Origin of the sequence: Pseudomonas sp. ok266, from assembly GCF_900110195.1 — a bacterium.
GTDB classification, from domain to species: Bacteria; Pseudomonadota; Gammaproteobacteria; order Pseudomonadales; family Pseudomonadaceae; genus Aquipseudomonas; species Aquipseudomonas neuropathica.
In genome coordinates, this window is sequence record NZ_FOCU01000006.1 from 171,934 (window position 1) to 229,604 (window position 57,671).

General features: G+C 59.2%; 50 protein-coding genes (1 of these 50 running past the window's edge). 19 read left to right on the plus strand and 31 right to left on the minus strand.

Annotation, left to right across the window (positions count from 1 at the left end):
• Positions 1-53 precede the first annotated feature (53 nt).
• A complete protein-coding gene (locus BMY54_RS12795) occupies positions 54-2,051 on the minus strand; it encodes an alpha-1,4-glucan--maltose-1-phosphate maltosyltransferase (protein WP_093432959.1) in 1,998 nt (665 codons plus the stop codon).
• Between the two features lie 217 nt (positions 2,052-2,268).
• Here BMY54_RS12795 and BMY54_RS30595 point away from each other — a divergent pair, with 217 nt between their 5' ends.
• A complete protein-coding gene (locus BMY54_RS30595; protein WP_008087190.1) occupies positions 2,269-2,427 on the plus strand; it encodes a hypothetical protein in 159 nt (52 codons plus the stop codon).
• Between the two features lie 125 nt (positions 2,428-2,552).
• On the opposite strand, the gene BMY54_RS12800 is transcribed toward BMY54_RS30595, so the two are convergent.
• Positions 2,553-3,065, minus strand: coding sequence for an MgtC/SapB family protein (locus BMY54_RS12800; RefSeq protein WP_093432961.1), 513 nt, complete (start codon positions 3,063-3,065; stop codon positions 2,553-2,555).
• Between the two features lie 124 nt (positions 3,066-3,189).
• Between BMY54_RS12800 and BMY54_RS12805 the strand changes: the two genes are divergently transcribed.
• The 3 genes from BMY54_RS12805 to mapR all read left to right on the plus strand — a co-directional run bounded on the left by BMY54_RS12805 (position 3,190) and on the right by mapR (position 6,822).
• Positions 3,190-3,438: a DUF3203 family protein gene (locus BMY54_RS12805; protein ID WP_093432963.1), complete on the plus strand. Its 249-nt coding sequence runs from the start codon at positions 3,190-3,192 to the stop codon at positions 3,436-3,438.
• Between the two features lie 195 nt (positions 3,439-3,633).
• On the plus strand, positions 3,634-5,064 hold the full coding sequence (gene ccoG, locus BMY54_RS12810) for a cytochrome c oxidase accessory protein CcoG (protein ID WP_093432965.1): 1,431 nt from the start codon (positions 3,634-3,636) through the stop codon (positions 5,062-5,064).
• A gap of 348 nt (positions 5,065-5,412) precedes the next feature.
• Positions 5,413-6,822, plus strand: coding sequence for a GntR family transcriptional regulator MpaR (mapR, locus tag BMY54_RS12815; RefSeq protein WP_093432967.1), 1,410 nt, complete (start codon positions 5,413-5,415; stop codon positions 6,820-6,822).
• Positions 6,823-6,956: 134 nt separating this feature from the next.
• On the opposite strand, the gene BMY54_RS12820 is transcribed toward mapR, so the two are convergent.
• The 7 genes from BMY54_RS12820 to tpx form a co-directional block, all read right to left on the minus strand.
• Entirely contained in the window at positions 6,957-7,703 is a 747-nt protein-coding gene (locus tag BMY54_RS12820; protein ID WP_093432969.1) for an SDR family oxidoreductase, read from the minus strand.
• A 195-nt stretch (positions 7,704-7,898) separates the two neighbouring features.
• Positions 7,899-9,980 (minus strand): putative bifunctional diguanylate cyclase/phosphodiesterase, encoded by a 2,082-nt coding sequence (locus tag BMY54_RS12825; RefSeq protein ID WP_093432971.1) that lies wholly within the window; start codon positions 9,978-9,980, stop codon positions 7,899-7,901.
• A gap of 342 nt (positions 9,981-10,322) precedes the next feature.
• On the minus strand, positions 10,323-11,795 hold the full coding sequence (locus BMY54_RS12835) for an efflux transporter outer membrane subunit (RefSeq protein WP_093432977.1): 1,473 nt from the start codon (positions 11,793-11,795) through the stop codon (positions 10,323-10,325).
• Positions 11,792-14,899: an efflux RND transporter permease subunit gene (locus BMY54_RS12840; protein WP_093432980.1), complete on the minus strand. Its 3,108-nt coding sequence runs from the start codon at positions 14,897-14,899 to the stop codon at positions 11,792-11,794. The genes BMY54_RS12835 and BMY54_RS12840 overlap by 4 nt, the downstream gene beginning before the upstream one ends.
• A gap of 145 nt (positions 14,900-15,044) precedes the next feature.
• Positions 15,045-18,146 (minus strand): MdtB/MuxB family multidrug efflux RND transporter permease subunit, encoded by a 3,102-nt coding sequence (locus BMY54_RS12845; protein WP_093432982.1) that lies wholly within the window; start codon positions 18,144-18,146, stop codon positions 15,045-15,047.
• A complete protein-coding gene (locus BMY54_RS12850) occupies positions 18,143-19,450 on the minus strand; it encodes an MdtA/MuxA family multidrug efflux RND transporter periplasmic adaptor subunit (RefSeq protein ID WP_093432984.1) in 1,308 nt (435 codons plus the stop codon). The genes BMY54_RS12845 and BMY54_RS12850 overlap by 4 nt, the downstream gene beginning before the upstream one ends.
• Before the next feature lie 175 nt (positions 19,451-19,625).
• Positions 19,626-20,126, minus strand: a complete 501-nt coding sequence (gene tpx, locus BMY54_RS12855; RefSeq protein WP_093432986.1) for a thiol peroxidase — start codon at positions 20,124-20,126, stop codon at positions 19,626-19,628.
• Between the two features lie 343 nt (positions 20,127-20,469).
• On the opposite strand from tpx, the gene BMY54_RS12860 reads away from it, so the two are divergent.
• Positions 20,470-20,895: a YciI family protein gene (locus tag BMY54_RS12860; protein ID WP_093432988.1), complete on the plus strand. Its 426-nt coding sequence runs from the start codon at positions 20,470-20,472 to the stop codon at positions 20,893-20,895.
• 108 nt (positions 20,896-21,003) lie between these two features.
• Here the strand turns inward: BMY54_RS12860 and BMY54_RS12865 are convergent, their stop codons facing one another.
• Positions 21,004-21,468 carry a hypothetical protein gene (locus BMY54_RS12865; RefSeq protein ID WP_225919912.1) on the minus strand — a complete coding sequence of 155 codons (465 nt, stop codon included), beginning with the start codon at positions 21,466-21,468 and terminating at the stop codon, positions 21,004-21,006.
• Between the two features lie 149 nt (positions 21,469-21,617).
• A complete protein-coding gene (locus tag BMY54_RS12870) occupies positions 21,618-21,986 on the minus strand; it encodes a DUF6124 family protein (protein WP_093432994.1) in 369 nt (122 codons plus the stop codon).
• A 645-nt stretch (positions 21,987-22,631) separates the two neighbouring features.
• Between BMY54_RS12870 and BMY54_RS12875 the strand changes: the two genes are divergently transcribed.
• Together BMY54_RS12875 and BMY54_RS12880 are read left to right on the plus strand one after the other, a co-directional pair.
• Positions 22,632-24,260 (plus strand): J domain-containing protein, encoded by a 1,629-nt coding sequence (locus tag BMY54_RS12875; protein ID WP_093432997.1) that lies wholly within the window; start codon positions 22,632-22,634, stop codon positions 24,258-24,260.
• Positions 24,257-25,252, plus strand: a complete 996-nt coding sequence (locus BMY54_RS12880; protein ID WP_093433000.1) for a DUF3829 domain-containing protein — start codon at positions 24,257-24,259, stop codon at positions 25,250-25,252. The genes BMY54_RS12875 and BMY54_RS12880 overlap by 4 nt, the downstream gene beginning before the upstream one ends.
• A 49-nt stretch (positions 25,253-25,301) precedes the next feature.
• Here BMY54_RS12880 and BMY54_RS12885 read toward each other — a convergent pair whose 3' ends face one another.
• The 4 genes from BMY54_RS12885 to BMY54_RS12900 all read right to left on the minus strand — a co-directional run bounded on the left by BMY54_RS12885 (position 25,302) and on the right by BMY54_RS12900 (position 30,055).
• Positions 25,302-25,976, minus strand: a complete 675-nt coding sequence (locus tag BMY54_RS12885) for a DUF3313 domain-containing protein (protein ID WP_093433003.1) — start codon at positions 25,974-25,976, stop codon at positions 25,302-25,304.
• A gap of 734 nt (positions 25,977-26,710) precedes the next feature.
• Positions 26,711-27,685 carry a hypothetical protein gene (locus tag BMY54_RS12890; protein WP_093433006.1) on the minus strand — a complete coding sequence of 325 codons (975 nt, stop codon included), beginning with the start codon at positions 27,683-27,685 and terminating at the stop codon, positions 26,711-26,713.
• 220 nt (positions 27,686-27,905) lie between these two features.
• On the minus strand, positions 27,906-28,385 hold the full coding sequence (locus tag BMY54_RS12895; protein ID WP_093433008.1) for a DUF934 domain-containing protein: 480 nt from the start codon (positions 28,383-28,385) through the stop codon (positions 27,906-27,908).
• Complete coding sequence (locus BMY54_RS12900; protein ID WP_093433011.1) at positions 28,382-30,055, minus strand: nitrite/sulfite reductase; 1,674 nt, start codon at positions 30,053-30,055, stop codon at positions 28,382-28,384. Before BMY54_RS12900 ends, BMY54_RS12895 begins: the two co-directional genes overlap by 4 nt.
• A 346-nt stretch (positions 30,056-30,401) precedes the next feature.
• Between BMY54_RS12900 and ccoN the strand changes: the two genes are divergently transcribed.
• The 3 genes from ccoN to BMY54_RS12920 all read left to right on the plus strand — a co-directional run bounded on the left by ccoN (position 30,402) and on the right by BMY54_RS12920 (position 33,241).
• Positions 30,402-31,829, plus strand: a complete 1,428-nt coding sequence (ccoN, locus tag BMY54_RS12910; protein WP_093433574.1) for a cytochrome-c oxidase, cbb3-type subunit I — start codon at positions 30,402-30,404, stop codon at positions 31,827-31,829.
• 18 nt (positions 31,830-31,847) lie between these two features.
• Positions 31,848-32,066 (plus strand): CcoQ/FixQ family Cbb3-type cytochrome c oxidase assembly chaperone, encoded by a 219-nt coding sequence (locus BMY54_RS12915; RefSeq protein WP_093433014.1) that lies wholly within the window; start codon positions 31,848-31,850, stop codon positions 32,064-32,066.
• Between the two features lie 239 nt (positions 32,067-32,305).
• Positions 32,306-33,241, plus strand: coding sequence for a halovibrin HvnC (locus tag BMY54_RS12920; protein ID WP_093433017.1), 936 nt, complete (start codon positions 32,306-32,308; stop codon positions 33,239-33,241).
• Between the two features lie 108 nt (positions 33,242-33,349).
• Here BMY54_RS12920 and BMY54_RS12925 read toward each other — a convergent pair whose 3' ends face one another.
• Entirely contained in the window at positions 33,350-33,841 is a 492-nt protein-coding gene (locus BMY54_RS12925; RefSeq protein ID WP_093433020.1) for a hypothetical protein, read from the minus strand.
• A gap of 210 nt (positions 33,842-34,051) precedes the next feature.
• Here BMY54_RS12925 and BMY54_RS12930 point away from each other — a divergent pair, with 210 nt between their 5' ends.
• From BMY54_RS12930 to BMY54_RS12950, 5 genes are all read left to right on the plus strand, one after another.
• Positions 34,052-35,443 carry a hypothetical protein gene (locus BMY54_RS12930; RefSeq protein ID WP_256573889.1) on the plus strand — a complete coding sequence of 464 codons (1,392 nt, stop codon included), beginning with the start codon at positions 34,052-34,054 and terminating at the stop codon, positions 35,441-35,443.
• 73 nt (positions 35,444-35,516) lie between these two features.
• The gene (locus tag BMY54_RS12935; RefSeq protein ID WP_093433023.1) at positions 35,517-36,464 is read left to right on the plus strand and encodes a halovibrin HvnC; all 948 of its coding nucleotides are present in this window, start codon (positions 35,517-35,519) and stop codon (positions 36,462-36,464) included.
• A gap of 38 nt (positions 36,465-36,502) precedes the next feature.
• Positions 36,503-37,435 carry a halovibrin HvnC gene (locus BMY54_RS12940; protein ID WP_093433026.1) on the plus strand — a complete coding sequence of 311 codons (933 nt, stop codon included), beginning with the start codon at positions 36,503-36,505 and terminating at the stop codon, positions 37,433-37,435.
• On the plus strand, positions 37,435-37,884 hold the full coding sequence (locus BMY54_RS12945) for a DUF2599 domain-containing protein (RefSeq protein WP_093433029.1): 450 nt from the start codon (positions 37,435-37,437) through the stop codon (positions 37,882-37,884). The genes BMY54_RS12940 and BMY54_RS12945 overlap by 1 nt, the downstream gene beginning before the upstream one ends.
• Before the next feature lie 118 nt (positions 37,885-38,002).
• On the plus strand, positions 38,003-38,695 hold the full coding sequence (locus tag BMY54_RS12950) for an aspartate/glutamate racemase family protein (protein WP_093433031.1): 693 nt from the start codon (positions 38,003-38,005) through the stop codon (positions 38,693-38,695).
• A 1-nt stretch (position 38,696) separates the two neighbouring features.
• On the opposite strand, the gene BMY54_RS12955 is transcribed toward BMY54_RS12950, so the two are convergent.
• The 15 genes from BMY54_RS12955 to BMY54_RS13025 all read right to left on the minus strand — a co-directional run bounded on the left by BMY54_RS12955 (position 38,697) and on the right by BMY54_RS13025 (position 53,597).
• The gene (locus BMY54_RS12955; RefSeq protein WP_093433034.1) at positions 38,697-39,215 is read right to left on the minus strand and encodes a GNAT family N-acetyltransferase; all 519 of its coding nucleotides are present in this window, start codon (positions 39,213-39,215) and stop codon (positions 38,697-38,699) included.
• 174 nt (positions 39,216-39,389) lie between these two features.
• On the minus strand, positions 39,390-40,370 hold the full coding sequence (locus BMY54_RS12960) for a LysR family transcriptional regulator (protein ID WP_093433036.1): 981 nt from the start codon (positions 40,368-40,370) through the stop codon (positions 39,390-39,392).
• 163 nt (positions 40,371-40,533) lie between these two features.
• Entirely contained in the window at positions 40,534-41,481 is a 948-nt protein-coding gene (locus tag BMY54_RS12965; protein ID WP_093433038.1) for a peptidylprolyl isomerase, read from the minus strand.
• Positions 41,478-41,948, minus strand: a complete 471-nt coding sequence (locus BMY54_RS12970; protein ID WP_093433041.1) for a YbjN domain-containing protein — start codon at positions 41,946-41,948, stop codon at positions 41,478-41,480. Before BMY54_RS12970 ends, BMY54_RS12965 begins: the two co-directional genes overlap by 4 nt.
• A 17-nt stretch (positions 41,949-41,965) precedes the next feature.
• Complete coding sequence (locus BMY54_RS12975) at positions 41,966-42,595, minus strand: DNA repair protein (protein WP_093433044.1); 630 nt, start codon at positions 42,593-42,595, stop codon at positions 41,966-41,968.
• Between the two features lie 17 nt (positions 42,596-42,612).
• On the minus strand, positions 42,613-44,310 hold the full coding sequence (locus BMY54_RS12980; protein ID WP_093433047.1) for a putative porin: 1,698 nt from the start codon (positions 44,308-44,310) through the stop codon (positions 42,613-42,615).
• 39 nt (positions 44,311-44,349) lie between these two features.
• Positions 44,350-45,054: an energy transducer TonB family protein gene (locus BMY54_RS12985; RefSeq protein WP_093433049.1), complete on the minus strand. Its 705-nt coding sequence runs from the start codon at positions 45,052-45,054 to the stop codon at positions 44,350-44,352.
• 3 nt (positions 45,055-45,057) lie between these two features.
• The gene (locus BMY54_RS12990; protein ID WP_003201710.1) at positions 45,058-45,483 is read right to left on the minus strand and encodes an ExbD/TolR family protein; all 426 of its coding nucleotides are present in this window, start codon (positions 45,481-45,483) and stop codon (positions 45,058-45,060) included.
• Positions 45,484-45,494: 11 nt separating this feature from the next.
• The gene (locus BMY54_RS12995) at positions 45,495-47,291 is read right to left on the minus strand and encodes a DUF2341 domain-containing protein (RefSeq protein ID WP_093433052.1); all 1,797 of its coding nucleotides are present in this window, start codon (positions 47,289-47,291) and stop codon (positions 45,495-45,497) included.
• A gap of 14 nt (positions 47,292-47,305) precedes the next feature.
• Complete coding sequence (locus BMY54_RS13000; protein WP_093433054.1) at positions 47,306-48,904, minus strand: ShlB/FhaC/HecB family hemolysin secretion/activation protein; 1,599 nt, start codon at positions 48,902-48,904, stop codon at positions 47,306-47,308.
• Positions 48,905-48,960: 56 nt separating this feature from the next.
• Positions 48,961-49,572: a transposase gene (locus tag BMY54_RS31305; RefSeq protein WP_093433056.1), complete on the minus strand. Its 612-nt coding sequence runs from the start codon at positions 49,570-49,572 to the stop codon at positions 48,961-48,963.
• A 389-nt stretch (positions 49,573-49,961) separates the two neighbouring features.
• Entirely contained in the window at positions 49,962-50,393 is a 432-nt protein-coding gene (locus tag BMY54_RS13010) for a hypothetical protein (protein ID WP_093433058.1), read from the minus strand.
• Between the two features lie 159 nt (positions 50,394-50,552).
• The gene (locus tag BMY54_RS13015; protein WP_175559604.1) at positions 50,553-51,761 is read right to left on the minus strand and encodes a DSD1 family PLP-dependent enzyme; all 1,209 of its coding nucleotides are present in this window, start codon (positions 51,759-51,761) and stop codon (positions 50,553-50,555) included.
• Between the two features lie 74 nt (positions 51,762-51,835).
• Positions 51,836-53,164, minus strand: coding sequence for a D-arabinono-1,4-lactone oxidase (locus BMY54_RS13020; RefSeq protein ID WP_175559605.1), 1,329 nt, complete (start codon positions 53,162-53,164; stop codon positions 51,836-51,838).
• Between the two features lie 76 nt (positions 53,165-53,240).
• Positions 53,241-53,597: a c-type cytochrome gene (locus BMY54_RS13025; RefSeq protein WP_093433064.1), complete on the minus strand. Its 357-nt coding sequence runs from the start codon at positions 53,595-53,597 to the stop codon at positions 53,241-53,243.
• 241 nt (positions 53,598-53,838) lie between these two features.
• On the opposite strand from BMY54_RS13025, the gene BMY54_RS13030 reads away from it, so the two are divergent.
• The 4 genes from BMY54_RS13030 to BMY54_RS13045 all read left to right on the plus strand — a co-directional run.
• Entirely contained in the window at positions 53,839-55,464 is a 1,626-nt protein-coding gene (locus BMY54_RS13030; protein ID WP_093433066.1) for an NADP-dependent glyceraldehyde-3-phosphate dehydrogenase, read from the plus strand.
• Between the two features lie 130 nt (positions 55,465-55,594).
• On the plus strand, positions 55,595-55,945 hold the full coding sequence (locus tag BMY54_RS13035) for a DUF3302 domain-containing protein (protein WP_093433068.1): 351 nt from the start codon (positions 55,595-55,597) through the stop codon (positions 55,943-55,945).
• A gap of 5 nt (positions 55,946-55,950) precedes the next feature.
• Positions 55,951-56,910, plus strand: a complete 960-nt coding sequence (locus tag BMY54_RS13040; protein ID WP_093433070.1) for an HlyD family secretion protein — start codon at positions 55,951-55,953, stop codon at positions 56,908-56,910.
• A 61-nt stretch (positions 56,911-56,971) separates the two neighbouring features.
• Positions 56,972-57,671, plus strand: the 5' portion of a protein-coding gene (locus BMY54_RS13045; protein ID WP_175559593.1) for an FUSC family protein. It continues 341 nt past the right edge of the window; the window shows 700 of its 1,041 coding nt (coding positions 1-700); the start codon lies at positions 56,972-56,974; its stop codon lies beyond the right edge, outside the window.

The following is a 57,671-nucleotide window of genomic DNA, read 5'->3' on the forward strand; positions in this document are numbered from 1 at the left end:
TGGGACGCGGAGCGTCCCGGGATGCGTTCCCACGCAGAGCGTGGGAACGATCATTACGTAGCGGTAATTCGCCAGATGCCGAATGGCTGGTACGCCGGGTCGATGCGCATGGACTGATACTTGCCGTGCCAGTCCCAGCGATGCCCGTTCATCAAGTCTTCGCCATGGGTCGTCGCATCATCGGGCAGGCCCATTTCCCACAGCGGCAGTTCGAAATTCGCTTCCTGCACGTTGTGCGGATCAAGGCTGACCGCGACCAGAATGAAGTTGCTGCCGTCGACACTGCGCTTGCCGAAATACAGAATGTTGTCGTTCCAGGCGTTGTAGACCTTCAGGCCCAGATGCGTGTGCAGCGCCGGGTTCTGCCGGCGGATGCGGTTGAGCTGGGCGATCTCGGCAATGATGTTGCCCGGCGCGGTGAAGTCGCGGACGCGGATCTCGTACTTTTCCGAATCGAGGTATTCCTCTTTGCCCGGCACCGGCGCCGACTCGCACAGCTCGAACCCCGAATACATGCCCCACAAGCCTGAACCCATGGTCGCCAGCGCCGCACGAATCAGAAATCCCGGACGCCCGGATTCGTGCAGGAATGCCGGGTTGATGTCCGGCGTATTAACGAAGAAATTCGGCCGGTAGCATTCGCGCCACGGCGATTCATTCAGCTCAGTGAAATACGTCGCCAGCTCAGCCTTGCTGTTGCGCCAGGTGAAATAGGTGTAGCTCTGTGTGTAACCGACCTTGCCCAGCCGCGCCATCATTGCCGGCGTGGTGAAGGCTTCGGCGAGGAAGATCACTTCCGGATATAGCGTCCGAACATCGGCGATCAGCCATTGCCAGAACGGCAGTGGTTTGGTGTGCGGATTGTCGACGCGAAAGATCTTCACGCCCTCTTCGACCCAGCCAATGACGATGTCGCGCAACTCGACCCACAGGCTCGGAATCGCGTCCGGCGCATAGAAGTCGACGTTGACGATGTCCTGATATTTCTTCGGCGGATTCTCCGCGTATTTGATCGTGCCGTCAGGGCGCCAGTTGAACCAGCCCGGATGCTGTTTGAGCCACGGGTGATCCTGGGAACACTGAATGGCGAAGTCGAGGGCGATTTCCAGACCGTGATCGGCGGCGGCAGCGACCAGTCGACGGAAGTCCTCGCGAGTGCCGAGTTGCGAGTGGATCGCCTCGTGACCACCCTCCTCACTACCGATGGCATAAGGGCTGCCGGGATCATCGGGACCGGCGGTCAGGGAATTGTTGCGCCCCTTGCGATGGGCGCGACCAATCGGGTGGATCGGCGTGAAATAGAGCACGTCGAAGCCCATGTCCTGAATCATCGGCAAACGCGCATGCACGTCATTAAAGGTGCCGTGACGGTGGGGATCGTCGGTGATCGAGCGCGGAAACAGTTCGTACCAACTGGCAAATTCGGCCAGTTCGCGTTCGACATCTACCGGATATTCCGGACTGACGCTCAGGTAGGCGCGGTGATCGGCCTCAGCCATCAACTGCGCACTGCGCGAGTGCAGGAACAGCGCGACCTGCTCGGTTTCGAGCAGCCCGGACAATTCGTGGTGAAACGCGGCGAGCTGTTCACTGAGCTGACCTTCGCTGCGCTCGGCGGCCTGTTGCACCATGCTCCGGCCTTCCTGCAACTCCAGCGAAACCGGTACGGCGGCGCTGTGTTTTTTCTCCAGTTCGTACTGGAAACTGGCGAAGTGATCGATCCACGCCTCGATGCAATAGAGGAAGCGCCCTTGATGCTCTGGGCGGAACTGGCCTTGCCAGCCATTGTTGCCCTGATCGGCCATGACCTCGCTTTGCCAGGTCTCCTCGCCTTCCTCGCGCCAGCGGATGCGCACCGCGAGTTTGTCGTGACCGTCGGCAAACACCTTGCTGGTGACCACCACCTCACGGCCGGCAATCGACTTCACGGCGAACTGCCCGCCATCGAGGGTCGGCATGGTGTTTTCGATGGCAATGCGCGGCAGCAGCAACGCCTGCGACAGCGGCATGTGCGGGTTGTAGCTCAGTTCAGAAGGTCTTTCAGCAGTCATTGAGCATCTCTCCTTAACGCCCCAAGGACGCTCTTGTGCCGGATCAGTGTTCACAACGAAGCACCTGCCCCGAAATGAACTCACTTAGGTTCCGAGCGACCGGCGCCGGGAAAAGTTCAGATGAAATTGCCGTGTCAGAAAAGCGGATCGAATTGCGTGCAGGGTGGTCAATCCACTTAAGCACTTCTCACGCCATGTGCCACACGGAGGTCATCAGATGAATATCCCGATCCCGGCCGAAACGCCCGATCCGAACATCGACAAACCCACGCTGCCCGAGACCGAGCCGCAACCGATTCCCGAGCAAGAGCCACCTGGCACCACACCACCCCCCAAAGAAGAACCACCAACGACGATGCCTCCTGTGATCCTCTAACTGATCGTTCCCACGCTCTGCGTGGGAATGCAGCCCGGGACGCTCCGCGTCCCAAAGCGGACGCGGAGCGTCCATTGAGGCATTCCCACGCAGAGCGTGGGAACGATCATCCGGCGCAGGAATGATCAGTGGTCATCAGTCTTTTCCTCGTCCTTTTCGAACAGCTTCACGATGCGCGGCATCACGCTGAAAATCCCCAGCGCCAAAAAGGTACTGAGCAGCGCCGTTGCTTCCCTGCCCAATCCCGCCGCGACCCCAATGGCTGCCGTCATCCACAGCCCGGCAGCCGTGGTCAGGCCTTTGACATGGCCTTCATCGCCTTCCTTGTTTTTCAGGATAGTCCCGGCTCCGAGAAAGCCGATCCCGGCAATCACCCCTTGGACTACGCGGCTCATCGCATCGGATTCCGCCCCCGATGTCTGCGGCACCAGTACAAACAGCGCAGCCCCGAGCGCCACCAACATATGCGTGCGCACCCCGGCAGCCTTGCCCTTGTGTTCGCGCTCGAATCCGAGAATGCCGCCCAGAATGGCGGCCATCAGCAGGCGCACGGTGATGCGCGTCAATTGCGACGCATCCGCGACGTCGGCGAATTCCGCCTGCAGGGTTTGCCATACTTCATGCCACCACGCGTCCATCGTGCAGTCCTTGTTATTGGCTGGATAGACGATGGACAGCGGCGACCATTAATCAGTTGCGCAGAACCATCGGCGAAGCGTGCGCCCTAACCTTTCAGACTTCCCTGAAAAAAGGACCGCCCTCATGCCCGTTCGAGTCGATGAATCCAACCCCGAACAGAAAGTGTGTTTTTTCACCGTCGAGAATGGCGAAGAAATCCGCATTTGCGACACCTTGGAAGTGCGTACGGACAGCGACAAGGCCATGTCGTTTGTGGAAATAGATGGCCGGCGCGTTTACATCACCGAGGCAGAAGCCGACGAATTGACCGTCGCAGGCGCCAAGGATGGTCGCAAGCACTTGAAGGCTGACGAGAGTGGTTCGGTGATTTGACTGACCTTGATCAACACCCGGCGAAAACGCCTGATATAGGCGTTTGCGCCTTTGCCTGCGGGCTGCTTCAAGTTGTCGCAGGCGTTGCGCAGAATCGCATCTGATCCGCTTTTTATTGAAATAGCTGAGCCTGTTATGCAAACAGATCGACGCTCATAGTGCTCTGGCCTGATGGAGGCTGATGAGCGAATAACCATGAGCGAACAAATCCCCGTCCGAACCGTAGAAGCATCTCCAACTATCAAAAGTGTGCCCGCACGCCCAATGAAGGCGACGGCCAAATCCAGCGACAACCAGATCCACACCCGCAGCTTCACCGGCCTGTTCCGCACCTTGCGCATGAGCGGCGCGGGATTTCTGTTCGTGCTGTTTTTCGGCACCGTGTGGCTGAACTGGGGCGGACGTCAGGCGGTGCTCTGGGACCTTTCCGAAAGCAAATTCCACATCTTTGGCGCGACGTTCTGGCCGCAGGATTTCATCCTGCTTTCCGCGCTGTTGATCATTGCCGCGTTCGGCCTGTTCGCCATCACCGTGTTCGCCGGCCGGGTCTGGTGCGGTTACACCTGCCCGCAAAGTTCGTGGACGTGGATCTTCATGTGGTGCGAGAAGATCACTGAAGGCGAACGCAACCAACGCATCAAACTGCAAGCCGCGCCGTGGAGCCTGAACAAACTGGCGCGACGCGCGGCCAAGCACACCCTGTGGCTGGCGATCAGCGTGCTGACCGGCCTGACCTTCGTCGGTTACTTCACGCCGATCCGGCCACTGGCTGAAGAACTGCTGACCCTGCAAATCGGCGGCGTCAGCCTGTTCTGGGTGCTGTTTTTCACCGCCGCCACCTACATCAACGCCGGTTGGCTGCGTGAGGCGGTGTGCATGCACATGTGCCCGTATGCGCGGTTCCAGAGCGTGATGTTCGACAAGGACACCTTGGCGATTTCCTACGACGTGGCCCGTGGCGAAAACCGTGGCCCGCGTAAACGCGACGTGAAACCGCTTGAGGCTGGCCTGGGTGATTGCATCGACTGCCAGTTATGCGTGCAGGTTTGTCCGACCGGCATCGACATTCGCGATGGTCTGCAGATGGAGTGCATCGGCTGCGCCGCGTGCATCGACGCCTGTGACTCGATCATGGACAAGATGAACTACCCGCGCGGCTTGATCCGCTACAGTTCCGAGCGGGAACTGCAGGGGGGCAAAACCCACCTGCTGCGCCCGCGCCTGATCGGTTACACCGTGGTGCTGGTAGCGATGATCGGCGCATTAGCATTAGCGCTGGTCGAGCGGCCGATGGTCTCGCTGGACGTGACCAAGGATCGCGGGTTGTTCCGCGAGAATGGTCAGGGCCAGATTGAAAACATCTATAGCCTCAAAGTCATCAACAAGACCCAACAGCGCCAGGACTACAACCTGAGCCTGGTGGATGGCGACGGCTTCCAGTTGCAGGGCAAGACTGAACTGAGCCTGGCGCCGGGTGAGATTGTCGATGTGCCGGTGTCGGTGGCGATGACCACGGAACGCCCGGCCAGCAGTTCGCAGACCTTGAGTTTCAAGATTGTCGACAGCGATGAGCCTGAGGTTTACAGCGTGGCGAAGAGCAGGTTTGTTGCGCCGATGAATCGCTGAGCCGTTAGAATCTTTTTCCCTCACCCCAGCCCTCTCCCGGTGGGAGAGGGAGCCGACCGAGGTGTCTGTCGCTATACATCGACCTGACAGACCGAGTCGATTATGGATTCAGCAAAACACTATCAAGCCGAATCGATTACGGATTTAGCAAAACAACATCAAGCTGAGTCGATTGTGGATTCAGCAAAGCACATCAAGCTGAGTCGATTGTGGATTCAGCAAAGCACATCAAGCTCAGTCGAGTTCGCAAGCATCCCCCAATCAGTCCCCTCTCCCTCTGGGAGAGGGCTAGGGTGAGGGGCAGTTCTCCTGACACACCTCATCATCAACCAGCACCAAGGCTCCTCGATGAAACGCTACGAAAAATTCGCCGACGACATCGCTGAACTGATCCGCTCCGGCGTCCTTGGCCCCGGCCAGCGCGTGCCCTCGGTGCGTTACGCCAGCCAGACCTACGGGGTCAGCCCGTCCACGGTATTCCAGGCCTATTACCTGCTCGAACGCCGTGGCCTGATCCGCGCCCGGCCGCGCTCCGGCTATTTCGTCAACACCCACGCACCGAGCCCGTTCTCGGAGCCGGTGATCAGCAGCCACGTCAACGATTCCACCGAAGTCGACGTCAGCGAACTGGTGTTCTCGGTCCTCGATTCGATCAAGGACCCGAGTACCGTGCCGTTCGGTTCGGCGTTCCCCAGCCCGACCCTGTTCCCGTTGCAGCGCCTGTCGCGATCGCTGGCCAGCGCGGCCCGCGAAATGGATCCGCGCATGGTCGTCACCGACATGTCGCCGGGCAATCCGCAACTGCGCCGACAGATAGCCCTGCGCTACATGGTCGGCGGCCTGATGCTGCCGATGGAAGAGCTGCTGATCACCAACGGCGCGCTCGAAGCGCTGAACCTGTGCCTGCAAGCCGTCACCGAACCGGGCGATCTGGTGGCCATCGAAGCCCCGGCGTTCTACGCCAGCCTGCAAGTGCTCGAACGGCTGAAACTCAAAGCCGTGGAAATTCCCGTGCACCCGCGCGATGGCATTGACCTCGGCGTACTTGCGCAAACCCTCGAACGCCATCCGGTCAAAGCCTGCTGGTGCATGACCAGTTTCCAGAACCCGATGGGCGCAACCATGCCCGAGGCGAAGAAACAGGAACTGGTCGAACTGCTGCGCCGCCATCAGGTGCCGCTGATCGAAGACGACGTTTACGCCGAACTCTATTACGGCCAACAAGCACCGAAACCGGCCAAGGCGTTCGACACGGAAGGTCTGGTGATGCACTGCGGTTCATTCGCCAAAAGCCTCGCCCCCGGCTACCGCATCGGCTGGGTTGCCGCCGGACGTTACGCGCAGAAAATCGAACGGCTGAAACTGATGACCTCTCTGTGTGCTTCGATGCCAGCGCAAGCGGCGATTGCCGACTACCTGCAACACGGCGGTTATGACCGGCACCTGCGCAAACTGCGTTACGCACTGGAAGAACAGCAGAGCGCGATGCTCGCGGCGATTGCCCGCTACTTCCCGGCGCAGACGCGGGTCAGCCAACCGGCGGGCGGCTACTTCTTGTGGCTGGAACTGCCACCGCAAATGGATTCGCTGAAGTTGTTTCAGATGGCACTGGCGCAAGGCATCAGCATTGCGCCGGGGCCGATCTTTTCGCCGACGCAGCGCTTCAGGAATTGTATTCGGTTGAACTATGGCAGCCCTTGGACCGAGGATTCGGAAAAGGCCATGGAGACATTGGGGCGGATTGTGCGGTCGTTCTGACAGATTGATGGTGTTTGCCTTGGCCTCTTCGCGAGCAAGCTCGCTCCCACATGGGTTCTGTGTCATTCACACATCCAATGTGGGAGCGAGCTTGCTCGCGAAGGGGGCGGTGCTATCGAAGCAAATCCAAGCGATCAGCGCCCACCACCCAAATCAACAAATGTCCCGGTCGCATAAGAAGCCTTATCCGACAACAACCAGACAATCGCCTCCGCCACTTCATCCGGGCGCCCGCCACGGGCCATAGGAATCGCCGACTCAAGCTTGCTGACCCGATCCGGATCGCCGCTCAGTGCGTGGAAATCGGTATAGATGTAACCCGGGCGCACCGCGTTGACGCGAATCCCCTCGCCCGCCACTTCCTTGGATAAACCGATAGTGAAGGTGTCGAGCGCGCCTTTGGACGCGGCGTAATCGACGTATTCGTTGGGCGAACCGAGACGCGCGGCCACCGACGACACGTTGACGATGCTGCCACCCTGCCCGCCGTGCTTGGGCGACATGCGCAGGATCGCGTGTTTGGCGCAGAGAATCGGCGCCAGTACGTTGGTTTTCATGATTTTGAGGATGCGGAATTCGGACATTTCGTCGACCCGCGATTTGTGTCCGACAGTGCCGGCGTTGTTCACCAGCGCGGTGACCCGGCCCAACTCGGTGTCGACCCGATGGAACAATGCGATCACTTCGTCTTCGATGCTGACGTCGGCACGCACGGCGATGGCCTGGGCGCCTAATCCGCGAACTTGCTCCAGCACGCTTTGCGCGGCTTGCTCATCCGACTGATAGTTGATGCAGATCCGATAACCTTGCTCGGCAGCCAACAACGCCGTAGCGGCGCCAATCCCGCGCCCGCCACCGGTGATCACAATGACTTTATCCATGCTGGCCTTTCCCCCAAATGCACACGTAACAGTCGGGGGGAAGAATAACCGCCATTGGCGGGTTTTGCATGAGGTCTGTTGTGTCGGGCCGGACGCCTTCGCGAGCAGGTCGAATCGTCGCACCGTCGCTCCCACAGGGGTATGCATTCCAAATGTGGGAGCGAGCTTGCTCGCGAAGAACGATAACGCGGTCGATCAGACCACCGCTGACTGCTCACCCCGCGCAATATCCCGCATGAATTTGTCCGCCGGCATCGGATGCCCGAGCAGATAACCCTGCAACGAATCACAGCCCAGTTGAGTCAGAAACGCCTGCTGCACACCGGTCTCGACACCTTCAGCGACAATGCGCAAACCCAGTGCCTGCCCCAACGCGACAATCGCCGAGACAATCGCCGCATCGTCGCTGTCATGCTCCAGATCGCGCACAAAACCGCGATCAATCTTCAGCTCGTTGGCCGGCAATCGCTTGAGGTACATCAGGCTGGAATAACCGGTGCCGAAGTCATCGATCGACAGGTCGACGCCCATGTCCGACAGTTCCTGCAACACCATCATGCTCGCATCGGCATCGCTCATGGCCGTGGTTTCGGTGATTTCCAGAGTCAGGCTGTTGGCCGGCAAGTGGTGCGTGGCCAGCGCCTTGGCCACGCTGCGCACCAGTCCCGTGTGGCAGAACTGCAACGCCGACAGGTTCACCGCGATACGCCAATCGGTGTAACCGAGCACGTACCATTCGCGCATCTGGCGACAGGCTTCGTTGAGCACCCAGTCGCCGATCGGGATGATCAGCCCGGATTTCTCGGCCAGGTCAATGAACTTGTCCGGCATCAGCATGCCGTGGATCGGGTGTTGCCAGCGCAACAGCGCTTCAGCCCCGACCGGACGGCCGTTGGCGGCGTCGAACTTGGGTTGGTAATGCAAGCTGAACTGACTGTGTTCCAGCGCCGCGCGCAGGTCCTGCAACAACTGCAACTGCTTGCGCGCGTTGTTGTTCATCGACGCATCGAAAAAGCTGTAACCGTTTTTGCCGCCGCCCTTGGCGTGGTACATCGCCGCGTCGGCGTTCATCAGCAGTTCCTGCGCGGTCTGGCCATTACCCGGGTACAGGGCGATGCCGACGCTGGCGGAGATCTGCAAGTCATGCTCGGCAACGCGGAATGATTGTGCGATCAGACCGACCTGACGCGCCGCCAGTCCCAGCGCATCATTGGGTTCGCTGAGGCGCACCAGTAACACGAATTCATCGCCACCGATCCGCGCCAGCGTGTCGAGGCTGCGCAAGTCTTCACGCAGACGCACGCCGACTTCGCGCAACAACTGATCACCCATGTGATGACCGAACGCATCATTAACCGGTTTGAAGCCGTCCAGATCGATGAACATCAAGGCAAAGCAACCGCCCTGCTCGTTGACTTTTTTCATCGCCTGATTGATCCGGTCGTCGAGCAACATGCGATTCGGCAGGCCGGTCAGGGTGTCGTGCAGGGCCAGTTGCGTGAGTTCACGGTTGGCGACGGTCAACGAATGCGCCAGATCGGCAGTGCGCGCTTCAAGCCGTGCGTCGAGGATCGAGGTGAGCAAGGCAATCGACAGCACCGCCAGCGTGGTGATCAGCACCAGGCTGTCGAGGCCGCTGCCCTTCAAACCGTTGACGGTGGCACCGCAGAAACTGCCGTCTGGAAATTGCGCAGCGGCCATGCCGGTGTAATGCATGCCGACAATGGCGACGCCCATGATGACCGCTGCGCCGCCGCGAATCAGGCGCACATACGGCGAGTGCTGACGCAGGCGAAAGGCAATCCACAGCGCCGCTGCCGATGCGCCGACCGCAATCAGTAATGAAGCGCCGAACAGCGTCGGGTCGTAGTCGATCCCCGGCGTCATGCGCATCGCCGCCATGCCGGTGTAATGCATGGCACTGATCCCGGCACCCATGATCAGCGCACCGAAGGCCAGTTGCAGAACCGGCAGTTTCGGCTGGCTGACCAGCCACAAGGCGAACCCGCAGGACAACACGGCAATCAACAGTGAAAGCGCGGTCAGGGTGATGTCGTAGCCAAGGTCGATCGGCAGTTTGAAGGCGAGCATGCCAATGAAATGCATCGACCAGACGCCGATACCCATGGCAAACGCACCGCCGGCGTTCCAGAAATGCACCGCACGGCCCTTGGCCGTGGCAATGCGACCGGTGAGGTCGAGCGCAGTGTAGGAAGCGAGAATCGCCACGCACAACGAAATAAAAACCAGGGTGGAGGAATAACTACCGATGAGCATGGGATTTCTCGTGGCCACCCAACGAGGACTGCGTCCATTCCCGGTCGGGCAAATGCGGCGATTGTACTGATTACGCAGAAGAACGCACTGACAAAGTAATCAATTGGCCATCAAGCCGATGAAACGTTTGTTTGATCGCTCGACGAGGCTCTGGAATGGGCCTTTCTGCAACTGGCGCGCTTACTGTGGGAGCGAGCTTGCTCGCGAATAGGCGCGTTGATCGTTCCCACGCTCCGCGTGGGAATGCAGCCCGGGACGCTCCGCGTCCCTTCAAAGCCGAACGCGGAGCGTCCGTTGAGGCATTCCCACGCGGAGCGTGGGAACGATCAGTGAAGCCAACCTTCAGCGGGTGTTATCGCTGACATCCAGTTGTCCGTCCCAACCGCCGCCCAGCGCTGCGATGAGTTGCACGCTGGCAATCAAGCGGCTTTGCAGAATATTCAGCACATTGCGCTCATTGCTCAACGCCGTCGCTTGCACCACCACCACATCGATGTAGGCAATCAACCCGGCCTTGTACTGATTTTCCGTCAGGCGCAGGGAGTCGCGGGCCGCATCGAGCGCTTCCTGGCGCACCGCCGCTTCGTCTTCGTACACCTTCAACTGCACCAGATAATTTTCCACCTCGCGGAAACCGTCGAGCACAGTCTGGCGGTACTTGGCCACGGTCTGGTCGTAGACCGCTTCAGTGCGGTCGACTTCTGCCGAACGAATGCCGCCATCGAAAATCGGCAACGACAGTTTCGGCCCGACCGACCAGAAACGGTTCGGCAGGCTGATCAGGTTCTGCGAGGTACTGCTGCTGTAACCGCCGCTCAGGCTCAGGCTCAGGTCCGGGTAATACGCCGCTTTGGCCACGCCGATATTGGCGTTGGCGGCAATCACCGAACGCTCCGCCGAAGCGATGTCCGGACGCCGCTCAAGCAACTGCGAGGGCAGGCTCAACGGCACCTGCGGCAGCTTTGGAATGGTCTGCACTTCGGCAATGTTGAAATCCGCCGGCGCTTGCCCGGTCAGCACGGCAATGGCGTTTTCGAACTGCGCGCGCTGCCAGATCAGGTCGACCAGATCAGCCTGGGTGCTTTTCAGTTGCGTCTGCGCCTGCGCTACCGCATCGCGCCCGGAAACGCCCGCGCGGTACTGGTTCTGGGTCATTTTCAGCGAGCGTTCGTAAGCGGCAACCGTGGCTTCGAGCAGGCGTTTTTGCTGATCGATCACGCGCAGTTGCAGGTAGTTCTGCACCAGCTCCGACTGCTGGCTCAGGCGCATGGCCGCCAGATCGGCAAAACTGGCCTGGGCACTGGCCTCATCGGCTTCCAGACCACGGCGCAATTTGCCCCAGACATCGGCTTCCCAACTGACGCCCAGCTCGGCGTTATAGGTGTCGCGAATGCCACTGGAGGAACTGCTCAGACTCGAACTGCTGCTACCGGTGCCTTGGCTGGAGCGGGTCTTGCCCAAGCTCAAGTCAACGCTGGGATAGAACGCTCCGCGAGCACTGCGCACCAAGGCCTGAGCCTGGCGGTACTGGGCTTCCGACTGCGCGACGGTCTGGTTGGAATTGTTGAGTTTTTCGATCAGCCCGTTGAGTTGCTGATCGCCGTACAACTCCCACCACGCGCCACGGGCAAGTGAATCGCTCGGGTTGGCCTGAGTCCAGCCAGCGGCTTCCTTGTACTGGGTGATTTCAGCGGTTTGCGGACGTTGATAGTCCGGGCCGACGGCGCAGGCACTGAGCATCGCCACGCACAGCGACAGGCTCAGCAAGCGCGAGCCCCGAACAGTGGCCAGATTGATAAGCGAACGGTCAGTCATAGCGGAGTTTCCAGAGCGGCGTCAGTACGCACGCCACGCCATTTGTTGAAACGATGGCGCAGCTTGTCGAGATAGAGGTAAACCACAGGCGTGGTGTAAAGCGTCAGCACCTGACTGAAGATCAGCCCGCCGATGATGGTGAGGCCCAGCGGCTGGCGCATTTCCGCGCCCTCGGCCCGGCCGAGCAGCAATGGCAAGGCACCGAGAATCGCCGCCAGCGTAGTCATCAGAATCGGCCGTAGCCGTTGCAGACAGGCGCTGCGGATCGATTCCTGCGGCGACAGCCCCTGATGCCGTTCCAGTTGCAGCGCAAGGTCGATCATCAGAATGGCGTTTTTCTTCACCACGCCAATCAGCAGGAACAGCCCGAGCAGCGAGATCAGGCTGAACTCGCCGCCCAGCGCATAGATCGACAGCAACGCACCGACACCGGCCGACGGCAGGGTCGACAGAATCGTCAGCGGATGGATGTAGCTTTCATACAGCACGCCCAGCACCAGATACACCGCCAGCAACGCGCCGAGAATCATGAACGGCTGGCTCTTCTGCGTCGCGGCGAAGGCGTCGGCAGTGCCGGCCATTTTCGCGATGACATCTTCCGGCAGGCCGAGCTTGGCAATCGCCCGCTCGATCGCGGCACTGCCCTGCTCCACCGTCACGCCTTCGGCCATGTCGAAGGAAATGTCTTCGGAGGCGAACTGGCCTTCGTGGCTGACGCGGTCGTCTTCCAGGCTGTTTTCGTAATGAGCGAACGTCGACAGCGGCACCCGCGCACCGTCAGCGGTGATCACCTGCACTTGCTTGAGCGTCACCGGATCCTGGGCGTATTTCGGATTGACCTCCATCACCACCTGATACTGGTTGAGGCTGTCGTAGATCGTCGAGATCTGCCGCTGGCTGTAGGCGTTGTTCAGCACCGCCGTGACCATGTTCATGTCGACACCGAGGCGTTTGGCCTGGTCGCGGTCGACAATCAGCGTCACTTGTTGCGCCCCGGCGCCTTCTCGGGCATCAATGGCGGTCAGTTCGGGCAGGGCTCGCAATGCCGCGACCACTTTCGGAAACCATTTACGCAACTCGCCGAGGTCGGCGCTTTGCAGGATGTAGCTGTATTGCGAACTGGTCTGCTCGCGACCGCCGCCAAATTGCAGATCCTGGTCGGCCATCAGCATCAACTGCGCGCCGGGCACTTTGGGCATTTCCTTACGCAGACGCTCGATGACTTTCTGTGCCGACAGCTGCCGCTCCTTGATCGGTTTCAGACGCACAATCATGAACGCGTTGTTGGTGCCGTTGCTGCCGCCGATGAACCCGGCGACGCTTTCCACTGCTTCGTCCTTGAGCACTGCGCGGCGGAAGATTTCCATTTTCGGCTGCATCACGCTGAACGACAGACCGTCGTCGCCGCGCACAAAACCGATCAACTGCCCGGTGTCCTGCTGCGGCATGAAGGTTTTCGGCACCACCACGTACAGCGCGACGTTGACGCCGACGGTGATCAGCAGGCTGAGCAAGGTCAGGCGCCGGTGACGCAACACCCAATCGAGGCTGGTGGCGTACTTGCCGACCATCCAGTCGTTGGTGCGACGGCTCCAGCGTTGCAGGCGATTTTCCTGCCCCGGCGTGTGCGGCTTGAGCCAACGGGCGCAAAGCATCGGCGTCAACGTCAGCGAAACCACCAGCGAGACGACGATGGCCGCCGCCAGGGTGATGGAAAACTCGCGGAACAGGCTTTCGACAATCCCGCCCATAAACAGGATCGAGAGGAACACCGCCACCAGCGAGACGTTCATCGACAGCAAGGTGAAACCGACTTCCTTGGCCCCGAGGTACGCGGCCTGCATCGGTTTGACGCCTTCGTCGATGTGCCGGGAGATGTTCTCCAGCACCACGATGGCGTCGTCCACCACCAGACCGGTGGCGAGAATCAGCGCCATCAGCGAGAGGTTGTTCAGCGAGAAACCGTAGAGGTACATCACCGCAAAGGTGCCGACCAGCGACACCGGCACGGCCAATGTCGGAATCAGCGAGGCGCGGAAGTTACCGAGGAACAGGAATACCACCAGAATCACCAGCGCCACGGCAATCAGCAAGGTCATCTCGGCTTCATGCAGCGTCGCCTTGATCACCGGCGAGCGGTCCATGGCCAGATTCAGTTTTACGCTGGCAGGCAACACCGCTTGCAAGGCCGGCAGTTGCGCCTTGATCTCGTTGACCGTCTCGATGATGTTGGCGCCAGCCTGGCGGTTGATCACCAGCAGCACCGCCGCGTCATCGTTGAAGAAGCCGCTGTTGTAGCGGTCTTCGACGCCGTCACTGACCTTGGCCACGTCCTTGAGGCGCAGCGCGGCGCCGTCGGCGTAGTGGATGATCAGTGACTCGTAATCCTTGGCTTTCTCCAACTGGTCATTGGCCTGGATCTGCCACAAACGCTGGCCGTCCTCGACCGAACCCTTCGGCCGGCGCACGTTGGCATCGGCGATAGTCTTGCGCACATCGTCGAGCGCCACGCCGTACTGGTTCAGCGCCTGTGGTTCGAGCTCGATGCGCACCGCCGGCAGCGAACTGCCGCCGATCTGCACTTCACCGACACCCTGCACTTGCGACAGGCTCTGCGAAAGAATCGTCGAGGCCAGATCGTAAAGCTGGCCTTTTTCTAGCACATCGGAGGTCAGCGACAGCACCATGATTGGCGCCTGCGACGGGTTGACCTTCTTGTAGGTCGGCATACTGCGCATGCCGCTCGGCAGCAGATTGCGCGAAGCGTTGATCGCCGCCTGCACTTCCCGCGCGGCACCGTTGATGTCGCGGTCGAGATCAAATTGCAGAATGACCCGGGTCGAACCCTGACTGGAGCGGCTGCTCATGGTGTTGACGCCGGCGATTGCGCCGAACGAGCGCTCCAGCGGTGTGGCCACGGTGGACGCCATGACCTCCGGGCTCGCGCCGGGCAGACTGGCCTGCACGACGATCACCGGGAAATCCATTTGCGGCAGCGGCGAAACCGGCAGCAGGCCGAAGCTGACACCGCCGAGCAGCATGATCGCCAGGCTCAGCAGCATTGTGGCGACCGGGCGCTTGATGAAAGGACCGGAGAGGTTCATTGACCACCGTTCCCTGCATCACCACACAATCCTGTGGGAGCGAGCTTGCTCGCGAATTCATTTTGACATTCAACGTAGACGTCGACTGATTGGCCGCTTTCGCGAGCAAGCTCGCTCCCACAAGGGATGTGTGATGCTCGCGAAGTCATACCGACACCTCTTCAGTGTCAGCATTGGTCTTGCCAAAGCGCCGACCGAGGCGGTCGAAATACAGGTAGATCACTGGCGTGGTGAACAGCGTCAGCACCTGGCTGACCAGCAAACCACCGACCATCACCAGACCCAGCGGCTGACGCAATTCAGCCCCGGAACCGGTCGCGAGCATCAACGGCACCGCACCAAACAGCGCCGCCAGCGTGGTCATCAGAATCGGCCGGAAGCGCAACAACGCCGCCTGATAGATCGCCTGTTCCGGCGCCATGCCTTGCGTGCGCTCAGCATCGAGGGCGAAGTCGATCATCATGATCGCGTTCTTCTTGACGATACCGATCAGCAGGATGATGCCGATGATCGCGATCATGCCCAGATCATTGCCGCTGAGCAGCAACGCCAGCAAGGCACCGACGGCCGCCGACGGCAAGGTCGAGAGAATGGTGATCGGGTGAATGTAGCTCTCGTACAGCACGCCGAGCACGATGTACATGGTCACCACCGCCGCCAGAATCAGCAGCAAGGTGCTCGACAGCGAAGCCTGGAACGCTTCGGCCGCGCCCTGGAACTGGGTCTGCACGCCGACGGGCATGCCGATGTCCTTCTGCACCTGTTCGATGATGTCGACCGCATGCCCCAGCGCCACACCGGGCGCGAGGTTGAACGACATCATTACCGCCGGGAACTGGCCGATATGGGTGATCGCCAGTTGCGCCTGACGCTCCTCGATATGAGCCAGACTCGACAGGCGTACCTGCGCGTCATCGGTGGTCTTGACGTGAATCTGGTCCAGCGCCTGCGGGCCGATCTTCTCTCCGGCCTGGGCTTGCAGCACCACGCGGTACTGGCTGGCCTGGGTGTAAATGGTCGAGATCTGCCGCTGGCCAAAAGCGTCATAGAGCGCATCGGTGATGTTCGCCACCGAAACGCCAAGGCGTGAGGCGGCATCGCGGTCGATCACCAGATAGACCTGTAAACCCTTGTCCTGCAAATCACTGGCAACGTCGGTCAATTCCGGCCGTTGGGCCAGCGCTTCGACCAGTCGCCCGCTCCACTGGCTGAGCAGTTCGGAATCCGGCGAGGACATGCTGAACTGATACTGGGTCCGGCTGACACGGTCTTCGATGGTCAGGTCCTGCACCGGCTGCATGAACAGGCGGATGCCGACCAGTTTGTCCAGTTGCGGTTGCAGGCGCGCAATCACTTCAGTGGCGCTTAGATCGCGATCGCCATGGGGCTTGAGGTTGATCAGCAAGCGGCCGCTGTTGAGCGTGGCGTTATCGCCGTCGACACCGATGTAGGACGACAGGCTCTGCACCGCCGGATCTTGCAGAATGATTTTCGCCAGTTCCTGCTGACGCTCGCCCATCGCGGCGAAGGAGATCGACTGCGGTGCCTCGGAGATGCCCTGAATCACCCCGGTGTCCTGCACCGGGAAGAAGCCTTTCGGCACGACCATGTAAAGAAATACGGTCAACCCCAGCGTAGCGATGGCCACCAGCAAGGTCAGCGGCTGGTGTTTGAGCACCCAACGCAGCATCCGCCCGTACTCGGCAATCATCCAGTCAATCACCGCGCCACTGGCCCGGTAGAAACGGCCCTGCTCATGTTCTTCCGGCTCACGCTTGAGCAGACGCGCGCACATCATCGGCGTCAGGGTCAGCGAGACCACCAGCGAAATCAGGATCGCCACGGCCAGGGTGATGGCGAATTCGCGGAACAACCGCCCGACCACGTCGGCCATGAACAGCAGCGGGATCAATACTGCGATCAGCGACAGGGTCAGGGAAATCAGGGTGAAGCCGATCTGCTTGGCGCCCTTTAGCGCCGCTTGCATCGGGCTGTCGCCCTCTTCGATGAAGCGCGCGATGTTCTCGAGCATGACGATGGCGTCGTCGACCACAAAACCGGTGGCAATGGTCAGCGCCATCAAGGTCAGGTTGTTGACCGAAAAGCCGGCCAGGTACATCACGCCGAAGGTGCCGATCAGCGATAGCGGCACGGCCACTGACGGAATGATCGTGGCACTGGCGCGCCGCAGGAACAGAAACGTCACCATCACCACCAGGGCGATGGCGATCAGCAATTCGTGTTGCACGTCAGTGACCGAGGCGCGGATGGTCTGCGTGCGATCCGTCAGTACCGTCACTTCGAGGCCGGCCGGCAGGTTGTCGGTGATGCTCGGCAGCAGCGCCTTGATGCGGTCGACCACTTCAATGACGTTGGCACCCGGCTGACGCTGGATGTTCAGCAATACCGCCTGATTCTGGTTGGCCCACGCAGCGAGACGTTCGTTCTCGGCGCCATCGACAATTTCCGCCACGTCCTTGAGCCGCAACGGCGCGCCGTTCTTGTAGGCGAGGATCAGGTTGGCGTAATCCTTGGGCGAGGTCAGCTGGTCGTTGGCGTCAAGCATCGACACCCGCGTCGGGCCGTCAAAGTTGCCCTTCGGCTGGTTGACGTTGGAAGCACTGATCAAGGTGCGCACGTCCGCCAGGTTCAAGCTGTTGGCCGCCAACGCTTCCGGGTTGACCTTGATGCGCACGGCCTGACGCTGACCGCCGGCAATGCTGACCATGCCGACGCCGCTGATCTGGGCGATTTTCTGCGCCATGCGCGTATCGACCAGATCATTGAGTTTGGGCAGCAGCATGGTTTTCGAGGTAATCGCCAGGGTCAGCACCGGGGTGTCCGCCGGGTTGACCTTGTTGTACACCGGCGGCGCCGGCAAATCGGTGGGCAGCAGATTGGTCGCGGCGTTGATCGCGGCCTGCACCTGCTGCTCGGCGACGTCCATGTTGATGTCGAGGCTGAAGCGCAAGGTCAGCACCGACGCACCGCCGGAACTGGTCGAGGCCATTTGCGTCAGACCCGGCATCTGCCCGAACTGGCGCTCGAGTGGCGCAGTTACGGCACTGGTCATCACATCCGGGCTGGCGCCGGGATATAAGGTCATGACGCGGATGGTCGGGTAGTCGACCTGTGGCAGCGCAGAAACTGGCAGCAAGCGGTAAGCGATCAGGCCGGCCAGGACAATGGCCAGCATGCTCAGGGTGGTGGCTACCGGTCGGAGGATGAACAGCCGCGAAATGTTCATGCGCCCTTCTTGGCCTTATCGGTGACAGCAGCGTCAGTCGGGGTGGCGGCAGATTTGCCTTGCAGGTGTTCAGTTGGAGTGGTCGGCACTTGGTTGCTGTCGTTGACCACTTCCACTTCGCTGCCTTCCTTCAGACGGTCGGTGCCTTCCAGCACCACGCGGTCGCCGGCGGCCAGGCCTTCGGTGACCACGGTGTTTTCGCCATCACTGGCGCCGATCTTCAATTGGCGAATGGTGACTTTCCTGTCGCCATCCAGTGCATAGACGAAGGTGCCGTTGGTGCCGAACTGGATGGCCGCCGACGGTGCCAGCACCACGCCTTTCAGCGTGTCAGCGAGCAAGTGAACGTTGACGAACTGGTTGGGGAACAGCGCCTGATCACGGTTATCGTAGCGGGCCTTGAACTTCAAGGTGCCGGTGGCAACGTCGATCTGGTTGTCGAGGCTTTGCAGAACGCCGCTGGCTTGCAGCTTGCTGTCGCCGCGATCCCACGCCTCGGCCGGAAGTTTGGCGCCGCTGCGATAACGCGCGAGCACGGTTTCGAGGCTGTTTTCCGGCAAGGTGAAAGCGACGCTGATCGGTTGCGTCTGGGTGATCACCGCGAGGGACGTGGTGTCATTGGCGGTGACGAGGTTGCCGACGTCGACCTGGCGCAGACCGACACGGCCGGCAATCGGCGCGCGGATCTTGGTGAATTCGAGATTGAGCTTGGCGTCGTTGACTGCGGCCTGGTTGGTCTTGACCGTGCCCAGATACTGACCGACCAGCGCTTCGGCGGTGTCCAGCGTCTGTTTGGCGATACTGTCCTCTTTGTACAAACCGCGATAACGCTCGACATCGACCTGAGCGTTTTTCAGTTGCGCCTGATTCTGCAGCAGAGTGCCTTCGGCTTGTAGCAAGGCGTTCTGGTACGGGCGTGGGTCGATCTCGGCCAACAGGTCACCGGCCTTGACCATCTGCCCTTCTTCGAAATTGATCTTGACCAGCTCGCCGCCCACCCGGCTGCGCACATTGATGGTGTTGAGCGCGGTCACCGTGCCCAGCGCCTTGTAATACAGCGGGAAGTCGCCAGTAACCGCCGGCGCCACGCGCACCGGAATCGGCCCGGTGCCGCCACCGAAGCCCGGCCGCATCATCCCCGAACGCCCGGTGTGCCCGGACGCCGCTTTGTCAGCGCCCTCTTTGTGGGCTGAACCGGTGGGCCAGAATTTCCAGCACAGGACGGCGATCACCAACAAGACCAGCAGGCTGATCAGCCAGCGACGGGAGTTACGAGGGGACGATTGCATGGAGTCATTAACCATTGGGCGCGTGGGCTTCTTTTACGGGAGGCTGAACGATAAGCACTGGTGGGGAAATAGCAAAGCAGCTTTACCGGCAATTTACCTTCAACTTACGTTTCAAGGTGTGAGGCAAAACACTGATACACAAATGAAAACGGCCTGGACAGGGCCAGGCCGTTAACAATTGTAAAAGCGCTTACTTGAGAACGGACAGGGCCGCTTCGTAGTTAGGCTCTTCAGCGATTTCCTTGACCAGTTCGCTGTGCAGGACGTTGTCGTTTTCGTCCAGCACCACAACGGCGCGAGCGGTCAGGCCTTTCAGCGGGCCGTCAGCGATGGCCACGCCGTAGTTCTCGATGAACTCGGCACCGCGCAGGGTCGACAGGTTTTGTACGTTTTCCAGACCTTCGGCGCCGCAGAAACGTGCCTGGGCGAACGGCAGGTCAGCGGAGATGCACAGCACCACGGTGTTGGCGATGTCGTTGGCCTGAGCGTTGAACTTGCGCACGGAAGTGGCGCAGGTCGGGGTGTCGACGCTTGGGAAGATGTTGAGGATTTTGCGCTTGCCGGCGAAGTCTTTCAGGGTGACGTCGGACAGATTGCCGGCAACCAGAGAAAAGGCTGGCGCCTTGGAACCGGCTTGTGGCAACTGGCCGTTGACTTGAACCGGATTGCCTTTAAGGGTGACTTGAGCCATGACTTGAGTCCTTCTGATGTTTTGATTGGAAAGCATGCAAGAGGCCGAAGTTAACCACGAAATGGTCCGACGACCTATGCCCTGTTTGGAAATTGTTGGGTGCCTGCGCGAAAAATTGTATACAAAACCAGCACAATTCCCATGTGGGAGCGAGCCTGCTCGCGATAGCGGTCTGTCAGTCAACATCTGCGTGTATGACACAACGCCATCGCGAGCAGGCTCACTCCTACAATTAGATCTGCGGTGTGAAAAATTCTCCGCACTTTTACCAGAGACCCTGTCGATTCAAGTGTGGCCCGTTCGACTAAGCAATGAATCCCACCAAACTCACGGAGTAACCGCCATGCGCTTCATGATCCTTGTCAAAGCCAGCGCCGATTCGGAAGCCGGCATCATGCCCAGCGAAGAACTGATCGCCGCGATGGGCAACTTCAACGAAGAACTGGTCAAGGCCGGCATCCTGATCGATTGCGATGGCCTGCACCCGAGCAGCAAAGGCGCCCGCGTACGTTTCTCCGGGGACAAACGCACGGTGATCGACGGGCCGTTCATCGAGACCAAAGAACTGGTGGCGGGTTACTGGATCTGGGAAGTGAAATCCAAAGAAGAAGCCATCGAATGGGTCAAGCGCTGCCCTAACCCAATGTCAGGCGATTCTGATATTGAAATCCGCCAGATATTTTCTGCAGAAGACTTCGGCGCTGAGTTCACCCCGGAGGCGCGGGAACAGGAAGAGCGTGTCCGCGAACAAGCCAAGAAAAACGGCTAACCGGGTATCCCGTGTAGGAGCTGCCGAAGGCTGCGATCTTTTGATTTTGCCGTTAAAAAACAAGATCAAAAGATCGCAGCCTCGTTTCACTCGACACCTGCAGAATCGTCAGTCGGGCATCGATCGGATGATGTCGGCCAGATCATCTTTGGTTATTTCATTGGCCTTGATAGCTGCGGCGACATCTGCTTTGGAAAGCGGAAAACGTTTGAAAATTTCTTTCAAGGTTTCCTCATTAACATTGGCCAGCCAGAGCGGATCGATAAATGAGCCGCCATACTCAGGCTTCATGGGTACCTCTTCGTGTGCAATTGCACCTTTATGGTTGAGATACACAACATAACGGTCGTGCCCTTCAGGAAAGCTTTTATCGTGATAAAGCGTGGTACCCAAAGGCAGGACATAGTAGTTCTCGTCGCCATTTGGCCCTTCAATCAGCAACGGCTCTTTGGTTTTGATCATTTTCCTGTCGTGCCCTTTCCCGATATCACCAAAAATCAGAAAAGCCAAAAAAACCGCATTGACGGATAAAACTGCCACCAGCCATAGGCTAATCCGCCGTTTCGTAGTCATTTTTCTTATCAAGCCTTTGCTCCTGCAATTTTCACAGTTATGCCCAACCGTCTTTCAAGGGACGCTCTGCGTTCCAGCTTGCGAATTTGGCGCAGAGCGTCAAGGGCTGCATTCCAGTACAGAGCGTGGGAACGATCAATCAAGAGCGATCAGCTCTTGAGCTCGACGTGATCCAATGCCTGATTCACCGCGAGTTCACCCAGCATGACAACCTGTGCGATACCCAGTGCAGTCTTGCGCTGCGAGGTTTCCAGCGAGGCGGCGAAGTTCATCAGCATTTCACTGGCCGAGCCTAGGGTTTCGCTGGCGTTGGCGAGCAGGGATTCAGTGTTGTACCTGGGATTGGCGAGGTACATGGGTTCCGGCTCGTTGGCACTGGACATGATATGGGCGCTGGGGTTGAGGTAGAAATCGAGGGCGCGGTCGGCGGCTTCGTGGAGTTTTTTACTGTCGACTGAGGCGTAGGGGGATGTGGTGTCGGTGTCTGATTCTGGGGGATTGGGTGTTGGCTTTTTCATAGTGTTTTCTCTATCCGAACGGTGGAGCTGGTCCATTCGGCTTCCGGTCGAATGGGTGGCAGCTGTACGCAGGCTGGAAACCCGGGGGACAGAGAAACCCGGACGACCCGAAGGTCCCCCACGCACAGCCGCCATAACTAAGTACGCACCAAAAAAAGGTGCGCAAGCATACGTCATGAACGGTGCTGTTGCGTTCAGTTTTCCCCCGGGGTTTCCAGTCCCGGTCGCTGATTTGGCAGCGACGAACACAGGCTAGAGACCCGACGTCCGACGGACAACCTGAAAACCTTGTGGGAACGTTCCGCAAATTCCAAACAACGTTTAAACATCCCGAATTGAAATACGCATATGTAGTAGCGGCCGAAGGCTCGAGCCGCGATCGGACGAACTTTTGATTTTGCATTTAAAAAACACGATCAAAAGATCGCAACCTCGTGTCACTCGCCAGCTCCTGTCGCCAGTGCGCCGTCCGCTTGCAGGGTCAGTTGGCGGGTGATGCCCGGCAACGGCGGCAACCCGTACTGCCGCTGGTTTGTCGACCAATAGCAACAGCTGAGGACTTTTCCACGCGAAACAGGTAGGGTGCGCAAAATCAAAGTGCCATCACTGGACCGCGTCGCAGGTTTTCATGGAGTTGTACACGCAATGAGTTGCTGGACCGTCCTTGGCCTCACGGCCGACGCCGATACGCGCAGTATCAAACGCCAATACGCTGCCCTGCTCAAACAGACCCGTCCGGACGAAGACGCCGAGGGCTTCCAGCGCCTGCGTGACGCCTATGAGCAAGCCCTGAATTACAAGGAATGGGCGCAGGCCAGCGAGGACCACGGGGCTGATGAAGACGCCTGGGACTTGACCGGTCTGACCGTAGTCGAAGTCGATGCCTTGCAGCAGGCGACGCGCTCGCTGGCCGACACCAGCCTTGCACAATTGCAACAGCGCCATGCCCTCGCCGTTGAACAGGGTTGCGCGCATATCCTCGAAGAGACCCTGCTGCAGCATTGCATCGAGCACCCGGATACATCGGCGCCGATGGTCGATTGGGCGGTGCAGACGTATCACTGGTTCAGTGCTTGGCAGCGGCTGGAACTGGACGAGGAATCCATCGAACATTTGCTCGATCACCAGCGGGAACGCATGACTCGACCGCTGCGTGATGCCCTCGAACGTGAGGACAGTGCGGCCTTTTTGCAGGCCTACGCACAGTGCGCGCAATACCTCTGGCTCGACGCTGAAGTGCACCGGCAGTGGTTCAACCTGTTCCTCAGTCGTTTGCTGCTGGACAGCGAATACTGGTCTTCCGCTATTTTCGAACAGGTCTGCGCGGGCCAGGGCTGGCATTCCGGTCCGGCCAACCGTTGCCCGAAAGATGAATGGAAACGTCTGGTCGCGCGCCATGAAGCTCCGATTTTTATCGCGCAACAGCGTCAACTCGCCGAAGAGCCGCCCGCCACCGCCGACCACCGCGCCGCCCGCCTGTTGCTCGGCAGCGGCCCGTTCAACCAGCGTCGCGCATTGGCCAGACGCCTGCGTGAGAAAGATTGGGAGCATTGCCGACATTTGAGTTCGGCGCTGTATGCCAATCATCCGAAGGTCTGCGCAGAGATGCCCGGGGGCACCGCGTTTTTCTGGCGCGACTGGGAACTGAAACGCGGCGAATGGCCGACCTACGTTGGCGTGGTGCTGGCCTGTCTGATCGGTGCGTTTACTCATTTCATCCCGCTGGGGCTGCGCGTCACCGGGCTGATCAATATCGTCATGACCTCAACAATCGTGTTTGGCGTGATCGCTGCGGGTATCAACTGGCTGACGCACGAACTGGCGCACACCCATTGGCTGCTGGATGACCGCCTCAGCGCGCGGTTGTGGCCGGGTTTTGCCAAGGACGCTGCGCCGTTCGGCGTACTGCGCGATCTGATTCCCTGCGCGTTGATGGTGGCCGGACTCTGCTGGTTTTTCGGCCCCATCGCCGGCGTCGTCTATGCCGCCACACTGGCCTGCGTGGGTGTGATTCGTCGCCGTCAGGTCAAGCCGCACACGTCCTGGGAAAAGACTAACCTGCCGGTGAAAATCGGCCTGACGCTACTCGGCGTTGTCGCGCTGGTGCTGGTGCTGGGTGTATTCAAAGTGGCCGCCAGCCAAGGCACGGTCAATCGCAATCAGGGCCTGCAACCCTGGGCGGAGCGTTTGTGTAGCCGGTTGCCGGCGAGTTCTTTCGATTGCGGCGCTCCGGCCACCCGCGAGCAGTGGTATCCCGCGGAGGCACGGCCATGACGTCGAGATTCATGTTTGTCAGCGGCGTCGTGGTCGTTCTGGTGGTGATGGGGCTGTCGAGCGCGACCCGACCGTTCCTGAAGCTCGACCTGTGGCTTGATCAGCGCGACTCAGTGGTGACCGCACAGGCCAACGCGTTGAGTCCGGTCATTGCCTGCGTCAACCGTGTCGATGTGCACTGGCGCAACGCCTACGACAAAAACCAACATCAGCGGCCAACCGCTGATGCGTTCGGAAAGTATATTTCCGAGCCTCAGGATTTCGATAACAGTGATGCGTTCACTGTGCGTGACATCCAGGAGGATACCTGCCTGCGGGATATCAACGAAAAGCTCGAGCTGCTGGCCTACCAGCCAGCGCTGTCGCAGAAAGTCCGTGACTACGCGCAAGCACTGAAGTGGGCATCGGTGATTTCGCCACCGACTCGACTCGATAAAAGTGCGAGCTTCTTTGTCGTCCCGTTCAACCAGACACCGCGAGTTCTGGCGCAAATTCAGACCGCCAGCAATGCCTATCTCAGCGCATCGACTGCCTTGAGAGAAGAACTGCTGCCACTGGACATCGCGCAGCGATCCGAACAGCTCAAACTTCTTGAGGCACGCGTAGGCAAGGAGATCCACTGGTCGCTGCTGGCGTATATGATTCAGGCCCGAGAGACATTGGAGCGGCTGGAGGACGGGATGAAGCACCGCACCCTGACCCCTCAAGCCGTGGCCGAAACCACCGCTGATCTGCAACAGGCGTGGAATCGCGGTGGGCCTTTCATCGGCCCGCGTGAGCCTGGTTTCCGTAACAAAGACGATGATGCGCGCGAGCTGTGGCGACACATCCGTGAGCCTGCGCAGCACTATCTCGAAGCACTGAACACCCTGCACAGGGATTGGCAGGACCGCGCCGAACCGCAACGTTTGAGCGACGACTATTACGCCGTCACCCGTGGCTACGACGCCTTGGTCAGCCACTACAACCGCCAGGCACGCGCCAATTTCTGAGGGTGTGCACAGGCCGGACGGTCCTCGCGGACAATCCGGCCTCGTGCGCTTACTTGGCTTTCTTGAGCTTCAGATACGACTGACGCAGGTCTGAGGCCCAGCCATCGATGACGGGTTTGACGTCGTTGGTGCTCATTGCTTGCGAGTCATTTTCCAGTGGTTTGCCGGTGCCTTTGCGCACCACTTGCGCGACGACCTTGTTATTCGCGCCATCGAGGAACACCGCTTCGGTGGCCAACGTAGTTTCCTGATCACGAATACCGCTGGCGGTGCTGACCGCAGCGGCGACCAGCGCAATCGGAATTACCTCGTAAGCATGCAGGCCTTCGGTGGAGCTGCTCACGGCGGTGATTGCCGCACGCACCACAATCACGCCCGGGCCCGGACCGGTGGCCAATGGCAAGTCTTTGCCGATCTCACGTTTGAGCGCCTGATCGTAGTAGGAAGTGATGCCATTGAGGGTTTGCTGGGAGATTTTCGCGGTCGGTTGCGGTTTCGGGTAGAGCTGAGTCGGCTCGATGTACACACTGGTGAATTTCCTGACGTCGACCTTCGGATCGATCCAGCGCATCACCTCGGCACCGGACGGGGATTTGGCCTCCTTGAGCTGGCTGTAGTCTTTGAGGAATCCTGAGTACTCTTTCGGGTCGACGGTTTTGCTGGAACAACCCACCATTGCGACGGTGGCAATGCACAGAGTGCCCATCATCACTGCTAGCTTCATGCTGTAACTCCTGTCAGAAGGCCGAAAAACTTTGCCCGGGGGAATTACAGGTATAGCTAAAACTTCAGTAATTGCGATTGCACAGCACAATATTCACGCAAGGCTGCGCGGCGGATCACAAGCGTCATTTGAAAGACGTCTAGCATCCGGCAACGCTGCATCGAGCTCTTGGCCATTGGTGAGTTTCAAGAATCCGCTGCATTGGAACAAGCTGAGCCAGAACGCCCGCAAGTGCTGTTGCAGGGGTGGAAGAAGATGAACATGGGGGATCCGGCGCTTAAGTGACCGGCTGGAAATTGTCTTCCCTCACCCTAGCCCTCTCCCAGAGGGAGAGGGGACCGATTGGGGGATATTCAAGAGTTCCGCCGACGTGATCGATTGGCTTTGAATCCATAATCGACTCGGTCTGTCACGTCGGTGTCGCTCGCCAGACACCTCGGTCAGTCCCCTCTTTCAGAGGTAGATAGAGGGGACCGATTGGGGGAGATTCGAGAGATGCACCGACGTGATCGATTGGCTTGGAATCCATAATCAACTCGGTCTGTCACGTCGGTGTCGCTCGCCAGACAACTCGGTCAGTCCCCTCTCCCTGAGGTAGATAGAGGCGACAGATTGGCTTGGAATCCATAATCGACTCGGTCTGTCACGTCGGTGTCGCTCGCCAGACACCTCGGTCAGTCCCCTCTCCCTCCGGGAGAGGGTTAGGGTGAGGGGCTTTTCAGGGGTTCACCCCGTTACCAGGACGAAGTCTCACCACTGCGCAACGCCATCTCCCGCCGACTGTTGATGTGCATCGCCTTGATCAAGGACACCGTGCCCACCAGCAAAATCGCCGCGCCCAACAGGAAGTCGATGTTGTACAGCTGAAAATCCTGCACCGGCCCGATCAGCAGCACCCGCACGATCGCGGCGCCCAACAGCGTGGCGAGGAAGTCGATCCCCGGCTCATTGCGGTAAAACACCAGCAGTAACGGCAAGCACAACACCAGCAGGAGCAACAACACAACAACCTTGAACGAGCCTTTGCGCTCAACGCTGAACGCACATTCGTGCGGGCCGTAAGCCTTGTAATCGTCGTCGCGGATCATCGAGGTTTTCTCGTTGATGTAGTCGACGCGGTTGTACTTCTGGATCGGCGTGAAGGTGTTGGACATCTCCATCAACGTGGTGATGTTCTTGAAGCGCAGGTCGATGCGCTCGCTGCCCTTGAGGTAATAGAGCACCGGCTTATAGCCGTAGCGGTAGGTGTCGAACGGGAACTCGGTGACCTGACCCTGTACGCCAATCGGGCGCGGTTCAAGTTCGGCGTAGGCGCTTTTGTTGGTGGCTGACAGGTTGCGGCTCAGCGGCTGCACCTTGACCTGCTCAAGGAAGATCGGCGTGACGCCGTAGGACCATTGCAACGGCTCCAGACGCAGGCGCAGTTCATTGCGAGCGAGGTCGTAGCGGTTGAAGGTGCGTTCGGAAACCACCAGGGAACCACTGAGCATGAATTCGCCGCGCAGGTTATTGGTGACGCGCAAGGTCAACTGGTCCTTGCCCAGCAGCGCTGCTTCCGTAGTCGGTGGTGTGCCACACCACGCGGTGCTTTCGCCGACGCCGCCGAGCTGGCCGTCGCGGTTTTCCTTGAATACATAAAAGTAACTGGCCCACAGCGTCACCATTAACAGCAACGCTGTGAGGCCGAGGATTTTTTTGCCCGGACTCACTGATCAGACTCCCTTCTTCGGTTCCATCGTCCAGCCGAAAACCCGCTGGCGACGGCGACTCTACCAAAAGGCCACCACTCACCCAAGGGAAAATGCCCGATTCAGGAGGTTTCTAGGGGTTTCCCCGGTGGTAAAAGCCAGATCAAAAGATCGCAGCCTGTGGCAGCGCCTACAGTTGAACTCATGTAGGAGCTGCCACAGGCTGCGATCTTTTTAACCGTCAACGCCGCCGAAAAAGCGGGCGCGGCTCGATCACCGAACGCCCATACAACACGCTCATGCCAGCCAATCCTTTCAGCGCATCCTCAGCCGATTTGTCCTCACGCACCGCGAAACTGTCGAACCCGCACTGGCGCATATGGCTGAGCTGATCACGCAAGACATCGCCAATCGCGCGCAACTCCCCTGCCCAGCCGAACCGGCTGCGCAGCAGATAAGCCTGGCTGTAAGCACGCCCGTCGCGAAAACTCGGAAAATCCAGCGCTATCAGCGGTAACGAGTCCAGCCACGGCACCAGGCTTTCAACCTCATCATCCGGGCCGAGCCACACGGCGTGGGTCGACGGCGATTCCAGCCAATGCGTCAGTGGCAACATCAGCAAACCCTCCGGCCTTGGCGTCGATGGTTCGCGCACCAACGTCCACGGATCGTCTGTCACTATCCGCGCTACGCCCTGCTCCAGCCGCAACAGATTGTTCATACCGCCGCCTCCAGCGTCTTCGGATAGACCCGTTCCTTGAACGGCTCCAGGCCAATCCGCGCGACGGTGTCGACAAACAGTTCCTCGTGCTCGCGATAGCGCACAAACGTGCCGATGATCCGCTCGATCACCTGCGGCACCTCGGCAGCGCTGAACGACGGGCCGATGACTTTGCCCAATGCGCTGTTTTTGCCCTGGGCGCCGCCGAGGGTGATCTGATACCACTCACTGCCATTTTTATCGACACCGAGGATGCCGATATTGCCGATGTGGTGGTGGCCGCAGGCGTTCATGCACCCAGAAATATTCAGGCTGATATCACCCAGATCATGCAGGTAATCGAGGTTGTCGAAGCGCGCCTGAATCGCCTGGGCAATCGGGATCGATTTGGCGTTGGCCAGTGCACAGAAATCGCCACCGGGGCAGGCAATGATGTCGGTCAGCAGGCCGACGTTGGCGCTGCCCAGATCGTGTTTACACGCCAGTTGCCACAGCGCATAGAGGTCGGTTTTCGCCACGTCAGGGAGGACGATGTTCTGCTCATGGGCAATACGAATTTCGCCAAACCCGAAACGCTGCGACCAGTCCGCCACCGCCAGCATCTGCACACCGGTGACATCCCCCGGCGGCGAAGCCATGCCCGGTTTGGTCGACAGCACCACGCTGGTGTAACCCGGCACCTTGTGCGGCTGCACGTTGCGCGCGACCCAACGGGCGAACGCCGGGCTTTCCGCCAGACGCGTGCCGAAGTCCAGATCGGTGTCGGCCAAGGTGTGATAAACCGGCGGCACGAAGGCACTGGCGACCCGTTGATATTCGGCCTCGGTCAGTTGCGCCGGGCCGTCCTTGAGGTGTTGCCATTCCTCCTCGACTTCCTTGGCAAACGCTTCGATGCCCAGTGCCTTGACCAGAATTTTGATCCGCGCCTTGTATTTGTTGTCGCGCCGGCCGTGGCGGTTGTACACCCGCAGCACGGCTTCGACGTAAGACAGCAAATGCTGCCACGGCAAGCCTTCGCGAATCTGCAAACCGAGGATCGGCGTGCGCCCCAGACCACCGCCGACGATCACTCGCAGAAGCATCTGCCCATCGCGGCCGGGGTAAAGGTAGAGGCCGATGTCGTGCATCATGATTGCCGCGCGATCCTGCTTCGCCGAACAAATGGCGATCTTGAATTTGCGCGGCAGAAACAGGAATTCCGGGTTGATCGTCGACCACTGCCGCAGGATCTCGGCCAATGGGCGCGGGTCGATCAGTTCGTCCGCCGCGACCCCGGCGAACGCCTCGGTGGTGATGTTGCGCACGCAGTTGCCGGAGGTCTGGATCGCATGCATGTTGACCTGCGCCAGACGCTCAAGGATATCCGGCACCTCGGCGAGTTCGATCCAGTTGAACTGCATGTTCTGCCGCGTAGTGAAGTGGCCGTAACCACGATCGTAATCACTGGCGATGCTCGCCAGTGTGCGCATCTGCTCGGCGCTCAGCGTGCCGTAGGGAATCGCCACGCGCAGCATGTAGGCGTGCTTCTGCATGTACAGGCCGTTTTGCAGGCGCAGCGGCAGGAACTCCTCTTCGCTCAATTCCCCGGCCATGAAGCGCTCGACCTGATCGCGAAACTGCGCAACGCGCTCGAACACCAGCGCCCGGTCGTAATCATCGTATTGATACATGCCACTGCCACCTCATCAGGACGCACACAATTCCTGTAGGCCTTCGCCGGCTCGCGATAGCGGTGTGTCAGGCAACTGAGATGTTGACTGACACACCGCTATCGCGAGCCGGCGAAGGCCTACAGATTTTCCCAGACTATGGCCGAACGGCGCAGCACGTTACAGATTCACCTGAACTCATAAAAACCATATCAGGGCGCGGCAGAACGCCGCAGTCAGCCCTTAGATCTGATCCGCACAAATCAAAGATTCCTGAGCCTGTTTTGTTTCTGGTGGGGTTTCTACAGTGCAGCTCATGCCAGACCGGGTGGCCTGGCAAGACTTTGCAACCGTGGATGAACTGGCCATGAGCACAGCAACAATCGGACAGGCTTACAACTACAAGGTCGTCCGCCAATTCGTTATCGCGACGGTTTTCTGGGGTGTGGTGGGCATGGCGATGGGCGTGTTCATCGCCTCGCAACTGGTGTGGCCAGAGATGAATCTGGACCTGCCGTGGACCACCTTCGGCCGACTGCGACCGCTGCACACCAGCCTGGTGATTTTCGGTTTCGCCGGCAGCGCGCAATTCGCCGCCAGCTACTACGCAGTGCAGCGCACCTGCCAGGTGCGGCTGTATTCAGACAAACTCGCCGCGTTCACCTTCTGGGGCTGGCAATCGGTGATTGTGGTCATGCTGATCACCCTGCCGCTGGGCTACACCACCACCAAGGAATACGCCGAGATCGAATTCTCCGGCGCGGTGTGGATGGCTGTCGTCTGGGTCGCTTACGCCATTGTGTTTTTCACCACCGTGGTGCAGCGCAAGACCAAACACATCTACGTCGGCAACTGGTTTTTTGGTGCGTTCATCCTGGTGATCGCCATGTTGCACGTGGTCAATCACCTGTCGATTCCGGTGGACTGGTTCAAGTCGTATCCGGTGTATTCCGGCGCCACTGATGCGATGGTGCAGTGGTGGTACGGGCACAACGCGGTGGGTTTCTTCCTGACCACCGGGTTCCTCGGCATGATGTATTACTTCGTGCCGAAACAGGTCAATCGGCCGGTGTATTCGTATCGCTTGTCGATTGTGCATTTCTGGGCGCTGATTACCTTGTACATCTGGGCCGGCCCGCACCATTTGCACTACACCGCGCTGCCGGACTGGGCGCAGTCACTGGGCATGGCCATGTCGCTGATCCTGCTGGCGCCGAGCTGGGGCGGGATGATCAACGGCATGATGACCTTGTCCGGTGCCTGGCATAAGTTGCGCACCGACCCGATTCTGCGATTCCTCGTGCTGTCGCTGGCGTTCTACGGCATGTCGACCTTCGAAGGGCCGATGATGGCGATCAAAACCGTCAACGCCCTCTCCCACTACACCGACTGGACCATCGGCCACGTGCACGCCGGGGCGTTGGGCTGGGTGGCGATGATTACTTTTGGCGCGACCTATCACATGGTGCCGAAAGTGTTTGGCCGCGAGCAGATGTACAGCACGCCGCTGATCAACCTGCACTTCTGGCTGGCGACCATCGGCACGGTGCTCTACATCGCTTCGATGTGGGTCAACGGCATCACCCAGGGCCTGATGTGGCGGGCGATCAACGAGGACGGCACGCTGACCTATTCATTCGTCGAAGCGCTACAGGCCAGTCATCCGGGGTTTATCGTGCGCTTTGCCGGCGGGGTGTTCTTCCTCACCGGGATGTTGTTGATGGCTTACAACGTGTGGCGCACGGTGCGGGTGGCCGACATTTCACTGGCGCGCAGTGAAGCGCAGATCGCCTGAGGCAGGGAGTCGCGCGTGATGGAGATTTTCTTTGATGTGTTGGGCGTGATGTTTCTTTGGCTGGCGGTGGAGTACTGCTTGCGACGGGAGACGGCGGACAGTCTGGATGAAGCGAGCATGGTGCCGTTTGCCGATGACCCCGAGGTGGCGCGGCGGGTTGAACTGGCTACCGGGAAAACCGTGAAAGCGGTGGCGCCGGAAGACGCCAAACCAGGCTGGATCAATCTTGAAATGTGAGAGGAATCAGTAGCGGAGGGGCCTCCCCTCCGCTGCCTGCACATTTTGCTCTGACAGTCCGCCTCCGACAAACGGTAGATTTTTCGTATTTTCCCTGTCAGATCTGACAGTAGGCAGGTGGCAGGTTTGTCTTTATGTTGCTAACGAGACGGCACTCATAGCGCATCGTTTTCCAACGTGCTGCCAAACACTGCCACATGACCATCGGTATTGACCAGTCAGAACCAGGGAGCACCAAGATGAGAAACGCCCTCCTTTCATTGCTCCTTGCAACACTATTAGGCTGCTCACCCATCGCCACCCAGTCACCGGTCGAGCAAGGTGTCAGCAATAGTCCAAACGTAGCAATGACAGGTCCGCAAGTGGTCGAGCTATTGAACCAGCTCTACAACTCCAAATTCGTGAACTGCCATGAGTCAGCCAATCAACCGGCTTTTCTCTGTTCCGGGATCATTCTTCGAGTCACGGACAAGCAGCCTGGCGAAACGCATCACGTATGGAACCCAAGCCCAACCTCAGTCAAGAACGGCGGAGTATCGTTTTCCTTCCTCAGGGCAGACTCGAAATTCGGCCGTCTGGCCTGGGGCAAAGGCAATGGATTAATGTTGTACCCCATCTTCGGTGCGCCGCAAGACAAGGTCGATCTGGACGTTTTGTGCTCCTTTCCCATCGATGGCTGGACCTGGAACCGCACCACCCCCTGTGGTCCACACGCCTCTTTTCCCGCGACAAGCCAGCGTTGCCGAAGTGCGGGTGTGACCACCGCCGAGCAATGGAAAAGCGTTTGGGATAACTCGCCCAACAGTCATCACATTCGACAATGTGGCTTCGACGTTTCCGAGGCAACTGGAAGGCCGGCTGCAGCGGCTTTTTACCAATCGGTACGAGCCCGCACAATGTTGAGCCAAGTGTCTGCACATTTCTCCGAACAGAATGAAATCGTGATCAAGACCTGGCCACAGAACCTGCAAAACACCTTGCCTCTGATGGCCTTCTTTTATATCGCCGGGGGGGACAATGCCGGGTTATCTCAAGCCCGAGACAATCAGAAGGATTTCTATGATTCCACTACTTCCAGAATCTGGGTGCCGGTGATCCGTCTGTATCCCCCATCCACATCAGCCCACGATGCAACATTCCAGTACGTTGACACGGATCAGTTGATCAAACCCTGATTCAGCCCGTGCTGCTCACCGTGCCTGCACTGCAAACGCAGCCAGTAGCGTCACCGCCAGATTGGCCTCGTCACGTGTGCAGGACTGGACCAAGCGAGGGCGATGGTGCTAGCCGCGTTCACGCGGTATCAGACTCTGCAATTGCAGCGCCAGAAAATTTGCATCAAATACAAACGTGTCGGGATCCTTCAACCCATTGGTCTTGCGCCACTGCCACTCACCGTCTGCCAATCCCACCAGGGAAATACTGCCGTAACGTGCCGCCGTAAGGCCCATCACCGCCAGGGAAATCTGCCCCGCGCTGCCCATCACATCCGGCACGAACTCTACCGGTTTGCCGGCAATCACGATGCTCAGCTTTTCCGTCTTGAAGGTCGAGGTTTCCACCGGCGTGCTCGGCCCGAACGCGACATACGTCTCACGGCTGACTTCCAGCAGATCGGGCATTTGTACCGGCGCAAGCCATTGCTCAATGTTGCCGAACAACTCGATGATCCGGGCGGCCCACGCCGCCGACTGGGTCTCGAACAGTTGGGCCTTGTGCGCTTCGCTCTCGGCATAGCGGCGAAGCATATCGCCCAGTTGTTGTACGTCGTCCATTGTTGCACTCCTCGGCTCAAAGCCTGCGAACTCCGATAGTGGCAGATCAACGTGCTGGCGTACGGTTAACCACCGATTCAAGCTCCGCATACGCTTAATCCAGACGAACGGTAGGATTTGCCCCCTCCACCTGTCAGATCTGACAGTAGGCAGCCAGCGACAGAGGGTTTTAGATAAATCCTCGAGTTGCTTGAGTTCCGGAGAAGCCGCATGACCGTCGATAACGGTAAAACACAACCCCAAGACATCGCCCCTGTGATAATTCCAGGCTGGGTTACAGCCATACAACATCCGGAAAAGCCACATGGCGGAGTTCCCCTGACGTTGCACAACAATGGCTTTCTCCAACTGCTAATCGATCCATGGCTCAACCATAGCGCCTATGACGACGCAGCCATATTGCTCGGAACCTCGGATGTCGCGGTGATCAACAAGGTTACCCAGCCGGGCGAGGAGAATCAGCGGTTCAACATGGATCTACCTGCCGCACTATTGAAAAACGACATCAACCTGGTACGCCTGCAAGTGACCCGAGTCGGTCAGGATCCCGAAACTTCGGAGGCGCTGAAAGTGCTCTATTACACCCCGCGCCCCGGTGACCAGATTTCGGGGGGTGGAGACAATCCCAATCTGATCATGAGCCTTCCGGCCGATGTCATCACCGACGGCATCGATGCCGGCCGCGCAGAAAAGGGCGTGGATGTGACTCTGCGTTACATCCATATGCGCGAGCGGGACATCATTACGCTTTATTGCGATAGCCTGGAAAAAGAGCATGTCGTCAGCGCGGCGCAAGCAGCGGCAGGCAGCGTGGTATTGAAACTGGTCGCCATCGACTTCTGGCAGGACAACCCCAAATTCGCCATGCGTTTCAGAGTCACCGATCAACTCGGCAACTCTTCCGGCCCCCAAGCCATCTGGTCAAAAACCACGTTGATCGATGTGCACTTACGCCGACAACCGGAGCTCGATCTGATCAGGCCCAAGGTACTGGAAGCGAAAGAGTCCGGCGGCACGCTACTGAACTTCATCAAGGATTTTTATGAAGCCAAGTTCGCCACGGTAGAGGTCAACTACACAGGCTCCGACACAGGGCAAACGGTAAAAGTCCAATGGCTCGGACGCAACTTCACCTACACCACTGAGGTGCAGACTGTAAAAACACCTGGGGAAACGTTGCATTTCCAGATTCCGCGCCTGGAGGTCATCGACACTATGGGGGGCGGTGGTCGGGCAGAAGTAACCTACACGGTCAGATTGCCCGGCACTACCGATGACAAGCCCTCTCGCGATCTGAATCTGGCATTCACCGAGCAGAAGCACCTTCTAGGGCAACCCACGATCAATACGGACAGAACCAATTTAAGGGTTTACTACCCGACACTTGAAGCTCCCTACAGAGTGCGTATGGCGTTGCATGGTGTGACCACCCGCTATAGCGACGAGGTGGACATCGTCAACGAGTCTTACACCAACTTCCCGATTCCAGCGGCGTGGATCACAGAGAACCGCGGCAAAGACGTGATGTTCAACTACACGCTCAAACGTACCGGGACCAGTGAGCCACTGATCTTTTCATGGTGCCTCAGGGTGAGGCTCTAGCGAGTTACGAGGCAGGGCAACCGCAATCAAACCGACATTTCTCATTACCCTGAACGGTGAAGAGCAAATCATCATGCGCCAAATAATCGGTTTCATATTAATCGCTGTGTTGTTCGGTTGTTCCCAAGACACCCGGCAACTGCCGGCGCCCACCATTACCAATATAGTCCAGAGCATTGATGGGCCTGCCATTGCCGCACGCCTTTCAACCCTGTACGACCGCAAGTACGCGAACTGCAACAACTCAAACTCTCAACCTGCGTTTCTCTGTTCAGGCGTCATAATCAGAGTCACCGTCAAGGATCCTGACAACAAATATAAAGTCTGGGAACCGAGCCCGACTTCGGTAAAACAGGGCATGGTGACATTTTCCTATCTGCGAGCAGACTCCAACATCACACGCTTCGCTTATGGCTATAACAACGGCTACATACTCTTTCCGATATTCGAAGCGCCCACAGACAAGCTTGATCAACAAATACTGTGCTCTTACCCGTACGACGCTTGGAGTCACACTCGTGGCAATACCCCTTGTGCAGCACACGCGAGCTATCCAGCGCAAAGCCAGCTATGCCAAAACGCGGGCGTGACCACCGCAGAACAATGGTACGAAGTCTGGAAAGTGCCCGGCGGCAGCCCCAATCAACGGCAATGCGGCTTTGACGTCAGGGATGAACGCAATGCATTGGCCGGCCCGGCGTTCTATCAATCCATACGCGCCAGAGGGCTGCCCAATCCGCGCAACGAGAATCACAACGAAATCCAGATCAAGACCTGGTGCGACCCCAGCAGCGCCAACCCTGCCACTTCATGTAAACAGTCCTTCCCTGCCAACAGGTTTCCGATCATGGCGTTCTTCTACTTAAACGGCAGCGCGGGCCTGGCGGACGCCCAGTACAACCAGCGTGATTTCTATAACTCGACCAATCCGAAAGTCATCGTACCGATCATTCGTCTGACGCTTGCCAGTAGTGGCACGATTTTTACTTACATACAGGCCGATCAGGTGATCCTCCAGTAAGTCCATTCCAACTTTAGTTGAAGGAAAAGGAAATCATCATGTACAAAATAGTCGCATTCTTGCTGATCGGTTTGTTGACGGCATGCTCACAGCCTGCATCGCAATCACTTGATGTAATCGACGCGAGCGCAGTGCAGAGCCAGAGAATGGATGGCCCGGCTACCGCCACTTATCTCACGACGCTCTACGCCCGCAAGTTCCCCAATTGCAACAAAGTGGATTCGCAACCTGCCTTTCTATGTTCAGGGGTGATGATCAGGGTTACGGAAAAAGACCCGAACAATACTTATAAAGTCTGGGATCCGAGTCCCACCTCGGTAAAAAATGGCGGAGTCAACTTCTCCTATCTGCGTGCTGATAGCAACTTCAGCAAAATGGCCTGGGGCAACGCCAATGGCTACATGCTGTATCCGATATTGGAAAGGCTTGCTGGCACTGACCAGTTAGCAGTGCTATGTGCGTATCCCATGGACTCTTATGGATGGTATCGCAGTGCAACCGCCGTTTGCGTTGCTCACCCTTCTTACCCGAAGAGTGGCCACTGCCAGGATGCAAACATAACCACCGGCGAGCAATTCAAAGCGGCTTGGGATGGCGCTCCTGGCGATCAAAACCGGCGTCAATGCGACTTTGATGTCAGAGACGAACGCAACATGCTCGCCGGCCCGGCGTTTTATCAATCGCTGCGCGCCAAGAGTTTGTTAGGGCAAACAGGCTTCGCCCAATGGAACGACATACTTATCAAAACCTGGCCTGCCGGCAAGCAAAACACCTTCCCCATCCTGGCGTTCTTCTACCTCGGTTCGAGCACCGATCCCAAGCAGCTCGCCGATGCGAAATACAACCAACGGGATTTTTATAACTCGACCAGTGCGAAGGTGATCGTTCCCATCATTCGCGTGGAGTTGGCCGCCAGCGCGACCGGTACAGCGACGTTCACCTACTCCGCAGCAGACCAGGAAATCAGATAATGAGCACTGTTCGCACAATCTCTACAACGTTCGCAATGGCTGCCATCGGCCTGACGGCACTGTTGAGCTGGCCGGCTCATGCGCAGCCAAAATCGGACGACCCGGATAGCTTCATTCTGACGGTCGAGCGCTGCGTAAAATACATTCAGAGCGCGCATTGGGTGTATCGGGAATATGAATGGACTTTTTCCATCACACCCACACCTTGTGCCAGGAAAACCCTCCCGGAAGCCACGCCTTTTATTTGGGATGAGTTGACACGTGATTATTCCAACAGCCGCTATTGGCAAAATACCCACGGCATGCGCCACCAACTGATTTGCCACTTGGCGATCGCGCGCGATAAACCCGAATGGAATCTCGAGCCGTGGCGTCCGGATGTCGGATATGCCAAGACACTCGCCGCCGGTTGCAATCACGTCATCCCGTTACCTGAGCCTGCACCATGACACTTGCGTAAAACTTCATCGTTACAGTTATTTTGCTGCTGGCATCCATCCTTTAACCCAAGGAAACTCGGTGCAGGCCTGTCTTCACTCGCGTCAGGCCATTGCCCGAGGAACTTCAATGCGCACCATCGGCCTGATCGGCGGCATGAGCTGGGAATCCAGCGCCGAATACTATCGACTCGTCAATCAGCAAGTCCGTGATCGTCTCGGCCCGCTCCGCTCGGCGCAAATGCTGATGTACAGCGTCGACTTCGGCCCTGTCGAACAGGCCCAGCACGCCGGGCGCTGGGACGATGCGGCGGCGATTCTGGTCGATGCCGCGCGCAGGCTCGAAGCCGGCGGCGCTGATTGTGTGGTGCTGTGTACCAACACCATGCACAAGGTTGCCGAGCAGATTCAGGCGGCAATCAGCATTCCGTTCTTGCACATTGCCGAACCAGCCGCACAGGCGGCTCTGAACATAGATGCACGCACGGTCGGATTGCTCGGCACCGCGTTCACTATGGAGCAGGACTTTCTCAAACAACGTTTGATTGCCCGAGGCTTGACGGTATTGGTGCCGCACGAAGCCGAGCGCAAGGACGTGCACCGGATCATCTACGACGAACTCTGTGTCGGCGTGATCAGCGATCAGTCACGGCAAATCTATCAGCGGGTGATCGAATCCCTCACCGCGCGTGGCGCGCAGGCGATCATCCTCGGCTGTACGGAAATTGGCATGTTGATCAAACCCGAACACAGCGCCCTGCCCCTGCTCGACACCACCGAACTGCATGCACAGTCGGCGGTGACGTTCGCCCTGGGCGACTGATTCAGGTTTTCGGACGAGTGCGCAGGCGAGCCATGCTCAGGGTGTCGACCCATTGCCCATCCCGCACGGCGTAGTCGCGGAACAGGCCTTCGTCCTCGAAACCGAACTTGCGGTAGAGACCGATGGCCGCTTCGTTATCGGCATACACGGTGAGTTCGACGCGGTGCAGATTCATCCAGTTGTCGGCAACCTCCAGCGCCGCCGCCAACAGCGTCGAGCCCACGCCTTTGCCCTGCCACGCCACCGCAACGCCCATACCGAAACTGCCGGCATGCGCCCGGCGCATCCGTGAATGAGCCTCCAGCCCCAGATTGCCGATCACCACCCCCTGATGCAGCGCAACCAGCTTCACCGCCCGTTCGTTGTCCGCCAGCAGGCGCTGGCGCCAGACCTCAACGGACTGAAACGGCATCTGCAGCACCTGACGCGCCACAGCTGGATCGTTGTACAGCGCAGTAATGCCCTCAATGTGCGATTCGTTGAAACGCTCGAGGTGGATGGCGGGATTGTGGTCTGGCATGGCGGATCCTTCCTGGATCGATGTGTGGCTGACCACTCTAAACCGATAAACCGCTGCCTGGCGAATATCAAAATGTGGGAGCGAGCCTGCTCGTGAAAGCGGTGTGTCAGGCAACAGAGAAGTTGAATGTCAGATTGCTTTCGCGAGCAAGCTCGCTCCCACAGGGGATTGACGTCAAGGCTGAAACCATTCTCGACGTTCGTGGAAGGTGTGGTGAATGAGGTCGGTCAGGGTTTGGACTTCGCTGATATTTTGTGAGTCCGCGTTGACCGCCAGCCATGCCTGCAATTGCATCGGTTCCTCGAACAGCCCCGGCAGTGCGATCAGGCCTCGATCAAACCGGCTCATATACGCCGGCAACAACCCAATGCACGCGCTGCAACGAATCATCTCCAGCATCAACTCATAAGACTGCATCTGCACCACCCCGGCCAACCGCTGTTCAACCAACTCATTCCACGGACGAAAGCTGTCGACCTGCCGATCATGCTGCCATTGCACCAGCATGAAGTCGGCGAGGTCATCAGGCGTGTCCGGCCGCGCAGTGACGCGGGAGTAGCGTTTGGCGATGTGTGGCAGGTAGTCGAGGCGTGCCAGCGGTTGCGGTTCGCTGGTGGCGAAGGTCGGGCCGGGGTGTGGGGTTTCGCCATTGGCGAGCCAGAGGACGATGTCGGCGCTGACGGCGCGCAGGGACAGTTCGCTGTCCAGTGCGATGATTTCCAGGCGCACGCTGGCGTTGCGCCGCAGCAGCGCGATGAGATCGCGGCCGAGGATGTCGTGGAGGATCGATTCGGCGACGGCGAGGCGGATCAATGGTTGCTCGATCACTGGCAGTTTGCGTTCGTTGGCCAGCGCTATGAGTTTGGCCTGTAGCTGTTGGCCTTCGCGGGTGAGGCTCAAGGCGCTGCCCTGAAAGCTGAACAGGGTGTGTTGCAGTTCTTGCTCAAGCTGGGCCAGTTGTTTGCGCAACAAGGTTGCGCGCACGTTGAGGCTACGCGCGGCTTGCATGAAGCAACCGCAGCGGGCGCTGACGAGGAAGTATTGCGCGACTTCGCTGTCAATGGTCGCAGCATGTGCGAGCCACGGTTCGCTGTGGTCGTGCGGCCAGTGGTAATCGTGGTTGCCCTGTCGTCCTGCGGGTTCGGTGAATGACATCGATGACTCCCTGTCGATCTTTGTATTTGTCTTGAGTGCACCATGGATCCCTGTGGGAGCGAGCTTGCTCGCGAAAGCGGAGTGTCAGTCAGCAAATATGTTTAATGTGCTGGCGCTTTCGCGAGCAAGCTCGCTCCCACAGGGGTTTGTGGTGAAGGTGAAATCAGTGTTTTTCCTCCAGGACTTTGTTGAGTTCAGCGCCGTCGATGCTCAGCGTCGCGGTGTTGAGCATGCCGTCCAGGTAGGCTTGGGCGATCTGTTCCTGACGCTGAGCACGCAAGGCCTGGGTCAGTTGATCGCGCAGTTCATCAAGAGTTGCGGCGCGCGCCGGTTGTTGTTCGGTGAGTTTGATCACGTGGAACCCGGCGGCGCTCTGGACGGGATCAGAAACCGCGCCAACCTTGAGCCGCGCCACTGCACCACGCACCTCCGGGACCAGTTGCTGCAACGGTTGCAGGCCCGTATCGCCGCCGCGTTCAGCGGTGACACGATCCTGTGAATACTGAGTGGCCAGTGCGGCAAATTCCGCCGGCGTTGCCTGAGCTTTCTTGCTCAATTCAAGCGCCTGCTTGCGCACCGATTCAAGATTCTGCGGATCATTCACCCCAAGGAAAATCTGGCTGACCCGATACAGCGCCGGTGTCTGCCAATTCGTCTTGCCCGCGTCATAGGCCTGCTGCAACTCAGCCGCACTCGGATAATCCGCCGGCACTTCACTGACCGAACGCAAGTAATCACGGAACACGATCTGCTCAGTCGCTGCCCGGGTCTGCCGCGCAACCTCGGGACGCTGTGCCCAACCTTGGGCATCGGCCTGCTCGAGCACCGCTTTCTCGGCCAGACGCGTGCGAATCCACCGTTCCAGCGCCTCACGATTACCGCGCAATTGTTCGCGGGTTTCCGGCGGAACTGTAGCCAGCAACGCCTGAAGTTCCGCAGGGGTTACCTGCTGATTACCCAACCGCGCCACCGCCGGCCCCGTTGCAACCGCCGTCACCGACGACGATTGCTGGGCGGCGACCGGGTCACTGCCCGGCCGCACCACCAGCGCCACGGCTACCACCAACAACGCCACCGCTGCGACGCTGATCACCATGGCAGGCTTCTTCACAGCGCGACTTCCTCTTGCTCGGCGACAGCCGCCTTAGAAGTGGATGCTTGCGCTGCCTGAGTGAAATCACGCAGATAAACGATAAATTCCTGCAACAGGCGATCCCACAATTCCAGGTTGCCGCGCAGGTGATCGTTGCTCACGCCCGCCGCCACGACCACATCCATTTCCATCACCAGAAACTCGCCCTGCAACGACAAACGCGCAAAACGACGGCTGGCGTTCCACTGCTCGGCCACACCCTTTGGCAACTCACCCTGCACCCGCAGCGCACAGCTGAAAGTGAAATCGACGTAGCTACCCTGCTCCACCGCCGGATTGCCGAATCGCACGGCGTAACCAATGCCCTGACTGGCGCTGAGCAACTGAACAATACCGTTCTGCTCGGTTTCGTTGACGCGATAACCCGCAGCTTGCAGGACTTCGGTCAGGGATTTTGGCGATACGTGGCTGATCAATTGAGTCATTTTTTCTTCCTTGTTTGTCAGTGCGTGAGCGCGGCTTGCGGCGCGTCGAATTGAGTCTTGTAGAGGTCGTCGCCAAACCCCTGAGCCAGTTCATCGAACTTGACCCGGGCACTGCCCGCGAAGGGCTGGCGGATCTTCATCACCTCGGCCACGTCGATGTTTTCGTAGGCAGTGAGGATCTGCTTGGCGACGCCGTACATCTGCTGATTCTTGACTGAACATTGCTGCACTTGTGTGTCACGTTCAGTCAATTGCGCTTGAAGCTTAGACCGTTCTGCTTCTTTGGCACGGGCCAGCACCAGCAACTCGTCATAGGCCTTTTTGAACTTGCCGGTCTGCTCAGCGCTGGCCGCCACTTGCGCCTGCGCCTGGCTGTGCAGGCTCTGTTGCTGCCCGGCCAATTGCTCGGCAACGCCTTTGGCCTTGGCCAGTTCAGCGCTCAATTGCTTGATTTGCGCCTGCGCAGCCTTGGCTTCGTTTTGCGCCGCCAGTTGCGCGGCGCTGGCCTGGGCCTGCTGACTTTGCAGGGCCTGCAACTGTTGCGTGGTGCTGCGCAATTGCGTGCGCAGGCGCTCTTCCATGCCTTCGGCATTCACCCCGGTGGCAATCAACAGCCCGAGCCCGAGCAACACAAATCGCGTTTTCATAACCCTCTCCCGGCGCCTTAGAAGCGCGTGTTGATCTCAAGCTGCAAGACGTCGATGTCGAACGGCGCGCCGTACACCGCTTCGGTACTCATCCAGCGACCGGTCGCGTAAACGTTCTTCGCCAGACCATAGTTGCCGCCGATGAAATAACCCTTGGCGTTGGTGCCGCCGAGGTGGAACGACGAGTCGTTGAAGCCGTCCGGCAAGGCATCCGGCTGGATGTACTTGTAGCCAGCGAACATGTTCCAGTCGCCCTGCTTTTTCAGGTCCAGCGCGCTGCCGAGGGTGAACTGCACCATCCACGCATTGGCGCCGCTTTCGATATCGCCGTTGCTGTCGAGGTTGTTGACGATCTGTCCGGCCGAACGCTTGCGCATGTCGCCCTCGTCGTACGCGAGGTTGTGGATGTAGTTGCCCTGGCTGCGCAGTTTGAAATCTTCTGGCAGGTCGGCGTCCCAGACCATGTTCAGATCAAGCAGATTGAATTCCGAAGCGAGGCCAACAAACTGTGGTTGCGGCGTGGTGGTCGGGTTGAGCGGGTTCGGCGTGATGTCGCGCAGCAGGAACACGCTGTTGCCCTTCTGCATGAACGCCGCACGGCTGCCATCGCTGTCGCAACCCGGTGCGCCGGCCCACGGTTCGCAAGGGCTGGAACGCTGGCCTTGAATGTCGTCGAAGCGGTAGTACGCCAGCGCGCCTTTCAAGCGGTTGTTGCTGTTAATCGCCCATTTGGCGCCGATCTGCGCGCCGTACAACCACTTGTTGTCGCTCTCTTCCTTGTCGAAGCCGTTGCTGCTGGCGGTGTCGTTGGTGTAGTCCACCGGGAACGCACCGACGGTGCCGAACACGCCCCAATCGCGGTTGAGTTTGTGGTCGAAAATCGCTGCGACGCCGTCGAAGTTCAAGTCGTTGGAATAGAGCATGTCGGTGGACATGAACGGATTGGCGAAGCGCCCGCCGGTCAGGGTCAACTCATCGGTCGGCTTCCAGTTCAGGTAACCCTGATCGAGCCAGATGTCCTTTTTGGCGAAACCGCCGCCGAGGCTTTGTGTGGTCGATACCGGGTTGTTGTCCGAGCCGGTGCCGATGCGAATGCCGGCAGTCCATTGCGGCGAGATCTCGGCTTTCATGCCCAGCCGTGCGCGGATGCGGAACTGGTTGGTGCGGTCTTCGCGGGTGTTGAGCAGTGGCGGCAGATTGGTGCTGCTGTTCGGGTTAACGTCGTACGGGCCATTGTTGTTGAGCTTGGCGAAGTCGACGATCTCGTTGCTGTTGCTGTCCGAGTAGTAGCGCGATTCGTCACGCAGGCGAATGTCGCCGTCGAAACTGATGCGCGCTGCCCATTCCGGGAAGCTGTTGGGTGCGGCCCAGTTTTCCTGTTTGGCGGTGGCCATGACTTCGGCTTTGACCTGGTCGCGGATCTGGTCGCGCACCGCTGCCGGCACGTATTGCACTCGGACGTCGCCCGGCGCAGCGACCGGCCCGGCCGCGACTGCGGTGGATGCGGCGGTCTGTTTGGCCTGGGCCGCTTCGTTCTGCGCCTGAGCGATCAGCGCGTCGGCCTTGTCCTGTTTCAGAATGCCCTGCTCGACCAGCAAGCGGATCAGATTGATCGTGGCGTTCTCCGAGGGCGCAGGCGCTGCCACGGCCTGACCGACCAGGGTCGCAATGACCATGCCGACCGCCAGGGACAATCGATTCACATTGGAAATCATCTGCACACAACTCCTTTTGGCAAAGCGTAAATAAGTGAATTAACCCGGACGCCGCCCTTGCAGGGACAGGCGCACAGGCAACGTGATGGAGGCCGGTGGCCGTTCGCTGAGGGCCGGCGCACCGCGTAATGCGGCCAGCACTTGCGTATCAATTTCGGGGTTACCGCTGGACTTGATCAGCTCGACCCGGGTGATCTCGCCAACGCCGCTCAGCCACACGTCGGCCTGCAGCGAGAACGCGAGGTTGCGCAGCTCAGGGTTCTCACGGAGCAAACGCTGGAAGGTGAACGCCAGAAACTGGCTGTACGTCCCGGTGCCCAGACGCCCGCCGCCGGTCCCGGCCATGCCGCCGCCCTTGCCCGCGCCAATGTTGAAAGCGTCGTTACCGGACTGCGCATCGCCGTCCATTTGCATCGGGTTGGCCAGATCGTCCGCCGGTGATGGCGGTGCTTCTTCTTCGGGCTTGACCTCTTCTGGCTCGGGCGTTGGCTCGGGCTCGACGACTTTTTCTTCGACCGGGGTTTCCGGCTCCGGCGGTTTTTCTGGCGGCGGAGGTGGCGGCGGTGGCAACGGAATAATCGTCGGCACCTTCGGCGCTTCGCGGCGGATGCCACTCATGTCGTTGGCCCACTGCCAGAGGAACCACGCAGCGAGCGCGCCGATGAGCAAGCCGGCGCCCCACTTCGCATAACGCAGCGCTGGTTTTTTTACCGGCAGCGGCTCGATCGGGAGTTGTGCGGTCATGACTCAGCCCTGACTCGGTTTGCCGGTCACAAGACCGACCTGGGACAGTTCGAGCCGGCGCAACAGATCCAGCACTTCGATGACTTTCTGGTATTGCACGGTCGCATCGCCGCGCACGATCACCGGGAAATCCGGGCTCTGCGCCTTCTCGATGCGCAGGCGTTCTTCCAGTTCAGCCAATGTCACCGGATAGGCGTCGAGGAACACCTGGCCGCCGTCGTTAACCGAGATCGCCTTGGTCTTGGCCTCGGACAGCGACACGGAGGCGCTGGCCTTGGGCAGGTTGATCTGGATCCCGGAAACCTGCGCGGTGGCGGTGAGGATGAACATCACCAGCACCACCATCAGCACGTCGACCAGGGGCGTGATGTTGATGCTGTCCACCGCGGCATCGTCATCATCGTCGTGGGAGGCATTTACAGACGCCATGTCAGTGCTCCTCAGGCCGGTACGGAGTGGTTGGCGTGATGGCCGCGATGCGACGCTTCACTGAACTGGCTCTCGCCGTGCATCTCCGCCAGCCGGGTGATGAACTCGTCGACGAATACGCGCATGTCGGCGCTGACTTCCTTGTTGCGGGTGATCAGGCGGTTGTAGCCAAACAACGCCGGGATCGCGACGAACAGGCCCATGGCGGTGGCGAGCAAAGCAGCAGCCATACCGGGAGCGATGGCGTTGATGTTGACGTCGCCGGCCATCGCCGTGCCGAGGAACACCACCATGATCCCCAACACCGTGCCGAGCAGGCCGATGTACGGGCCGCCGGCGATGGCGTTGGACAGGGTCGAGAGTTTCGAACTCAGTTGCTGGTTTTCCCGGGTACGTACGCCGTCCATGGAGCAGCGGATCGCTTCGATGGTGGCCGCTGACACCGACGAGGTATCGGCGCCCTGCTCGCGACGGGTGCGGATCTCTTTGACCGCTACCAGATACAGACGCCACAGCGACGAATGCTGCAGACGTTGGGCGAGTTGCGCGTCGTCGGCGAACATCTCCAGACGCGTGCCGACCTTGGCGAACTGCACGCGGAAGTCTTCGTTGGCGGCAGTGACGCGGCTGAGGCTGCGGTTCTTGCGCAGCATGATGATCCACGACTGGAACATCATCAGCACCAGCACGGCGATGATCACCCAGGCATCGATTGGCACGGCGTTGAGCAGGAAGCCGAGGCTGCCGAAACCGAAACCGGACTGTTCTTCGTCGACACCGTAAGCGACCAGTTTCGACTCGGCGCCTTGCGAGGTGGCATCGGCCAGCAGCAGTGCTGCCGGACGTGACACTTTCGACAGGCGCAATTCATCGATAGCGCCCACGAACGGCTGAAAAGGACCTTCGTGCACGTCAGCGCCGATGGCCATGACCGAGTTGAAGGCCGGCATCGCCTGGGCGAGCGTGGCGGCTTCGCGGCCATTGATGAACAGGGTCACTTTGGAACCTTCAGCAGTCAGCGCAACGTGCTGCCATTGGCCCGGATTCAGCGCTTGTGTGGCGACGGCGCGTTGGCCATCGATCTCCACAAACGGCACGCCTTGGTTCGCACCGATCAGCAAGCTGTTGGCGCCTTCGCGACGGGCGAGAATCAGTTGCTCGCCATTGGCCTGATCCAGACGCAGCCAGGCACTGAAGGTGAACGCACTGCCAGCGTTGTGCTGCAGCGATGGACTGGCCGGCAGCAACAGCGGCTGACCGCTGAACTGCAAGGCGCGCCCGACTACGCCGTCAATCGCCGCGCCGGTCGCGCTTTGTGCGGTATTACCGTAGGCGGTGGTGTCTTTGGCCGGGGTGCCAGTGGCGCCGTCAAAGTGATAGAGCGCGGTGTAATTAGGGTCGAAGGTCAGTTGGCCGTTGCCGGTGGCCGGCGCCTTCTGATTGCCGTAATACATCCAGATGTCCTGGCGCTGAGCGCCCTCGACATTCGGCACATCGACCCAGATCAGCGCCATGCCCATCAGCGCATCAAAACTTTCGATCTGGTGGTTGAGCACGGTCTTGTCATCGGCGGCGACAAAGCGCAGGTCCGCGCCGTCCTCTTTCACCCCATCGAAGGTGAAGTTGCCGGTGTGCAGGCGCACCAGCAGCGCAGTGCGGCCAAGAGCCTGATTGATCGCCGCACCTTGCGGCGTGGTGTCGACGGCGATCTGTTTGCGGTAGTGCCAGTCGTCCTGCCACCAGGCCTGAGCCGTGGCCGGGAGCACGAAGCCCAGGCAGATAAACAACGAAAGAATGAGGCGCTGCATGAACGTGCTCCTTGTCAGAAAGTGGCTTGAAGATTGAAGTGCAGGCGCGATTCCTGCTTCGAGGTGTTCGGCCCTTCGAGTAGCGGGTAGCCCCAGTCGAGACTGCCGGACAGCCATTTGCTCAGGCTGGCGCGGGTGCCGAGGCCGACGCTGGCCAAGGCGTAATTGGCGTCCTGGTCCGGCAGTTCGTCGCGCAGATACAGTTGCGCGCCTTCGGCAAAGGCGTAGAAACGCCAGTCCTGCATCCATGTGCCGGCGTACTTGGCCAGCGACGGCGTGCGCACTTCCTGACTGAGCAGCAAGCCGTCATCAGCGGTGCGTTCGGCAGCCAGATAGCCACGCACCGAGGTCGCGCCGCCGGCGGAGAATTGTTCGTTGGAAACCAATGGTCCCGAGGCCAACTGGAACGCTGCTTTGCTTGCGCTCTGCCAGTCGCTGTCGAAGGTCCAGGTGTAATTCGTGTCGCCCTTGAGCACAGCGAAACTCGGCTTGGCGCGGTAGCGTTTGTAGTCGAAGTCTTCGTCGGAACTGCCGTAGCCGAAAATGCTACGAGTGGCGGCTACCAGGCTCAGACCGAGGCCGAGCTGGCTCTTCTCGGTGTAGCGATAGCCGTTGTAGGCGAAGGTGAACGGGGCGTATTGCAGCGGGACTTTGTCGCTCTCACCGGACAGGGTCAGGCGTTCGTCGAAGTCCTTGAAGTCGATGCCGGCCGACAGCGAGTTCGACCAGTTGCCGCTCGATGGCAACGTGTAAATCGCCGAGACGCCATAGGAATGGCCCTTGCCCAACACGTTGCTGCCGCCGATGGTGGCGACGTTGCTGTCGGACTGGTAACCGGAGAACTGCACGCTCCAGCGATCCGTCAGCGGCGCGGTATACGAACCCGACCAGACCTTGGCGTTGTCAGTGTCCTGCGGCGCAGTGAAGTAAGTCAGGTTGATGCTGTGGCCGAGTTGCCAGAGGTTGTTGTAACCGAGGCTGGTGACGGTGCGCAGCTTTTCGGTGTCGGCGCTGTAGTCGTTGTTGAGGCCGACGCTGGCGGTCCACGGGTTCTGGTCTTCAACCTGCAAATCGACGTCCATGGTGCCGGGGCGCTGACCTTCGCGCACCAGCGGCATCACTTGGCGGCCCGGCGTCTTGTTGAGCTGCGCCAGTTCGCCCTGGACCTTGGCGAAGTCCGGCACCTCGCCCTCCTTCAACGCCGGCACGTCGTCGCGGATATCGAGCGGCGAATAGTGTTTGGCGCCGACCACACGTACCCGGCCGACCTTGGTTTCGCTGACTTGCAGGTAGACGATGCCGTCGGCGACGGCTTGTTCCGGCAACTCGACGAACACCGATTGATAACCGCGTTGCTGATAGGCCTTCTGCAAGGCGTCCCGAGCACCTTCGATATCCGTGAGGGCTTTTTGCGGGCCGAGAAACGGGTACACCGCCTCTTCAATCGCGCGTGCATCGAGCACGGTGTTGCCGCGCACGAAGTATTCGTTGACGTCGACCAGACGCTGCGTTGCCGCGCTTTCGGCAGCTTCTTCGGCCAATGCCGGCTGCGCGCCCGCCGTCACCAGCAGCCAGCCCCACAGCGCCAGCCGTGACTTGAAAATCGGTTCCACACTACCCCCTGAATTCGCGATGACCTGTTGGCGTTTCGAACGCCGCGTGTATGGCGTCAATTGCTGGCTGTCGAGGCGCAGGCGTGTTTGCCCAGCCACGTGTGCAAAAGCGCGAAGTTCAACGAGAACTCGGGCATTTGCAGCAAGGCGCCGCAGAACACTTCGCCGATGATTTTTTGAATGAGCAGCACCGCGCGCGGCTCGTTGAGCAACGTGGCGATGTCGCGACTGAGGGCGTTGAAGCTCCAGACTTTCTGGTTCAGGCCCAGGCCAACGAACCAGCGGAACAGCAGGTTGTAATTGAGCTGTTCATACAGTTGCTGTTCGCTGGGCACCGAATACAGCAGTTGCAGAAGCAGGATGTGCATCACCGTTTGCGCGGGTATCAACATGCCCGGCTCGGCATTGAGGTCGTGCAGGAGTTCGCGGTGGGCGTCGAACAAGTCGTCGATCTGCGGGCGCAGCAACACCAGCGAATGGCCCGGCGGAATGTAGCTGGAGACCTCTTTCAAGGCGCCCTGCCAGTCATCCTGCGAGACGATCCAGACCCACGGCGCGCCGTAGCGATACACCGAAACCGGCTTCTTGCGCGCGGCTTCGACGATCTTCGACAGGCGTTGATCGAGTTCCTGCATGCCCACTTTCGAGTAGCGTTCCATAGTCCCCATTGCCTCACTCCCGGCGTCCCGCCTCGGCTTGTGAAAAGCGCCCCATTGGGCCCCTCAAGCGCGTTACATAGGCATGACCGGACTGGCGATGTGCTACCGAACTTTTGTCATAAAAGCTTCATTACAGGATTGATAGGGATTTAACAGACAACACAAAACCCTGTGGGAGCGAGCTTGCTCGCGAAAGCGGTGTGCCAGTCAATTAGAAGGTGACTGACAGGACGCCTTCGCGAGCAAGCTCGCTCCCACAGGTTTACCGTTTTATTTGTATTTGGCTTTAAGTCGGCCCGGGATGGACTCGAGTCAGGGGCCAGCACATATCGAATAGGTGACTTAACGAAATATCGCGCAGGCGCCACACGGTAATTCAGTCCCCCATTCAAGTATGGCTAGTCGTTCTTCAAATGAAAGAATCCTTTTACTTTCAGCCTCTCCGGTCCTGGTGGAACCGGAGAGCCTTTCAACTTCATATCCATACTGAACAACCCAGTGGCTGTCTTGGGTGACTCTGTATACGAGACAGCAAATGAACCAGACTCAACACCATATTCGTAATGGTACGAATCGCTGTAGTCGATATACTTCACATCCAACAGATCCTTCGCGTCATATATTAGAAACGACTCTCTTTTGGGAAACGTTAATAGCAATTGTTTTTTTGGCTCCATATTTCCGCCCACACCCTGACGTCCAAATACGCTGAAACCGTAGGTTGTGTCGTCAAGGGTAACAATATCTGCCCGCATGCTTCCGAGCTGGTCGGTTTCCACTTCAAACAGGCCAATTGCATTGGCTACGACCACTTCAGTGTCCGTCTTCATTTTTGTCATCCTGATAGGCTATTTGTCTATTGAAAGAGCGGCACAGCCTGAACTTTCAATGCATGCTGCATAGACTGTGTCACCTACCATAAGTACATCCATCGCGGAAAAGATGTCTACTGTCAGACTTGACAGTAGACAAACTCAAAAAAATTGGGATCAGGCGTAAACTGGCCACACTTCAACGATCTTTCCACCCCGCACGGCTAACAAATCCCCAAACTGCAACAGCACTGCTTCAGTCTGCGTCGGACGCAGGAAGACTTGATCTTCCACAACCAATCCCACGGCATTCGAGCCATTGACCATTTCCTGATTCGAGCTGCGGCCGTACACCCCATTACTCTGCAAACCGGCTGGCGATTCGAACTCGGCCATCCAGTTACCGCCGTAGATGAAATAGGTCTGGCGCTGATTCTGATCCCACCACGACAACAGCTTCGACCTGTCATCCAGTGCCGGAATATTCACCGCGCCTGTGCTTTTCAAGACTGGCGTGGCGATGTAAGTCGCGGGCACATGCTCGGTCAGCGAAGGCAAATCGTAGTGCGTCGGTTTGAGCATCGCCGTGCCCACGGAAACTTCGGTACTCAGTTTCTCGTTTTCGTGAATGCGATAACTCGGACTGCCAGCAGTGTTCAGGCACAACCCGTCGAGCCACAACCCCGGGAACTGCTGCCGGGTGAAATCGACGCAGTGCTGATAAATCACCATGACCTTGGCGAACAATTCTTCCGGTGAACCGAGAATCCCCGGCACGCCCATGCCTACGAACGGGTCATAACCCATGAACCCGGCGAACTCCAGATGCTGGGGGTTAGCGCTGATCAGCGTGAGCATCTGCCCAAGGACATTCACATCACTGACCCCGCCACGATGCAGACCGACGTCCAGTTCGATGTTGATGCGCATCCGTGTGCCCAAACCCTGCGCCAGCGCAAGGTATTGCTGCAAACGCTCCGGCCCGTCGAGTAGCCATTGCAGTTGCTTTGCGGGATCGAACGGACCTTTGTGGGTTTGGTAGAACAGCTCTGCCGAACGCACCGGCAATGGCTTGCCGAGCAGGATGTCGGACTGTGGAAAAACCTGCGCATCGTGATTGAGAAACGGCTGATGAAACGACATCAGCCTCTGCGTTCCGGCACGCTGTGCGATGTAGCTCAAAAGTCCCGGTGCTGGCAGCGACTTCTCCACCAGACGCAATTGTTTGCCGCCGCGCTTGACCGATTGCATCACCACGTCGATGTTGTGATCGAGGCGATCCAGATCGATCAGCAGCACCGGGCGCATAGGCCCCTTTTCCTTCAACTCCTTGTTCAGCGCCCGGAAGTATTCGCTGTACGGCGCGCCGCGATCGCCCGGCCGCAGCCACGCGCCAACGCCGACCAACAAAGCACCGACACCCAACGTGCCGAGCAGAAAATTGCGCCGATTGACCGCCATCAGCTCTCCCCCAATATCGACGCCAGATGCGCATTGAGAAAGCGTCCGCTCGGATCAAGCGCCTGACGCACGTCGACAAACTCGCGCCAGCGCGGATACAGCGGTTGCAGGTTTTTCGCGTTGAGCGTGTGCAATTTGCCCCAGTGCGGCCGTCCGTTGTACTTCCAGAAGATCGGTTCGACCGCGGCGAAGAAGTTGTGATGATCCATCTGGTAATGCTGGTGTACCGAGATCGAACAGCTGTCGCGGCCCTCGAACATGCTCAGCGGAATGTCGTCGGCCTTGACGTATCGGTACTCAATGGGAAACCAGGTGCGCAGATCCTTGTCCTGAATCAACTTGAGAATCTCACGCAGGCAAGCAGGGCCATGTTCGGCCGGCACTGAATACTCCATTTCGTTGAACCGCACCGTGCGCACATTCGCGTAGATGTCGAAGGAGTCGCCGACGCGGTCATCGAAACTGGCCAGATGGCGCAGGCTGTTGAGCAGCGTGCGGCGCAGGTCGGGAAAGTCGCTGGCGTATTTGTCGATCTTCTCGATCAGGGTGACGAACTCGTTGCCGCCCTCTTCTTCCGGGCTGATCGGCGGCGTCGCCGGGTCGTCGGTTTCGTTGAGCGCGATGGACAGGGCGTAGTCGGAATGCGTGACGACGAGCATTTCCCAGTGCTGGTTTTCACGAGTGTTGTTGTCGAGGTCTTCGAGCAGCTCTTCGGTCTTGGCGATCCACTGGCGTTCGCGCAGGCGGTATGCCGGGCGGTTTTGCAGACGGATTTTAGTAGCGACACCGAGCGCACCGAGGGAGACGCGGGCGGCGTTGAACACCTCGGGATGGCGTTGGCTGTCGCAGTCGAGTACCTCGCCATTGGCCGTAACCAATTGCAGTCCGCAGACGTGGGCCGAGTAGGACTGGAAGTTTTTGCCAGTGCCATGGGTGGAGGTCGAAACGGCCCCGGCGAGGGTCTGGTAATCGATATCGGCCATGTTCTGCAGGGCCTGGCCGATGTCTTTCAGTGGCTGGCCCATGCGCGACATGGGGGTGCCGGCGGCGAATTCGGCTTGCAGGGTTTTCGCATCGTGATCGAGCAGTCCGCTGAAATAGCTCAGCGACAACAGCGTGCCGTCGGTGGGCACCAGCGCGCTGAACGAGTGCGCCGAGCCAACCGGGCGGATCTTGCCTTGTGCCTGCTGGATCACGGCCACCAGCTCATCGAGATTCTTCGGCGCCAAGCGCGCCGCTGGCAAACAACTCTGCCCGCCCGACCAGTTGCGCCACGGAATCAAGCGTGGCGCCCGCAGCAACTGGCCCAATGCCGGGTTCGTCGCCAGCGCACTGAACGCGCCAACGATACTTGCCCGTTGCAACAACTGACGCCGAGTCAGATCCATCGTCATGCCGGGCACCTTATTGTGGGAGCGGCTGGTCGGCCATGAAGCCGATCAATTGCAGGAATTGTTCTTCCGAACACTCGACGCACTGGCCCATCGGCGGCATGCCGTTATAGCCGTTGATGGCATGGTCGAGCAGCGTGTCGGTGCCTTGCTGGATGCGCGGCTCCCAGGCTTTGCGATCACCGGTTAGCGGCGCATTGGCGGCGGGATTGGCGTGGCAGAGCTGGCAGCTGTTGGCGTAGATCTGCGCCAGTGCCGGGTCTTTGGGCGTGGCGTTGCTATTGACGCTGGCCGGGGGTTTGGAGTCTTCGCCGCAACCAGGCAGCGCCACGGCCAACGCCAGCAGTAGAGTGAGTCGGATTGCCCGCATAACGGCCTCGCTTATTGTTGTGAACACACCTTACGGCAGCGGCTGCAACGGGTTGAGGGCATTGCGGGACAGCGAGGGGGGCAAACGGGGCCAGCTCTCCCCCCGATGTGGATGTCCGCTCTGCTCTGCGCCTTTGCGTGACATTCGGGTGACATTTGCAGGTTTAAATTCCGGCGCATTCAGGCGTATAACCTGTGAAGGCTTTTTGATCTGCATACGGACATCAACACGGGGTAGCGACATGACCACAGCAAACATCCTTGGCAACCTGTTCCCTTCTGTCAGCGACATCCCGGAAAAATATCGCCTCGACGCTCAGGTCGAGCAACGCGAATACCTGGTCGACGGCCAGTTGCGCCGCTGGGACGGCCCGCTCGCCACGGTGCGCAGCCCGGTTTATCTCAAGGGCGCTAACGGCGACGAACAAGTCATCCTCGGCAGCACGCCACTGCTCGACGCCGACACAGCCCTCACCGCCCTCGACGCTGCCGTTCGCGCCTACGACCGGGGCCAGGGCCTGTGGCCGACCATGCGCGTGGCCGAACGCATCCAGCACGTCGAAGCCTTCCTCGGCCGCATGCGCCAACAGCGCAATGCGGTGGTGAAGCTGCTGATGTGGGAAATCGGCAAGAACCTCAAGGACTCGGAAAAAGAGTTCGACCGCACCTGCGACTACATCGTCGACACCATCAATGCGCTCAAGGAACTCGACCGCCGTTCCAGCCGTTTCGAGCTGGAACAGGACACCCTCGGGCAGATCCGCCGCGTACCGCTCGGCGTCGCCCTGTGCATGGGCCCTTACAACTATCCGCTGAACGAAACCTTCACCACGCTGATTCCGGCGCTGATCATGGGCAACACCGTGGTGTTCAAACCGGCCAAGCTCGGCGTGCTGCTGATCCGTCCGCTGCTGGAAGCGTTCCGCGACAGCTTTCCCACCGGCGTGATCAACGTGATTTACGGCAGTGGCCGCGAAACCGTCAGCGCGCTGATGGCCAGCGGCAAGATCGACATCTTCGCCTTCATCGGCACCAACAAAGCCGCCAGCGACCTGAAGAAACTCCACCCCAAACCTCACCGTTTGCGCGCCGCGCTGGGTCTGGATGCGAAGAACCCCGGCATCGTCTTGCCGGAAGTCGATCTCGACAACGCCGTCAGCGAAGCGGTCACCGGTTCACTGTCGTTCAACGGTCAGCGCTGCACCGCGCTGAAAATCCTCTTCGTGCACGAGGATGTGGTCGATAGCTTCATCGAAAAATTCAACGCCAAACTGGCCACGCTGAAACCGGGCATGCCATGGGACAGCGGCGTGTCGCTGACGCCGCTGCCGGAGTCGGGCAAGGTCGATTATCTGCACGGTCTGGTAGCGGATGCGCGCAGCAAGGGCGCCGAAGTGGTCAACCCCAATGGTGGCGAATCCCGCGAATCGTTCTTCTATCCGGCGGTGCTCTACCCGGTAAATCCGCAGATGCGCGTCTACCAGGAAGAGCAGTTCGGCCCGGTGGTCCCGATCGTGCCGTACCGTCACCTCGATACCGTGATCGATTACGTGCTGGAGTCGGATTTCGGTCAGCAGTTGAGCATCTTTGGCACCAACCCGGTGGCGGTCGGCCGTCTGGTTGACACCTTTGCCAACCAGGTCGGGCGGATCAACCTCAACGCGCAGTGCCAGCGCGGCCCGGACACTTACCCGTTCAATGGTCGCAAGAACTCGGCGGAAGGTACGCTCTCGGTACACGATGCATTACGGGTGTTCTCGATCCGTACGCTGGTGGCAACCAAGTTCCAGGACAGCAACAAGGACCTGATCAGCGAGATCATTCGCGGCCGTGATTCGAGCTTCCTGACCACCGATTACATCTTCTGATCAACTGTCACGCGGATCGTGAATAAGCAAAAAGGCGACGGCAACCGCTTCTGATCCAAAGTCGCCAAGCGCCCGGCAAATCAGTGGCTACACTGATGCCAGCACTGTGCTGGATGCCGGGAGCTTGACCATGCTGGATTACTTTGCGCTAGGGGTTTTGGTGTTTGCCGGGCTCGTACTGTTTTACGGGATCATCGTGTTGCACGACATCCCCTATGAGATTGCCGTTCATCGTAACCACCCGCATCAGGATGCGATCCATGCCACTGGCTGGGTCAGTCTGTTCACCCTGCATGCGCTCTGGCCCTTCCTGTGGATCTGGGCGATGGCCTATCGAGAAGATCGCGGCTGGGGCTTCGGTGACGGTAAATCCGTGCAAAACCATGTCGTTCGCCTGGAGCAACAGGTGGTCGAACTGCAAGGACGCCTCGAACGACTCGAAGCGCTGAATGCCACTGCTCCCCACAACGGGGAGGCCTGAACGCCATGGATCTGCTCCTTATCCTGACTTACGCCGCGATCTGCGTCGCAGTGTTCAAGATCTTCCGTATCCCGCTGAACAAATGGACGGTGCCCACCGCAGTACTGGGCGGCATCCTGATGATCGGCGCCTTGATTTTCACCATGAACTACAACCACCCCTACTCTGAGGTGGCGCGCACTTACTTTGTTTCTGTGCCGGTCATCCCCATCGTCAGCGGCCAGGTGATCGACGTGCCGGTGAAGGTTAACGAGCCGCTGGAAAAAGGCGACGTGCTGTTTCGCATCGACCCCACGCCGTTTGCCAACCGGGTGAAATCCCTCAAGGCGCAATTGATCGCAGCCAAAGGCGATCGCTACCGCATCACCGAATTGATCCGGCGCAATTTCGGTACCCAGCGTGAACTGGACGCCGCCATCGCCCGCACCGACGACCTGCAAGCGCAGCTCGACAACGCCCAGTTCGAGCTGGACAACACCACCGTTCGCGCGCCAAGCAAAGGCTTCGTCACCCATGTTTCGCTACGGCCGGGAATGATGGCGAGCAAGTTGCCATTGCGTCCGTCGATGGTGTTCATTCCAGAAGAGGGCCAATACTTTGCCGCGTGGATGCGCCAGAACAGCCTGCTGCGCCTGACCGTCGGCGATGAAGCAGAAGTCGCGTTCGATGGCATTCCCGGCAAGGTGTTCGCTGGCCGGGTGAAAAACGTCATCGGGGTGATTGCCGAAGGTCAGGTACAACCTTCCGGCACCCTGATCGGCTACACCGGCTCGCCGCCGGCCGGGCGTGTGCCGGTGATCATCGAAATCACCGATCCGGCCTTCGCCCAGTACAGCAAGCTGATGCCGGGCGGTGCTTACGGGCAGGCCGCGTTGTACAGTCAACACTTCCATCACATTGGCACGATGCGCAAAATCCTCCTGCGTATGGCAGCATGGATGAATTACATTTTTCCTTTCCATTGACCTGAAGTCCAATCACGAGAGGCCCGCACTGAGTACTTACAGCACCCATCGACTTCCGCCCTTGCTGCGCCGTGTCCTGCGTCCGTTGCTTGATCCTTATCGACGTTACCGGCACGCGCGGCTGATCCATGCGGTGCGCGTTGCCCTCGGCTTGCTGGCGACAATCCTGCTGACCACCGGCATCAATCTGCCCCACGGCGAATGGGCCTCGGTGACCATGCTAGTGGTGATCGGCGGTTTACAGCACCACGGCAACATCGGCAAAAAAGCCGCCGAACGCGCCACCGGCACCTTGATCGGCGCCGGCGTCGGTTTACTGCTGGTGGCGCAACAGGCGTGGCTCGGCATGCCGTGGCTGACGTATTTTGCGATGGCGGTGGTCTGTGGGTTCTTCTCTTATCACGCGATTGGCAAGGGGGGTTATACCGCCCTGCTCTCAGCGATCACTGTGTTCATTGTCGCCGGGCATGGCGACAACCCGATCACCGACGGCTTATGGCGCGGGGTCGATATCTTGATTGGTATTGCGCTGGCGCTGGCCTTCTCTTTCGCCCTGCCGCTCTACGCGGTGTACTCGTGGCGCTACAACCTCGCCGATGCCCTGCGCGATTGCGCCACCGTGTATGGGCGAATCATCGGCGGCCAGCCGGTCAGCGCTGATGAGCATCTGAAGCTGATGGGGCGACTCGGCGCGGTGATGGTGCAATTGCGCTCGCTGATGCCGTCGGTGTCCAAGGAAGTGAAGATTTCCATGACCGAAC

Bases quoted from the DNA above. Each gene is read 5' to 3' on its own strand.
- BMY54_RS12795 (WP_093432959.1), bottom strand. From the start codon at position 2,051: ATGACTGCTGAAAGACCTTCTGAACTGAGCTACAACCCGCACATGCCG.
- BMY54_RS30595 (WP_008087190.1), top strand. From the start codon at position 2,269: ATGAATATCCCGATCCCGGCCGAAACGCCCGATCCGAACATCGACAAA.
- BMY54_RS12800 (WP_093432961.1), bottom strand. From the start codon at position 3,065: ATGGACGCGTGGTGGCATGAAGTATGGCAAACCCTGCAGGCGGAATTC.
- BMY54_RS12805 (WP_093432963.1), top strand. From the start codon at position 3,190: ATGCCCGTTCGAGTCGATGAATCCAACCCCGAACAGAAAGTGTGTTTT.
- ccoG (WP_093432965.1), top strand. From the start codon at position 3,634: ATGAGCGAACAAATCCCCGTCCGAACCGTAGAAGCATCTCCAACTATC.
- mapR (WP_093432967.1), top strand. From the start codon at position 5,413: ATGAAACGCTACGAAAAATTCGCCGACGACATCGCTGAACTGATCCGC.
- BMY54_RS12820 (WP_093432969.1), bottom strand. From the start codon at position 7,703: ATGGATAAAGTCATTGTGATCACCGGTGGCGGGCGCGGGATTGGCGCC.
- BMY54_RS12825 (WP_093432971.1), bottom strand. From the start codon at position 9,980: ATGCTCATCGGTAGTTATTCCTCCACCCTGGTTTTTATTTCGTTGTGC.
- BMY54_RS12835 (WP_093432977.1), bottom strand. From the start codon at position 11,795: ATGACTGACCGTTCGCTTATCAATCTGGCCACTGTTCGGGGCTCGCGC.
- BMY54_RS12840 (WP_093432980.1), bottom strand. From the start codon at position 14,899: ATGAACCTCTCCGGTCCTTTCATCAAGCGCCCGGTCGCCACAATGCTG.
- BMY54_RS12845 (WP_093432982.1), bottom strand. From the start codon at position 18,146: ATGAACATTTCGCGGCTGTTCATCCTCCGACCGGTAGCCACCACCCTG.
- BMY54_RS12850 (WP_093432984.1), bottom strand. From the start codon at position 19,450: ATGGTTAATGACTCCATGCAATCGTCCCCTCGTAACTCCCGTCGCTGG.
- tpx (WP_093432986.1), bottom strand. From the start codon at position 20,126: ATGGCTCAAGTCACCCTTAAAGGCAATCCGGTTCAAGTCAACGGCCAG.
- BMY54_RS12860 (WP_093432988.1), top strand. From the start codon at position 20,470: ATGCGCTTCATGATCCTTGTCAAAGCCAGCGCCGATTCGGAAGCCGGC.
- BMY54_RS12865 (WP_225919912.1), bottom strand. From the start codon at position 21,468: ATGACTACGAAACGGCGGATTAGCCTATGGCTGGTGGCAGTTTTATCC.
- BMY54_RS12870 (WP_093432994.1), bottom strand. From the start codon at position 21,986: ATGAAAAAGCCAACACCCAATCCCCCAGAATCAGACACCGACACCACA.
- BMY54_RS12875 (WP_093432997.1), top strand. From the start codon at position 22,632: ATGAGTTGCTGGACCGTCCTTGGCCTCACGGCCGACGCCGATACGCGC.
- BMY54_RS12880 (WP_093433000.1), top strand. From the start codon at position 24,257: ATGACGTCGAGATTCATGTTTGTCAGCGGCGTCGTGGTCGTTCTGGTG.
- BMY54_RS12885 (WP_093433003.1), bottom strand. From the start codon at position 25,976: ATGAAGCTAGCAGTGATGATGGGCACTCTGTGCATTGCCACCGTCGCA.
- BMY54_RS12895 (WP_093433008.1), bottom strand. From the start codon at position 28,385: ATGAACAATCTGTTGCGGCTGGAGCAGGGCGTAGCGCGGATAGTGACA.
- BMY54_RS12900 (WP_093433011.1), bottom strand. From the start codon at position 30,055: ATGTATCAATACGATGATTACGACCGGGCGCTGGTGTTCGAGCGCGTT.
- ccoN (WP_093433574.1), top strand. From the start codon at position 30,402: ATGAGCACAGCAACAATCGGACAGGCTTACAACTACAAGGTCGTCCGC.
- BMY54_RS12915 (WP_093433014.1), top strand. From the start codon at position 31,848: ATGGAGATTTTCTTTGATGTGTTGGGCGTGATGTTTCTTTGGCTGGCG.
- BMY54_RS12920 (WP_093433017.1), top strand. From the start codon at position 32,306: ATGAGAAACGCCCTCCTTTCATTGCTCCTTGCAACACTATTAGGCTGC.
- BMY54_RS12925 (WP_093433020.1), bottom strand. From the start codon at position 33,841: ATGGACGACGTACAACAACTGGGCGATATGCTTCGCCGCTATGCCGAG.
- BMY54_RS12930 (WP_256573889.1), top strand. From the start codon at position 34,052: ATGACCGTCGATAACGGTAAAACACAACCCCAAGACATCGCCCCTGTG.
- BMY54_RS12935 (WP_093433023.1), top strand. From the start codon at position 35,517: ATGCGCCAAATAATCGGTTTCATATTAATCGCTGTGTTGTTCGGTTGT.
- BMY54_RS12940 (WP_093433026.1), top strand. From the start codon at position 36,503: ATGTACAAAATAGTCGCATTCTTGCTGATCGGTTTGTTGACGGCATGC.
- BMY54_RS12945 (WP_093433029.1), top strand. From the start codon at position 37,435: ATGAGCACTGTTCGCACAATCTCTACAACGTTCGCAATGGCTGCCATC.
- BMY54_RS12950 (WP_093433031.1), top strand. From the start codon at position 38,003: ATGCGCACCATCGGCCTGATCGGCGGCATGAGCTGGGAATCCAGCGCC.
- BMY54_RS12955 (WP_093433034.1), bottom strand. From the start codon at position 39,215: ATGCCAGACCACAATCCCGCCATCCACCTCGAGCGTTTCAACGAATCG.
- BMY54_RS12960 (WP_093433036.1), bottom strand. From the start codon at position 40,370: ATGTCATTCACCGAACCCGCAGGACGACAGGGCAACCACGATTACCAC.
- BMY54_RS12970 (WP_093433041.1), bottom strand. From the start codon at position 41,948: ATGACTCAATTGATCAGCCACGTATCGCCAAAATCCCTGACCGAAGTC.
- BMY54_RS12975 (WP_093433044.1), bottom strand. From the start codon at position 42,595: ATGAAAACGCGATTTGTGTTGCTCGGGCTCGGGCTGTTGATTGCCACC.
- BMY54_RS12980 (WP_093433047.1), bottom strand. From the start codon at position 44,310: ATGATTTCCAATGTGAATCGATTGTCCCTGGCGGTCGGCATGGTCATT.
- BMY54_RS12985 (WP_093433049.1), bottom strand. From the start codon at position 45,054: ATGACCGCACAACTCCCGATCGAGCCGCTGCCGGTAAAAAAACCAGCG.
- BMY54_RS12990 (WP_003201710.1), bottom strand. From the start codon at position 45,483: ATGGCGTCTGTAAATGCCTCCCACGACGATGATGACGATGCCGCGGTG.
- BMY54_RS12995 (WP_093433052.1), bottom strand. From the start codon at position 47,291: ATGCAGCGCCTCATTCTTTCGTTGTTTATCTGCCTGGGCTTCGTGCTC.
- BMY54_RS31305 (WP_093433056.1), bottom strand. From the start codon at position 49,572: ATGGGGACTATGGAACGCTACTCGAAAGTGGGCATGCAGGAACTCGAT.
- BMY54_RS13010 (WP_093433058.1), bottom strand. From the start codon at position 50,393: ATGAAGACGGACACTGAAGTGGTCGTAGCCAATGCAATTGGCCTGTTT.
- BMY54_RS13025 (WP_093433064.1), bottom strand. From the start codon at position 53,597: ATGCGGGCAATCCGACTCACTCTACTGCTGGCGTTGGCCGTGGCGCTG.
- BMY54_RS13030 (WP_093433066.1), top strand. From the start codon at position 53,839: ATGACCACAGCAAACATCCTTGGCAACCTGTTCCCTTCTGTCAGCGAC.
- BMY54_RS13035 (WP_093433068.1), top strand. From the start codon at position 55,595: ATGCTGGATTACTTTGCGCTAGGGGTTTTGGTGTTTGCCGGGCTCGTA.
- BMY54_RS13040 (WP_093433070.1), top strand. From the start codon at position 55,951: ATGGATCTGCTCCTTATCCTGACTTACGCCGCGATCTGCGTCGCAGTG.